Genomic DNA, 45,232 nt, shown 5'->3' with positions numbered 1-45,232 from the left:
TACAACTTCGCAAAGCGGCTCAAAACCCTCAAAGGCCTCACACCATACGAATACATCTGCAAGCTCTGGACTGAACAAACCGAGCGGTTCACACTCGATCCTATCCACCACATGCCGGGACTAAACACCTAGGCCGCGAGGCATTCTTCTTCCTCCCGGCTCGAATGGACTCTGAAACGTAATCCGATCTCGCTGCTCCCTCTGTAAAGGCTTTGCGCTTTCGCCCCAACCCAGTCCGCAGCCGTTGAAAGGCGGCTTTCTCATTTTGTGGTGCCTGCGTGATGAGCTGAGTCCGTTTCGCTTGTGATCGGGCGTCTCTCCGGCGATTTGAGGCAGGCTGGAGTGATGTCCGCAGACGCAATCCAAACGGGCGACAGGATGGCGAGCCTTCGCGCCAGGCCGCGGTTCCAGCCTTGTTTGCCACACCACGCCTGAAACCGGGCGCAATGACCAGGCTCGTCACTTTCACCGTCTTTCGAGGTGCTTCGTGGTGGATGAACTCATGCAGCCGAAATCGAGTTGCAGACTCCCGGATGCCGGTGTCACGGCTGCTGTTCGAATGCAAAGAAAAACGCGTAAAAAGAGAGTGTTTTGGAATCTCCCGTCCGGACAATGGGACACGTCTTTTGATAAGTGCGTGAAGCTTTCGCTTTGCACTCTATTCATAACTCGACAGATCAATTCTGTTTATATTCTTACAAACATAAGTAGGCAATTAATGGTAAACAGGCAAAAAATATTCTCGCATAGATTTTGTTCGCATTAATACAATTTCGATGCCTGCCTATAATTGGTTGTGCCATAAACATCTTATTGGTGTACAAATAGGCAAAAATTTCCACAAAATACTCTGAACGGCAAAAAATTCCTGCCGAAGACCGGCAAAATTTGCCTCAAGAGAATTTCAATAATTAACTAACCACTTGAAGTTGTTAGATTCTCTTAGATCAAAAATTAGGAAAAAAAACTGGCACTATATTTGCGTGTAAAGCCCGGGCATGAATGTTCCGTAATTGGATCTGTTTGTGTGCTGGCAACCAAGTAGGTTGTCGTTTTCCGGGGCCTTTCCAAGAAGGAGAGGTTGGCCACTTCAAGTAGAAGGATTTCAACATGCCAGTAGTTGCGACAAATACGGCCGCCAACACGGCCACACGTTTCCTCAACAACAACTCCTCCATGGCTGCGGGTTCCGTCGGCAAGCTTGCCTCCGGTTCGCGGATTGTTAAGGCGTCGGACGATGCTGCCGGTCTTGCGATCGCGTCGCGTCTGAATTCGGATATCGTTGCTCTGCAGCAGGCGGCCGTTAACGCGTCTCAGGGTTCTTCGATGGTTCAGGTCGCCGACGGCGGCCTGGCACGTATCGGCGACGTTCTGCAGCGTATGAAAGCTCTGGCGGCGGCCTCGCTGTCCGGTGTTCCGACCAATGACGAACGCGCTTTCATCGATGCAGAGTTTCAGCAGTTGACGCAGGAAATCGATGGTATGGCCGCCACGACCAGCTTCAACGGTGCATCGCTTCTCGATGGTACCGGGGCGACACAGGCGAGCTTCTTCGTCGGTACCAATGCCGGCGATAACATTGATGTTACCTGGGTTTCCCTTGCGGCGGGTGCCACTGACTTCACGACAGGCAGCCTGGGTATTGCCTCTAGCGTTACCAACGTTGCAAACGCTACCGCGGCGATGGGCGAGGTCGATGCCGCGATTGACATCATCTCGGAAGCCCGTGCGAATGCCGGTGCTTTGATGTCTCGTTTTGAGTTCCGTGGCCAGCAGATCGCGACCTCTACGGAAAACATCCAGGCCGCGGAATCGGCCATCTCGGATGTCGATCTGGCGGCTGAACAGGCCAAGCTGGTCTCTTCCCAGGTCCTTGTGCAGGCCTCCGTCTCGGCGCTGTCCCAGGCCAACCAGATCCCGCAGTCACTCCTGCGCGTTCTTCAGTAAACGACTGAGACCGCCACGTAGGCGATCTCTGAGACACCTTTCCAAGAAGGAGAGGTTTTTAACTTCAAGTAGAAGGATTTTAACATGCCAGTAGTAGCTACAAATACGGCCGCCAACACGGCCACACGTTTCCTCAACAACAACTCTTCCATGGCAGCGGGTTCCGTCGGCAAGCTTGCCTCCGGCTCGCGGATTGTTAAGGCGTCGGACGATGCTGCCGGTCTTGCGATCGCGTCGCGTCTGAATTCGGATATCGTTGCTCTGCAGCAGTCGGCCGTCAACGCGTCTCAAGGTTCCTCGATGGTTCAGGTCGCCGACGGCGGCCTGGCACGTATCGGCGACGTTCTGCAGCGTATGAAAGCTCTGGCGGCGGCCTCGCTGTCCGGTGTTCCGACCAATGACGAACGTGCCTTCATCGATGCTGAGTTTCAGCAGTTGAGGCAGGAAATCGACGGTATCGCGAACACGACCAGCTTCAACGGTGCATCGCTTCTGAATGGTCAGGGGACCACACAGGCGAGCTTCTTCGTCGGTACCAACGCCGGCGATAACATTGAAGTTACCTTTGCTGCCTTAGCGACGGGTATCACGAACTTCACCGTAGCGGGTACCGATGGCTTGGATGTTACCTCCAGCGTTACGAACGTGGCCAACGCCACCTCGGCGATGGGCGAGGTCGATGCCGCGATTGACATCATCTCGGAAGCCCGCGCCAATGCCGGTGCTTTGATGTCTCGTTTTGAGTTCCGTGGTCAGCAGATCGCGACCTCTGTCGAGAATATCCAGGCCGCGGAATCGGCGATCTCGGATGTTGATCTGGCCGCAGAGCAGGCCAAGCTGGTGTCTTCCCAGGTCCTTGTGCAGGCGTCGGTCTCGGCGCTGTCCCAGGCCAACCAGATCCCGCAGTCACTCTTGCGAGTCCTGCAGTAACGGCTTTCGAGCCTGGCCGTTCTTGAGGAAATTCCTTGAGAACGGTCGGGTTCTGAAGGTTTTCAACGGAGAGGGCGGTGTGGTCATCACGCCGCCCTTTTTGTGTCTGTGACCTCGAGTCCACCGGATTTCGGGGTCTTCACGCTTTTAGCCCTCCAAGACCATCCCCTCCCGACTCTATAGCTTCGGGCGTCCGGCTTTCCCAGTTTCAAACTTGCTCAGTTTCAAGCTTATGGGGGGCTGTTTCCTGGATTTGACGGCTCTCAAGGTTCCAGGACTTCCGGAGCCCCCTGGATTTCAGGGCGTCTGGGGGCGCGAGGGCTCAGAATGTCAGGCGTCCGGATTTGGGCGCTCGGGGCAGGTCACTTCTGACTCTACCATTCCAACACTATAAGATATTGATATATAATGAAAAAATAGAAAAAACTCGCTCATTTCAGCTGATTTTTCTCCTTTTTATCCCTTTGCACGGAAAAATCTGCCGCTTAGGCATGCTTCCGGCAGAAATTTCCTACCTCCAGCAGGCAAATTTTGCCGGGCTAAAAAATAGACCGTATGCTAACCAATTGAATTTATTTATTACTCAACAAACGATTTTTGCGTAAAAAGCTGGCATCGGAATTGCGTGTAGGCATGCGGACCCGTAAGCCTGCGTTTTGGATTTGCGGGTCTGGGAACGCCATGTAGGTGCTCCCTAAACGGCCTTTCCAGGACGGAGAGGTTTCCGACTTCAAGTAGAAGGATATTAACATGCCAGTAGTTGCTACCAATACGGCCGCCAATACGGCCACACGCTTTCTGAACTACAACACCAACATGGCGTCTTCGTCTGTTGGTAAGCTTGCTTCCGGTTCGCGCATCGTGCGGGCTTCGGACGACGCTGCCGGTCTCGCGATCGCTGCCCGTCTGAATTCCGACGTCGTTGCGCTTCAGCAGGCCTCCATCAACGCCTCCCAGGGCGCTTCGATGGTTCAGGTTGCCGACGGTGGTCTGAACCGTATCGGTGACGTTCTGCAGCGGATGAAAGCCCTGGCAGCGGCCTCGCTGTCCGGTGTTCCAACCAATAACGAACGTGCCTTCATCAATGCGGAATACTCTGAGCTGCGAAACGAAATCGACGGTATCGCGGCCACAACCCGCTTTAACGGTGACTCGCTTCTGGACGGTACCGGTACGACCGTTGCCGAGTTCTTTGTTGGTACCGATGCGAACGACACAATCACTGTCGGGTTCGGTTCCCTGGCCGCGGGTTCGGCCAACTTCACGTCCGGTACTTTGGCCGTGACGACGGCTGTCGATACGGCGGCCAATGCTGCGACGGCCATGGATGAAGTCGATGCCGCAATCGACGAAATCTCCGAAGCCCGGGCGAACGCGGGTGCGTTTATCTCGCGTTTCGAGTTCCGTGGTCAGCAGATCGCGACCTCGACCGAAAACATCCAGGCGGCGGAATCGGCTATCTCGGATGTTGATCTGGCGGCTGAGCAGGCCAAGCTGGTGTCCTCGCAGGTTCTTGTGCAGGCCTCCGTCTCGGCGTTGTCTCAGGCAAACCAGATCCCGCAGTCACTCCTGCGAGTTCTTCAGTAAACGACGGCGATCGCCGCTTAGGCGATCTCTGAAGTGCCTTTCCAGGAAGGAGAGGTTTCCGACTTCAAGTAGAAGGATATTAACATGCCAGTAGTTGCTACAAATACGGCCGCCAACACGGCCACACGCTTTCTGAACTACAACACCAACATGGCGTCTTCGTCTGTTGGTAAGCTGGCCTCCGGTTCGCGCATCGTGCGGGCTTCGGACGACGCTGCCGGTCTCGCGATCGCTGCCCGTCTGAATTCCGACGTCGTTGCGCTTCAGCAGGCCTCCATCAACGCCTCCCAGGGCGCTTCGATGGTTCAGGTGGCCGACGGTGGTCTGAACCGTATCGGTGACGTTCTGCAGCGGATGAAAGCCCTGGCAGCGGCCTCGCTGTCCGGTGTTCCAACCGATAACGAACGTGCCTTCATCGATGCGGAGTATCAGGAGCTGATCAACGAGATCGACGGTATCGCGGCGACAACCCGCTTTAACGGTGACTCGCTTCTGGACGGCACCGGCACCGGGTCGGCGGAATTCTTCGTCGGTACCGATGCGGACGATACCATTGACGTCGACTTCAGCGCGCTTGCCAGCGTGACCAACTTCACGTCGGCAACAATGACCCTGACCGCAGATGTGACCACGGCTGCAAACGCAGAGACTGCCATGGGTCAGATCGATACGGCCATTGACGTGATCTCCGAAGCCCGGGCGAACGCGGGTGCGTTTATCTCGCGTTTTGAGTTCCGTGGTCAGCAGATCGCGACCTCTACGGAAAACATCCAGGCCGCGGAATCGGCGATCTCGGATGTTGATCTGGCGGCTGAGCAGGCCAAGCTGGTGTCCTCGCAGGTTCTTGTGCAGGCCTCCGTCTCGGCGTTGTCCCAGGCAAACCAGATCCCGCAGTCACTCCTGCGAGTTCTTCAGTAGACGACGGCGATCGCCAGTTAGGCGATCTCTGAAGTGCCTTTCCAGGAAGGAGAGGTTTCCGACTTCAAGTAGAAGGATTTTAAAATGCCAGTAGTTGCTACAAATACGGCCGCCAACACGGCCACACGCTTTCTGAACTACAACACCAGCATGGCGTCTTCGTCTGTTGGTAAGCTGGCCTCCGGTTCGCGCATCGTGCGGGCTTCGGACGACGCTGCCGGTCTCGCGATCGCTGCCCGTCTGAATTCCGACGTCGTTGCGCTTCAGCAGGCTTCCATCAACGCCTCTCAGGGGGCTTCGATGGTCCAGGTTGCCGACGGTGGTCTGAACCGTATCGGTGACGTTCTGCAGCGGATGAAAGCCCTGGCAGCGGCCTCGCTGTCCGGTGTTCCAACCGATAACGAACGTGCCTTCATCGACGCGGAATTTCAGGAACTGGTCAACGAAATCAACGGTATCGCGGATACGACCCGCTTTAACGGTGACTCGCTGCTCAGCGGGACCACAACCAACACCGCGTTCTTCGTCGGCACAGATGCCAACGATACGATCTCGGTCAACTTTACCTCCCTTGCGGGCGGTACGGCTGGCACAACTTTCGGCGCAACCGCCCTGGGTATTGCCTCGAGTGTTGCGACGGCTGCAAACGCAAGTTCCGCAATGACACAGATCGATACGGCCATCGATACCATCTCCGAAGCCCGGGCGAACGCGGGTGCGTTTATCTCGCGTTTCGAGTTCCGTGGTCAGCAGATCGCGACCTCTACGGAAAACATCCAGGCCGCGGAATCGGCGATCTCGGATGTTGATCTGGCGGCTGAGCAGGCCAAGCTGGTGTCCTCACAGGTTCTTGTGCAGGCCTCCGTCTCGGCTCTGTCCCAGGCAAACCAGATCCCGCAGTCACTCCTGCGAGTTCTTCAGTAGAAGGCGTTTCGGCGCTTTAAACGGGAAGGGCGGCGTGGTTTTCACGCCGCCCTTTCTGATTCTGAACACCGGAGCATCTATCTCACGTGACACCCAGGCGCTCGCTCGCCAGCTTCGTGCCTTCGACCCGGGCCTTGATCTTGGCAAAAGCCGTCGCCCGCGCCGTGACAATGTCATCACCGAAAGGCGAGAAGCCGCAGTCGTCGGTCGTACCCAGATTACTGACCCCGATATGTTCCGCTGCCTGCAGGGTCCGTTCGCAAACGGTCTCGGCGGTCTCGATCTCCTCATTGATCGGATCGATCACGCCGATATAGATCTTCTGTCCGGCCCGGCGTTCATGCGCGATCAGATCGAGCACCCGGGTTTTGTCCGGCTCGCTCGCCATCTGGATGAAGAAACGGCCCGCGTTCAGCTTGAAGAGATCGGGCAGCAGTTCGGCATAATCCACCTCCGCGGAGTGGGTGGAATCATGGTCGCCGCCGGGGCAGGTATGGACGCCGATCATGGATCTCTCGTCTTCGGAAAAGCGATCGAGCACCGCATTGTTGAGTGCAACGAACTCGCGCAGCAGACCGCGTGAGGGATCGAGCTTGCAGGACAGGCGTCCCTCGGTGAAATCAATCTGGACGCTCAGTGCACCCGCGTCGATCGCCGAGCGGATGTCCTTGGTGCATTCCTCGGTCAGATCCCTGATGAACTGGTCGCGGCTGTAGCCTTCGATCCCATCCGGCGGATAGATCAGGCTGAGCGCCGAAGGTGCGATCACGGCCTGCTTGATCATCTTGTGGGTATGCTTGCGCGCCTGTCTGACGTAGTCGCCGGTCGTGGCGCCGTAGCGGAAGGGGCCCTTGGTCAGCCGGGGCAGTTGGCGGGTATGGCCGTCTTCAAAGGAAATGACGACACCGTCGCCTGCCAGGTTGTCGAGGCCGGCCAGCGGGTAGGAGATAAAACTCGGCTTCGATTGCTCGCCGTCGGTGATGATCTGCGAACCCGTAGCCTCCATCTCTTTAAGGGTTTCGGCCACGGCCCGCTCCGTGACGGCCGCGAAGCCGGCATCGTCCAGCGCTCCGTCCGCGTGCTTCTGCATGGCTTCGAGCAGATAGGCCGGACGCGGCACACTGCCGATTGCCTCTGTCGGAATCCCCATAACAGCCTCCCGGTCGTTTTCTCATTCGGATCTTTGCGCGCACGATCAGGCTCGCATCTCCACAGTGGAAACACAATCTTTCCCAGGCGCTTGAACGGAAAAATGCCAGATCAGGCGCTCGCCAATTCCGCGACTCACGCCTTTCACTAAATCACCCGAAGATAGCTATTGCTGTCCGGGCGGGAAAAGGAGTATCGCTCGCTGCACTAACGCTTCCCCTCGGGGAAGTAAGAGGGAACAGGGAACGACTGAGCCGCCGTCAGATGGCGTGATCGAGGCCCTGGCTGCCCCCGCAACTGTGAACGGTGAGCGTCTGTCCGATGCTCTGGCAAGAGGGACGGAACCGGAGTCCTACCGTTCCCCTGAAACGCGGCTTGGCCGTACGGCCCTTCGTGTGACCCTGCGTCAAGCCCGGCAGATCGATGGCGGGAATCCAGCCGTGGAAAGCTGGTCGCGAAGCTTCGATACACCGAAAGGCCGGCGGCCCGAAACGCCGAAGTGATATGCCGTCGCAGCCGTCGGAACGCCGACAGGTCCCGATTGACAGAGTAAAATGATACGTTATAACATATCATTTTACTGATTGACTGGATTGAACAGCTGATCGGTGGGGCGGCGGACTCCGTCTGGGTGTTTTTAAGGAAGCACCTGGACGGATACATCAGCCCACGGTTTGTCGTGACGGTGTCGTGGTCACTCGGCCGGGGGTCAGGAATAGAAACTTGACTCAATGCCCTGTTTCCTCGAATTCTGAAGGTGATGGTTCCCGGAGTCTGAAGCTGCCTCTGGGATTAAAAGGGAACACGGTGCGGCGTACCCATCAGGGACCAATACCGTGGCTGCCCCCGCAACTGTGAGCGGTGTGTTCTTCCGCCCTAAGCCACTGACCGGGAAGCATTCGGTTGGGAAGGCGCGGAAGAATGGAAGCCGTGAGCCAGGAGACCTGCCGTCACATGTTCAATTCGACCCGGACGGGGTGTTCCGGTGGAACGACGAGCAAGACCGGGTCCCTTATCCCTCCCAAGCTTAGTCCGTTCACCCGTCTCATCCTGCCGCGTCGCGGAGGTGTGAATGGAAAGCTCTGGACCAATGGAGACCGGACAGGCGCGGCAGCGCCATCGCATTCTTGTCTGCACCAGCTGCAAGGGCGAAAAGCCTGACTGTCGGCCGGGCCAGGCATTGATCGAAGACCTGCGCGCCGCGCTAACAGGTGAGGGCTTCGAGGTCACCGGCGTGGCCTGCATGGCGGGCTGCGGAAATCCCTGCACCCTGGCGTTCCAGGCGGAAGACAAGGCCTTCTATCTCTTCGGCAGGCTCGACCCGGCGCGCGATGCTCCGGGCCTGGTGGAATTCGCCCGGCTCTACCGGGCACGCGCGGACGGCTGGTCAAATTCAACGGAACGTCCGGCCTCCCTGCGCTCCAAGACGCTCGCCCGCATCCCGGCCTTCACCGCGCTTCGGGAAGAAAAAGATGAGCCTGTTTTTCTGACTGCGGCGAATTCCTGATGGCGGCAGGGATCGAAGTTCAAGGCCTCTCCTGGCACGCCGGCGGCAAGGCCATCATATCGGAGGTTTCCTTCTCGGTCCCGGCCGGCGAGACCCTTGCGGTGGTCGGGCCGAACGGGGCTGGCAAGTCAACCCTTCTGCGCTGCCTCTACCGCTACTTGAAACCCAGTGAAGGCAGCGTGCGGATCGACGGCGCGGACATCTGGTCGCTGGGCGCGCGCGACTGCGCCCGCAAGCTGGCCACGGTGCTGCAGGAACAGCCCGCCGACTTCGGACTCACGGTCCGGGACATCGTCGCTCTGGGACGCACACCCTACCGCAAGGGCCTCGCCGCGATCGGCGCCCGCGACCGCCGCATGATGCAGACCGCCATCGAACGCATGGAGCTGAGCGAACTTACGGAACGCCATCTCTCCTCGCTCTCCGGCGGCGAGAAGCAGCGGGTCATGATCGCGCGGGCTCTGGCCCAGGAGCCCGATGTCATCCTTCTCGACGAGCCGACCAATCATCTGGACATCCGCCATCAGCTCGAGCTCCTGACTCTGATGCGCGGCCTGGGGCCGACCGTGATCGCCAGCCTGCACGATCTGAACCTGGCCTCTGTCTTCGCCGACCGGGTTCTGCTCTTGGCCGGTGGGCATGTGCTCGGCGTCGGCAAACCCGCCGAGGTCCTGACCGCCGAGCGGATCCTCGAGGCTTTCAGGGTCCAGAGCTTTATCGACGCGGAGCCCGTGACCGGCGCGCCGCGCTTTTCATTTCAACTGCCCAACCAGACTTAAAGGAAGAAACAGATGTTTCGAGTCCTCCCGACGCTCACGCTCACTCTGACCGCCGGTCTTGCCGCCGCGCTGCTTCCCGCCGCCGCCGCCGCCGACCCGGTGACCGTCCAAAGCTGTAATCGGGAGGTGGTCTTCGACGCACCGCCGCAGCGCGCGGTCTCGAACGACGTCAACCTGACCGAGATGATGCTGGCCCTGAAACTCCAGGACCGCATGGTGGGCTACAGCGGGGTGTCCGGCTGGAAGACCCTGGACGAGAAGCTGCGCGCGGGCGTGAAGGAACTGCCGGAACTCTCGCCGAAGTACCCTTCCAAGGAAGTGCTGCTGGGCGCCGACGCGGACTTCTATTTCGCCGGCTGGAACTACGGCATGAAGGTCGGCGGCGAGGTCACGCCGGAGACCCTGGCGCCCTTCGGCATCAAGGTCTACGAGCTCACCGAGTCCTGCGTCCACATCATGGAAAAGGACAAGGCCTCCATGGAAGACATGTACGCGGACCTGCTCAATCTCGGCGCGATCTTCGACGTGCGGGAGCGGGCCGAAGCGCTGGTTGCCGGCTACAAGGCCGACCTGGCCGACTTTACCGCCAAACTTGGCGCCAAGGCGGAACCCGTCCGCGTGTTCGTCTATGATTCCGGCGAGGACCAGGTCTTCACCTCGGGCCGCTACGGCATCCCGACCGCCATGATCGAGGCTGCCGGCGGACGCAACATCGTGGATGACGTCGAAGCCAGCTGGGTCAAGATCGGCTGGGAAGCGGTGGTCGAGCGCAATCCGGAAGTCATCGTCATCGTCAACTACGGCCAGGTCACGGCGGCACAGAAACGCGCCTTCATGATGAAGAACCCGGCCTTCAAGGACATCGAGGCCGTCAAGAACGACCGCTTCGTCACGCTGGAATACGTCGAGGCAACCCCGGGCCCGCGCAACATCGGCGCCATCAAGCGTCTGGGGGCGGCCTTCCACCCTGAAATGTTCTAGCGGGCAGTATTGTAGGAAGTATTGTAGGAAGTGTTGTCGGAGGTGAGTTCCCTGTCAGAAACCGAGCGCGTGGGGTCGAGACGCGGCCTGTCCGGCCTCGGCTTCTTCGGTCTGGGCAGCCTTCTGCTGGCGGTCTCGGTCCTGGCCGCGGTCAGCCTGGGGGCGGTGACGATCCCCCTGGAAACCGTCTGGTCGATTGTCGCCAACAAACTCTGGTCCGGCGCCTTCGAGGTCACCTGGTCCCGGGGGCGTGAGAATATCATCTGGGAAATCCGATTTCCGCGCGCTCTGCTCGCGGCTCTGGTGGGGGCAGGGCTCGGCATGGTCGGCACGGCGCTGCAGGCGATCACCCGCAACCCGCTGGCCGACCCGCACCTGCTGAGCATTTCCTCCGGTGCCGCTTTCGGGGCCATCCTGGCGCTGCTGCACACCGGATTGTTTCTGGGCCTGGCGACCGTGCCGCTCTTTGCCTTCCTCGGTGCGTTGGCTGCGACGGCCATCGTGGTCCTTGTCACCCGCGTGACCGATGCCACCAGCGTCGGGCGTCTGGTGCTGGCCGGTGTTGCCGTCTCCTTCGTGATCATGGCGCTCGCCAATCTGCTGATCTTCCTGGGCGATCCCAAGGCCACCCACACGGTGGTCTTCTGGATGCTCGGCGGCCTCGGTCTCGCGCAGTGGAGCCATCTGCTCTATCCGCTGAGCGCTGTGCTCCTCTGCGGCGCCTATCTCCAGTTCCATGCCGGCGCGCTCAACGCCATGACCATCGGCGACGAGACCGCCACCACGCTGGGCATCCAGGTCACGCGCTTTCGTCTTAGGGTCTTCATCTGCACGGCACTGCTGACCGGCGTTCTGGTGGCCTTCTCCGGCACCATCGGTTTCGTCGGCCTGATGGTGCCGCACATCGTGCGTTTCCTGGTCGGCGGCGACAACGCCCGCGTCCTGCCGCTCGCGGCGCTGTCAGGCGCGATCTTCCTGGTCTGGGCCGACGTCTTCTCCCGGCTGATCCTGGCACCGGAAGACATGCCCATCGGCATCCTCACCGGTTTCGTTGGCGGGCTGTTCTTTATCTTTTTGCTGGGACGAAGAAGGACTTAACCCGTCCCCGGCCAGTAGTGACTATCCGGGGTCTTCCGTGGCCCGAAGATCGCCTGTCCCACGCGCACCACGGTCGCGCCTTCCTCGATGGCCAGCTCGAAGTCGCCGGACATGCCCATGGAGAGTTCGTCGAAGGAGAGGCTCTCCGGCGCATCCTGCCGCAACATTTTCCGCAGATCCCGCATGCGCTGAAAACAGGGCCGCACGCGCGCTTCATCACGAGAGAAGAGCGCGAGGGTCATGAGGCCGCGCACGCGCAGAGCGCCAAAGGCCGGCAATTGGCGCACGAAGTCCAGAACGCCTTCGGGCGGCAGGCCGAACTTGCTGTCCTCGCCCGAGGAGTTGACCTGGACGAAGACATCCAGGCTCCGGCCCTCGATCTGCAGGCGCCGGTCCAGGGCGCCCGCCAGCTTCAGGGAATCCAGTGCCTGGAATTCCTGGGCGAAGCGGGCGACGTACTTGGCCTTGTTGCTCTGCAGGTGTCCGATCACCGACCACTTCAGATCGGTCAGATCCGCCATGGCCTCGGATTTCTCCAGGGCTTCCTGGACCCTGTTTTCGCCCAGAAAGCGGCAGCCGGCGGCGTAGGCCATGCGGATGCGGGCTTCGGGCACCGTCTTGCTGACGGGGAGCAGCCGGACGTCCTTGGGATCGCGGCCGCTGCGTGCGCAGGCCTGCGCGATCCTTTTGTGAACCGCATCCAGATTGGCGCGGAAGTCCTCGACGCTCGACGCGGCGACGCTCGGTGGGGCCTGGGCCGCTGTCATCTCTGCTGGCTTGGATGTTTCAGACGCTTCGGGCATTGGACCGATTCAAGGGGATTTTGTCACGCTCAGCAAATGGTAGCCTCTGTCTCGAGCGCTGCAAAGCGCCACTGCGGGTTCTCCAGCAGGGCCATGTCGGCCTCGGCGGGCCGGAGAACGTAGTCGCCGGATAGGTTGGCGAATAGCCAATCGAAGTCCGTGTCGTTGGCGCGGTCGCTCCGGCGCCGCTCCGGGAAAATCGCTTTCAGACCCTCGGCGGTCTCCTCGGCGATGGCGAAGCGGAAGACATAGGCGGGCGTCAGGCCCATGCGCAGGTCCGAGACCACCAGCTTGCCGTCTTCCCGGTCGATCCGGTAAAAGCCCCCGCTGAAATCCGCTAGCTTTCGCAGGCTCTCCGCGTTGTCGAGACAGCCCGCGGCAGCGGTACCGCGCGGATGGGCGTAGGCCGTGATGCTGTCCGTATCACCCAGCAGGGGAACATAGAGATTGAAGTAGCGGTCGCCTTCGATGGCGGTTGCCTTCCAGAAAATCGTGTTGAAGGGCCCGGCGGTCGCAATCATGCGGTCCGGCGTAATGCCGTGGCGCGCGAGCACGTCACCGGCCTTCGAGAGTGCGATCTGCTGCGCGACCAGGCCCCAGGCCATGTAGGCCGTGGAAATTGCCAGGCAGAAGGTCACCGCGCGCCGGAAGCGATCCGTCCAGCTGCTGACACAGAGTGCCCAGACCGTGATCACCACCAGGGGAATTGTGTAGAGCGGATCGATAATGAAGATCGAGCCGGTGCCTAAGGGTTCCTTCCAGATCGGCCAGAAGAGTTTGGTGCCGTAGATCGTGGCGGCGTCGGCCAGAGCATGGGTGACGAAACAGAGATAAACTGCCAGGTAGGTCATGATCCGGTGATCGCGCAGACCCTTGAAAAGCCGTATCAACGCCTCGCCGAACAGCGGGGTGACCACCGCCTGCATGATGACCGAATGGGTGGCGCCGCGGTGCAGGACGAAGGAATCAATCGGATCCTCGAAGGGATAGAAGACGTCCATATCGGGGATGGTTCCCAGAAGTCCGCCGGTCAGCGCCGCTTTACGCGGGCCGATCTTGCGCCCGAGAACGGCGAGTCCGACGCCGGAACCAAGTACGAACTGTGTCAGGGAATCCATAAAACCTGCGCTGCGCTTAAGAAAAACCGGATCTGCCGGTCACAGGACATATAGTGCGGGCGGGTCCTTTGTCACGCCTTCCGGCTGATCACGAAGACCCAGACGATCCCGAGGGCGGCCGGCAGCAGGATCCAGTCTTGGGGAAGCGGCAGTAAAGTGGCGAAGAGACTCCCGGTCAGGCAGCAGAAAAGCGGGATGATCAGGAGTCCCCAGAGGCGTCCGCCGCCTGCAAGGGCGAGAAGGCCGAGGGTCAGGAGCAGGGTGGGCGCCGGACCGGTGCCCACCCAGGCGATCTCCGCCAGCCCCCGCCCGAAACCCGCCGCGAGCAGGGGGTAGATGACCAGGGCGGCGGCCAAGGTGATCTGACCTGCGCGTGAGATGGCTTTTGGTGCTTTTTGCGCAGGGTTCAGGCGGTTCCGAATGACGCCGCTCCAGAGGAGAAGGAGGGCCTGGAGCAGAAACAGGACCCCAAAGCCCAGGTCCCAGAAGTTGATCAGCGCGAAAAAGTTCAGGTGATAAACCGTCCCGGTCCAGATCCAGAAAAAAGCCAGTATCGCCGCGATGATGCGTCCTGAGTTCTGAAGGGGCCAGATCACAAGACGAACAGCTGCCAGCGCCATAAAGCTGGCGACAAGCTGCGCCGGCCAGATCGCGGCATTGTACTGAGCCAGAAAATTGAAAAAGACGTCGGCTGAAAAAGGGATCACAGGGGTTTTTCTATCCGATAGTGATTTTGACAAACGCGCGTGGAACAGCGAGCGGAGACACTCAAGGTACCAGGAGTTTCAGAAAGGCATCAACGATCGCATTCGCGGGCGCGGTTTTGCGGCGGATGGCGCCGATGGGGCGGTGGAACTGCGGGTGGTCGAAGTCGACGAAGCGCAATCGTTTCGAGAGATAAGGGCGGGTTGTCTCTCTGGGCATGGTGGAGATCAGGTCGGTCGAGGCGACGATTTCCAGCACCGAGCGGATGGAATCCGTTTCGATGGTGATGTGTATCTGCTCCAGCCCCATGGCGATCAACGCGCCCTCCGTCTGGCGGCGCAGCATGCTGCCGCGCGAGTGGGCGACCCAGGACTGCGCTTCGAAGTCTCTTGCCGTCACCTTGGCTTTCTTCAGCAGAGAATGCCCCTCGCGGCAGAGGATACCGACCCGGTCATCCACCAGAGGCACAAACACGGAGTCCGCGATGGACTCCGTCAAACCCCGTGGCCCGATGACCAGGTCGATCTGCGCGCGTTCAAGCATCGTGCGGAGCTCGTGGACCAGGCCGACACGCAGCTCGAGCTTACAGTCGGGCCGGTCGCTCACGAACTGCGCGATATGATCGGTCAGGAATTGTCCCGCGATAATCGGCGGCGCTCCGATGCGCAGTTCCCCCGCCGCGCCGGTCGATGCCAGCTGGGAATAGGACTGCGCCTGTTCCTCCGCGACACGGATCGTCAGGCCGCTTTGGGCGAGCCGCAGCCCGAGGTCGGTGGGCATCGCCTTTCGGGCGCTGCGGTCGAAGACGGGGGCGCCGATCCTCTGCTCCAGCGATCTGATGTTCCGGCTGAGCGCAGGCTGACTCAAGCCCAGGCGGTCCGCCGCGGTCTGGAAGGACCCGGATTCGACGATCATGGAAAGCTGGGTGAGGTGGCGTGGATCTATATTCATACCAAAAAGTAATCTATGGGACAAAAAAAGGCATTATTTTTTATTAAAGGAATCCCGTAGTCTGAAAAAAAACAAAAGGTGAGGGAGGGAAAAATGATCAAATTCACGAAGGCGGCCGTTCAGGCTGCCGCGGCTGCGTCGCTGCTGTTCGCCACAAGCGCTGGTGCCGAGGTCTTCAAAGGGGAAACCGCCGGTGTCGGCGACCCCGTGCACACCATGTTCGTCGCCTTTGCCAATCAGGCCGGGAAGGCGGACGTCACCATTCAGGTCAATGCCGGACAGACGCTGACCAAGTCGATGCTCAAGGGCGCGAAGGGCGAGCTTGCCTTCTTTTCGTCGGTGCCTTCGCTGGTCAACCTGATGGCCGGCCAGAAACGCATGTATCAGAAGATCGACGCGGCGCCCGAGCTGTCGAAAAACCTGCGGGCGATTCTGGGGTTCAAGGCCGGGGCCTACCATCCCGTGACGCTGGCGGGCTCCGGCATCGAGAACTGGGAAGACATCAAAGGTAAAACCGTCTTCACGGGTCCGCCTGCGGGCTCCGCCTCCGCCACTTCGGAAGCCCTGATCAAGATCATCACCGGCTATGAAGCCGGATCGGACTACAAGGCCGTTCGCCTCTCCTGGGGCGAAGGTTACGCCGCGCTCTCGGACGGCAAGATCGATATGATGGTGCGTCCTGCCGAGGTCGGTTCGGCCAATATCGAGCAGTTCGGCCTTTCAGGCGAATTCCGGGTCCTTTCCATTCCTGACGGCGCGCGCGACAGCGACGCCATGAAGGCGCTGTTCGGGCGCCCCGGACGTGGTATGGCCAGCTTCGACGGCGGAATCTACAAAGGTCAACTGACGGGCGGCGAGATCACGGCCCTCGGCTTTTTCCAGTTTGTCGGTACCCATGCGGGCATGGACGAGGAGGTGGTCTACAAGGCCACCAAGGCCTTCTGGGATAACATCGAAGAGGTCCAGGCCACCGCCTTCTTCCTGAAGGAAGTGACGAAGGAGACCGCCTTTACCGCCATCAACGTGCCGCTGCACCCGGGCGCTCTTCGCTACTACGACGAGGCCGGTTTCGCGGTCCCGGACGCGCTACGTCCCTGAGTGTGCGTCCCCGAACGGGAGCTTCCCTGAACGGGCGTCCCTGAACCGGCGTCCCTGAACGGGCGTCCCTGAGTGCGTCTCTTGATGCGTCACCGGGTAGAATGTGAGGGCAAAGCCGCCTCGCTGCGGCGGCGCCGGATCGTTCCATCCCTGATCCAGACTGCAGGACCGCGGCCATGACAGAACCAACACCTCCTTCTGGCGTAACGGCGAAGGCTTTATCCGCCGCGTCCATTCTCTCCTGCGCGCTTCTCGGCATCATCGCGCTCTACAGCTCCGGCCTCGGCCTGCTGGATCCAAAACTGCACCGCGCGGGCGGCTTTGCGCTGGCTCTGATCGCCGGTGTGGCCGTGTCGGCGGCGATGCGGCAACGCCTCGCCGAAGAAGCGGGCCGGACGGTGAACCTGCTGCACCCGCTCTCGGATACCGTGCTGATCCTGGCGGGTCTCTGGTCCATCTGGTCCTTCCACTTCGTGCAGACGGAAATGGAGACTGCGCTTTATGACGTGACCAATTCCGACGCCTGGCCGGCCCTCGCGGGCCTCGCTGTCTTTTTGGAACTGACGCGCAGGCTCTGGGGCTGGGGGCTTTTTTCTGTGGGCGCACTGGCCGTGGTCTACCTGCTGTTTGGGCAGGACCTGCCGGGCATCATGGAGCATTCGGGCTTTTCGCTGAAAGAGGTGGCCGAAGCGCTCTGGTACAACACCAACAAGGGCGTCTTCGGCTCGATCACGAACATCGTACTCTCGACCGTGTTCATCTTCATCATCTTCGGGGCTTTGCTGGAGGGAACCGGGGCAGGGGATACACTTTTGAAGTTCGCCTTCCTGGCAACCCGGCGGACCCGGGGCGGCCCGGCCCATGCCGCGATCCTGGCCTCGTCGCTCTTCGGCACCATGTCGGGCAGTACCGTCGCCAATATCGTGGGCACCGGCACCTTCACCATTCCCATGATCAAGAAGCGCGGTTTCTCGCCGACCTTCGCCGCCGGGATCGAGGCGACCGCTTCTTCAGGCGGGCAGATCATGCCGCCGATCATGGGGGCGGCGGCGCTGGTAATGGCGGATCTGACCGGCGTCGGTTATCTCAACATCATCGTCGCCGCGCTGTTTCCCGCGCTCTTCTACTACTTCAGCCTCTTCGCGGCGGTCACGGTGGAATCCCGGCGGCAGGGGATCGAGGTGCAGGCCCTGACCATTGACGACAGGATCACGCGCGTGGATCTGATCAACTCCGTCCTCTTCCTCGGGCCTATCGCGACGGTGATCGGCTCGCTTTTGCTGGGGCTCTCCACCTCGGCGGCCGGTTTCTACGCGGTCATTGTTTTGCTGGTGCTTTCCGTCATCAATCCCGAGGTCCGCAACAATCCCATGCGGGTCTGGCGCTCCTTCATCAACGGCAGCAAATCGGGCGCGACCCTCCTGATCGCCATTGCCGCCATCGGGATTCTGGTCGGCTCACTGGACACCACCGGGCTAGGGCTGAAGCTTGCCAACGTGATCGCCTCGGTGCGCGGCGACAGCCTTTTCTCCGCGCTTGCCGTGGCCATGGTGGGCGCCTTGATCCTGGGGATGGGCATGCCGACCCTGCCGGCTTATCTGATCATCATTCTGGTCATGGGGCCGGCCATCCAGGCCCTGGGCATTTCCATGCTGACGGCGCATATGTTCGTTTTCTACTACGGGGTTGCCTCTTCCCTGACGCCGCCGGTTGCGATCGCCGCCTATGCCGCCGCGCCCATTGCGGGATCCAACCCGCTTATGACTGCCTTCATGTCCTTCCGCCTGGGCATGGCGAAGTTCATCATTCCTTTCATCTTTGCGTTTTATCCCACAATCCTGATCGTCGAGGAGTTTCATCTCCTCCCGTTCCTCTGGATCCTCGCGCGCACGCTCTTCTGCATCTGGCTCTTCTCATCCGCGCTCTCGGCTTTTGACCGGGGCCGGTTGACCTGGGCCGAGGTGGTCTTGCGGTTTCTCGCCGCCTTTATCTTGCTCGCACTCGATCCGCTTTACCACCTGCCGGCCCTGGCGCTGGGCGTTGTGCTGATCCTCTGGGACTGGCGGCGCGGACAGGCGAAGGGCCCCGAACTGGAGGGTTCGAAATGAAGAAACAGCCGAATTTCCTCTTCATCGTCACCGACCAACACCGGGCGGATCACCTGGGCTGCTACGGAAACAAGACCGTCCGCACGCCGAACATCGACGCCATCGCCGCCGGGGGAACGCGCTGGGACCGCCTCTACGTCGCCAACCCGATTTGCATGCCGAACCGCGCCTCTATCATGACCGGGCGCATGTCGTCGCTCCACGGTGCCCGCCACAACGGCATAGCGCTCTCGCGCGATCACACCACCTTTGTGGAACTGCTCAAGGATGCGGGCTACCGGACCGGCTTGATCGGCAAGTCGCATCTGCAGAGTTTCACCGGACTGCCCGCGACCAACCGCTACGAACCTGATCCTGAACTTCATACCCCGCGTGAAGAGTTGCGGGATGCCTTTAAAGACAACCGGCACTCCAAGGACTATGACCTGGAGATCGCGCTGAAGTGGGATCGCCCCTTGGCTCAGCGGCTAACGGGTGACTTTTACGGTTTCGAGGATGTCGAAATCGCCGCCGACCATGCCGATCAGGCCTCGGGCGACTACCTGCTCTGGGCCCGCGAACAACGGCCCGATTTCGACTCTCTGGTCGGGCGTAAGAATGCGCTGCCGGACAACCGCATCAAAGCCCCCCAGGCCTGGCGCACCGCCGTGCCCGAAGAGCTCTATTCGACCAGCTGGGTCGCGGAACGTTCCCAGGCCTGGCTGAGCGCGCGGGCCTCTTCGGACGCGCCCTTCTTTTTGCAGATGTCCTTCCCCGATCCCCACCATCCCTTCACCCCGCCCGGCAAATACTGGGACTTGTATGACCCCGCCGACATCGTCCTGCCGGACTCCTTCGGCAAGGGCGACCTGCCGCCCATCAGGGCCATGCGCGAAGCCATGGAGAAGGGCAGCGATCCGCGCGACAACCAGAACCCCTTCACGGTGACCGAAGCCGAAGCGCGGGCGCTGATCGCCCTGACCTACGGTTCGATCACCATGATCGACGATGCCATCGGCCGGGTGCTGGCGCATCTCGATGCGCTGGGGCTGGCGGAGGACACGGTCGTGATCTTCACCACGGATCACGGCGACTACATGGGTGATCACGGCCTGATGCTGAAGCTGCTGCTGCACTACCAGAGCACCATCCGTTCGCCCTTTATCTGGCGGGATCCGGCAAATCCGGCGGGCGGTGTGGTAGAAGGTGGCGCGGTCGAGAGCGGACTTGCCTCCAGCATCGACATTTCCGCCACGATCCTGGCGCGTGCCGGGGTCCAGAGCTTCAACGGCATGCAGGGCCGGAATCTCCTCGGATCGTCACCGCCCGATTGCGTGATTGTGGAGGAAGACAGCCAGCGCCGGATGACCGGCTTCGACCGGCCGCAGCGGGTCCGCACGCTGGTCACGGAGCGCTATCGCATGTCCCTGCGCCACGGCGAAGACTGGCACGAACTCTATGACCTGCAGGCGGATCCGCAGGAGATGGAAAATCTCTATGACGACCCCGCCAGCGCGGAGATACGTCATGACCTGACCGAGAGGATGCTCAAGCGCCTGATCGACCTTCAGGACCGCGCACCGCTTCCGGCCTACCGGGCGTAAAGACTCAGCCGCGCCTGCGCTCAGAGAGCCTCGATATCGGTGATCATGCGCTTGCGCAGGGCGGCGTCGGGCAGGGGACCGCGGCAGGCGGCCATGTTCTCGCGCATATGCTCGACCCTTGACGTGGCGGGGATCGCGCAGGTCACCGCCGGGTGGGAGATCACGAATTTCAGCAGTACCTGCGCCCAGGTCGTGCAGCCGATCTCGGCGGCCCAGCCGGGCAGGGGGTGCTTCTCCAGCTGCTGCGGCAGCTCGCCCCGGCGGAAGGGACGGTTGACGATCACCGCCCGCCCGTTGTCCATCGCCAGCGGCAGCAGGCGCTCCTCCACCTCCCGGTCGCGGACATTGTAGGTCAACTGGATGAAGTCGAAGGGCTGCCGGACGATGATCTCGGCCAGCTCCTCATGACGCCGCCCGTGCGAGGTCGTGATGCCGGTGTAGCGCAGGCGGCCGTTCGCCTTCCAGTCGGTCAGGGTCTCCATATGCGCTTCCCAATCCAGCAGATTGTGGATCTGCATCAGATCGAATTGATTTTCGCCCCAGAGTTCTTCGGACTCTTCCATCTGGCTCACCCCGAGCCACTTGGAAACCGTCCAGACCTTGGTGGCCGAGAAGAGGCGCTCGCGCCCGCCGATCCGCTTCAGGCAGTCGCCGACCACCTCCTCCGCCGAGCCGTACATGGGCGAGGAATCGACCATGGCGCCACCGGCCTCGAAGAAGGTTCGGAGCACTTCGGCCCGCTGCGCCCGCAGCGCCTCGTCGGCACCGACGTTAAAGGTAATCCAGGTGCCCATGCCAAGCTGCGGGATCTGTTCGCCGCTGGCCGGGATCGGCCGGGTCAAAAGTCCCGGGTTGGCTGCGAGGGCGGGCGCAGGGAGGATACGGCTGGCGAGGGCCTGTCCGGCGAGCGCGGTTGCGCCGGCTAAAACCGCTCTTCGGCTATGTCGAATGGTCCGGGTCGTTCCGCTCATCTTATCCTCTCGTTCCGCCCCAGCTTACCTGATGCCAGGTTCATTCCGCTTCAAGATTCCGCGAGCTTGCGGCACTCCAATTTCAGATAGTTCATACTTCGGGACCGTCCATCCGGAGTGCAACATGCTCAAATCGTTTTCTGTGGCATTTGTATGTCATGTCGTTTTGCTTTGTCCCCTCTATCCCCTGTCCGCGGTGGCGGAAGGGGCCTTCGATCTGGTCGATATTCCGGCGGGTCAAGTCCAGCTCGGCGATGCACAGGGGGACGACAACGAGGTCGTCCGGCGCCTCGAGCTGCCCGCCTTCCGCATCATGCGCTTCGAGGTCACCAACGCGCAGTTCCGCCGTTTTCTTGAGGAAAGCGGCTATCAGACCGACGTCGAGCGGCAGGGCGAGGGTTACACCTGGTGGCGCCGCTGGGAATCGGTCGCCGGTGCAGACTGGCGGCATCCGCAGGGCCCTGAAAGTTCCATCGACGGCAAGGCAGATCACCCGGTCGTCCAGGTCTCCGCCCGGGACGCCGACGCCTTCTGCCGCCACTACGGCCTGCGCCTCCCAAGCGACGAAGAATGGGAGTATTCCGCGCGTAGCGGCGATGGCCGCCGCTTCCCATGGGGCAACAACGCGCCTTTATCGCCGTCTGAAAAACTGGCCAATGCGGGCAGCATTGCCTGCTGCGGACCGGACGACGGCGACGGCTACGCGCGCACCGCACCGGTCGGCAGTTTCCCGGCCGGGCGCTCGCCCTTCGGTCTGTTCGATATGGCGGGAAATGTCTGGGAATGGACCTCGAGCAGCTTTCCCGGCAAGCCCTCCGAACGGGCGCTGCGCGGCGGCGGCTGGGGCAATAATCCCTATTGTCTGCGGACCGCTTACCGCCACGGAAATCCGCCCGACATCGGCTTGGATATGGTTGGTTTCCGCTGCGCGGGCGACCTTGAATGATCTTGAAGGCAGTGACGCCGCGCACCCACCCAGTCTTAGCTTGACATGCCATGGTCTTGCCACGAAATACGCCTATAAGTAGGTGTTATTGAAATGGATTCGTAGAGAGTAAGGGGTGTCGACCATGAGTGAGCCGGACAAGGTCAAAGGCGGAATCGTTCGTCGCCGCGGGCACAGCCGCCGCGCGTTTATGAGGCAGGCGGGCGTGTCGGGGCTTGCCGCCTCGGCGTCTCTCTCGCTTGCATCCAACGCCTGGTCGGCGCTGGTCACCCCCGATTACATCGATATCGACACCAGTTCTCTCAACGCAAAGATCGACGATAGGGATGTGGTTTTCTTTGCGCAGGACAAAGCGAGTGATGAATACTATGTCGTGCAGCGCGACCGGATTCATGACCGGCATTCGCCCTGGTCGACTTTCAAGATCCCGAACCTTCTGATCGCGCTGGAGACTGGCGTCGCCGCCGACCTTGAGCACAAAAAGGCCTGGGATGCCGAGAAGTACCCGCCAAGGGACTACTGGCCGAAAGCCTGGCAGGGCGATCAGACACTACGGTCCGCCTTCAAGCATTCTGTGGTCTGGTACTTCAAAGAGATTGCTCTGGAGGTCGGCCCCGAGCGCTACCGCAAGGACTTGGCCAACTTTCGCTACGGTAACAGCCAGGTCTCGGGTAAGGTCGATGAATTCTGGCTTGGCGAACCGCTGCAGATTTCGCCGATCGAACAGGTCAAGTTTCTCAGTACCCTTCTCGCAGGAGAGCTCGAGATTTCGGAGCGCAGCATCGACGCGCTCAAGGAAGCCTCCATCTCAAATGCCAGAGATGGCTTCGTGCTGCATGGCAAGACCGGGGCCGGACCGGCCGATCTCACCAACTTCCAGGGCGAGTTTGAAGGCTGGTTCACTGGCTGGGTCGAGCGGCCGGATCGTGCGCCCCTCGTTTACGCGCTCTACGTGCGCGGGAAGGACTTTCCGTCGATCCGGACCTTCCGGCGTGAAATGTCCGAGGATCTGCTTATGAAGATCGGCGCTCTGCCGCCGGACTGGAAGTAGCGCTCTGGTTCCTGCAAGCCGTGTTGAGGTGGCCTTGACCGGCTAAGCGGCAGCTTCTTGTTTCAGCCATGCGATAGCCGCCGTAACGGCAACGCGTTCAGGTGTGCTTGGGTCACGGAGAATCCAGTAAGCGTCGGGTAATGTGACTTGCTGCCCCCCGAAGGGCCGGATCAAGGTACCCGCGGCGACGTCGTCACGGGCCAGTCGATCGCGCGCAAGCGCCATTCCCTGACTCTGAGCGGCGGCACGCAAGACCAGATCGGAAGATGCAAAGCGCGGGCCGCTGCGCAAATCCGAGGCCGCGAGCGGATAGTGGGCCTGCCAGAGCTGCCAGGCTGCATGGGGATCACGATCGTGGATCAGGCGGACGTCATCTGTCTTTCCTGCTCCCAGTGACTTCGCATGCTGATTCCAGAGACTGCGGCCGACGACGGGATAAAGCGCGTCGTCCATCAGAGGGTCGCAGGCAAAGCCCTGCCATGGCCCATTTCCCATGCGAATGGAAAAGTCCACGCCACCATCGGCCAGTGCCGTCAGTCTTTGCTCTACCACGACGGAAACTTCGATCCAGGGGTGAGCCGCCTCTAACGCCGGGAGTCGCGGAAGCAGCCATCTGGCCGCAATTGAAGGGGTGGTTTCGATCGTGATTCCATTGCCCTTACGCTGCTCGCGCAGGCGGGTAACGGCGGCACTCAAATCCCGGAGACTGGCGACGGAGCTGCGGCCCAGAGCTTCACCCGCAGCGGTGAAGGCCAGACTTCTGTGCCCGTCGCGTTTTTCCATTAGTTCCACACCAAGCCAAGCCTCCAGCTCGCGCAGATGACGGCTCACCGAGGAGTGGGCGATGTCCAGCAGGCGCGCGGCAGGCCGCACACCGCCGCATTCATAGACGGCTGCAAATGCCCTGAGTGCGTTGAGGGGTAAATCCTTCATGGTCGGAATATTAGACCAAAAATACCGGATTTGAGAACAGTGGATTCGCAGGAAGATCGCTAGTCTTCACGCGGTATCAAGAAGGCGAGGTAAATCAGCGATGGGAATGGTGATTGACGGCCAGTGGGTCCAGGAAGACCGGATCTATGAGAACGGAGGCTTTGAGCGGAGGGCCAGTCTGTTCGATGTACCCCTTGGTAAAGATTTGGCCCGATCGATCCGCGAGGAGCCGGGTCGTTATCATCTTATTGCATCGCAGAGTTGCCCTTGGTCGCACCGCACCATCCTGCTTCGAAGCTTCAAAGGGCTGGAAGGGGTGTTGCCGATGCAGATTGCCCATGGACCCAGGATCGAGGGCTATGCCGTGAACGGCGGCGCGCCCTGGCGGGTGCCGGGCAGCGACCAGGAAATCATTCACATGCATGAGCTCTACCGTCTTGCCGATCCGGGCTATACCGGCCGCTCGACGGTTCCGGTGCTCTGGGACTCTGTCGGGCAGCGCATTGTGAGCAACGAGTCCGCCAGGATCATGCGGCTTTTGGACTCGGTGTCAGGCGAACCGGGTGGCTTGGACTTTACACTGCTGCCGCCCGGGTTGACCCCCGAGATCGATGCGTTCAATGACCGTCTGCAGACTGAGTTCTCCAATGCCGTCTACCGGGCCGGGCTTGCTCGGCGCCAGGATCACTATGAAGCGGCGGTTGAAGAGGTCTTCTCGATCCTGGCGGAACTGGAGCAGCGCCTGGCGGCGCGGCGCTATCTTTTTGGCGCGGTTTTGACAGAAGCGGATCTGCGTCTTCTCCCGGCTCTTCTGCGGTTCGATCATGTCTATCACAGTTACTTCCGCTGCAGCCGCAAGTGTTTGGCCGATTATTCCAATCTCTGGGCTTACACCCGTGATCTCTATGGCTGGCGCGGCGTCGCTGAGATGACGAACTTTCGGGCTATCCGTGAAGGCTATTTTCTGAACGATGGGGACGGCAATCCCTTCGGTGTTATCCCTGTCGCGCCGGAGATCGATTGGTTCGAACCCCATGGCCGTGACGTCCAATGGCCTGCGCAGCTTACCCTGCGCAACGGGGATCTCGTGACTGTCGACCCGGTTACGCTGCAGCCTATCGGCGAAGCTTGAGGGGATGGACGCGTACCTTGCCATCGCCGGTTTGATCACCGTTGCCGTGATCACACCCGGCCCCAACAATTTCATCGTTCTGGAACGCGCACATTCCGGCGGATGGCGGGCCGCGGCGCCTGCGATTATGGGGGTCGTTGCCGGGACGCAACTCCTGCTGCTGGTTATCTGGCTCGGTGTTGGGGCCTTGATCACGCAAGACCCGCGCTTGCAGATACTCCTGACCTTCGCGGGCGCAGGCTATCTCTGCTGGCTCGGATTGCAGGTGATTTGGCGCAGCTTCGCCACGACGCGAGAGGGACGGGCTCCAACGTGTGTGGCCTTTACGTCCTTTGGCGGAATGGTCCTGTTCCAGTTTCTCAATCCGAAGAGCTGGGTGCTGGTCCTCACCGCAACGGCGGCGGTATCCGGGGGACTGTCGGCAAGTGCTGACCTTGCCGCGCTGGCGTTTTTGTTTCTGGTCGTTCCCGGCGGCTGCCTGATGCTCTGGGCATTCATGGGTATGGGACTGACCCGCTTCCTTGCTGAGCCGAGGCGGAAGTAATGGTTCGATCGTCTCATGGGAGGCCTGTTGGTTGTCTCCGCCATCATGCTCTTTGTTTGACCCGGAGTGCATGAAGTGATCAAGGGCCCAGGAAGTGATCCGGGAGGCGCTCATTTATCAAGTAAGATTGGACCTGGACGTCGTCGTGTCTTAACAACAAGGCATGTTCGATAACTTTACTTCTTTCGATATCGAAGGCGATGGTGCGACAATCCATGGCGTGAAAGGCGGGCAGGGGCCGGCGCTTCTTCTACTCCACGGCTATCCGCAGACCCACGCCCTCTGGCACAAGGTCGCGCCGGCACTGGCCGAACACTTCACGGTCGTGGCGGCGGACCTGCGCGGTTATGGCGCTTCTTCGAAACCGCCCAGCGTTGCCGATCATGCAAGTTACTCAAAGCGGGCCATGGCCAGCGATATGACCACGGTCATGCAGGAGCTCGGCTTCGAACGCTTTTTTGTCGGCGCTCATGACCGGGGCGCGCGGGTAGCACACCGCATGGCGCTGGATTGGCCTGAGCGGGTCGCGCGCCTGGCGGTTTTGGATATCGCACCGACGCGGGAGATGTACGCCAATACGAGCGACGGCTTCGCGCGGGCTTACTGGCACTGGTTCTTTCTGATCCAGAAGGCACCCTTTCCCGAGAGGATGATCGAAGCGGACCCCAGGGCCTTCTGGCTCAAGAAGTGTGGCTCGGGCTCAGCCGGGCTGACGCCCTTCAGTGAAAAGGCCCTGGAAGCTTACCTTGAGGCCTTTGCTGACCCGGAGGTCATTCGCGCATCCTGCGAGGATTACCGTGCGGCTGCGGCGATCGACATCGCCCACGACGACGCCGACGGCGAGCGCAAACTGTCCTGTCCGCTCCTTGCGCTCTGGGGCAAGACGGGCGCAATCGAGGCGCACTTCGACTGCCTCGAGCTTTGGCGTCTGCGGGCAGAGGATGTGCGCGGTCACGCGCTGCCCGGCGGGCATTATCTTGCTGAAGAACTCCCCGATCTCGTGGCCAAAAACTTCATCGACTTCTTTTCCGAGGACCAAACGCTGTGACAAAAGCACTTTACAAAATTGCCTCAATTCCCGGCGACGGGATCGGCACGGAAGTCATTCCGGTCGGCCAGAGAGCCGCGGATGCGGCGGCGGCGAAGCACGGTTTCTCCATCGAATGGACGGAGTTCGACTGGTCCTGCGAGCGATATGCCGAGACCGGCAGAATGATGCCCGAGGATGGCGTGGAGACCATGAAGGCTTTCGACGCGATTTATCTCGGCGCCGTCGGCTGGCCGGGGGTGCCGGATCATGTTTCCCTCTGGGGTTTGCTGATCCCTCTGCGCCGGGAATTGGATCTCTACGCCAACGTGCGACCGGTGCGGCTGCTGAAAGGTGTGAGTTCGCCTCTTGCCGGACGCGGCCCTGAGGATATCGACTTCATCGTCGTGCGTGAAAATGTCGAGGGCGAGTACTCCGAAATCGGCGGGCGGATCTACAGCGGCACGGAGCAGGAGATGGTCTCACAGCAGGCGGTCTTCACCCGCCGCGGCACGGACCGGATCATGGATTATGCCTTCAGGCTGGCGCAGAACCGCAAGCGTAAGCACGTGACCTCCGCGACCAAATCCAACGGCATCGTACACACAATGCCTTTCTGGGACGAGCGATTTGCCGAAGTCTCGAAAAAGTATCCTGAAGTGGAAACGGCGCAGTTCCACATCGACATCCTGACCGCCCATTTCGTCCAGCACCCGGACTGGTTCGACGTGGTGGTCGGCTCCAACCTCTTCGGGGATATTCTGTCGGACTTGGGACCTGCGGTAGCAGGGTCCATCGGTATTGCGCCGGCGGCCAACATCAATCCGGAGGGCGTCTATCCCTCCATGTTCGAACCGGTTCATGGTTCGGCACCGGATATTGCCGGACAGGGGATCGCCAATCCTGTGGCCGCTGTCTGGACCGCCGCGATGATGCTCGATCACCTGGGCGAGAAGGACGCTGCGCAGACCCTGGAGACGGCAATGGAAGCCGTTCTCTCTGACCCTGCATCCCGCACGAAGGATCTCGGTGGTACCGCGAATACCAAGGTCTGCGGCGCAGCGATCCTCAAACACATTGAGCGCTAAAACAGTCTGTGCAGGGATGGGCACAGACTGCTCTCGCGTTTGTTCGCTGCCAGGCTCTCAGCAGACTACTTCAACGGCATGTAGATATCCGTGAGAAGATCGGTAGGCGCCGTGTCCTGGGGACTGTTAAGATAATCCTCGAAACCTGGTATGTCGGCGGCTTCCCGGCCTGACTGGGTCAACCAGGTCCCGTAAAACCAGTTGTAGGCTGCGGATATGCCCGCGTAAGGCCCTTTGTGGCGCAGCACGGCATACTCACCGCCTTTGATATCCGTGTATTCAAGCGGAGCCGGGAGCTCTGGTTTCGAGGCGAGAACCGCGCCTGCGCGTGAGCGCAGCTCGGCCTCCGGAACCGCGCTGGGGTCATCGTAGTAGATGCCGACCATCCGCTGGGTGTCGTTCATCAGATCGTTCGAGACCAACCAGCTGAAGACGCTCTCGAAGGCCTTGCCGACCTCCATGTAGGATCCGGTGTGTTTGATGGTTGCGGCCCTCATGTCGGGGACGGTTTTGAGTTCGATGTCGTACATGGCATCAGTCCTTTCCGGCGTTGCATTGGTAAACCGTGCGTGGCTGCCGTTTTTCCGGTACTGGGCCGGCGGCATGCCGTAAACGGCTTTGAAAATGCGCGTGAAGGACTGAAGGTTCGGATAGCCGCTGCGCTGCGCAATCTCCTCAATCGGCATATCACTGTAGACCAGATAGCCCACCGAGCGATGCAAACGCAGGCGCTTCACCGTTGCCGTGACTGTCTCGCCCTTTACGGCGTGATAAACGCGGTGCCAGTGATAAGGCGACATACAGGCGACATCGGCCAGTTTCTGGAGGTCGATCTCCTCGTCGAGGTGATCGTAGATATAGGCGATAACGCGGTCGAGCCGCTCTTCGTAGTTGCCTCGTGATGCCACGGGATCTCCTGTCTTCAGTCTCTCAACGTGCGGAAGGGACATAACCACAAGTCGATTTGACAAATCTTGCGGACTTGAAACTGTGGCTTAAGGTCCGTTGCGGCAAGGCCCGTTGCAGGAAGTTGTGGGCGGCAATATCATGCCCGGCAAGCTCTTAAGTTTCCATCAGGATTCCGGCCATGACTGACCGTGACGCGCTTACCCGGCACTACGACCACGGCGACTTGCTGGGTTCCATTGAGCGTGGAATTGAGATCCTGGGAAAAACACCCGAGAGCGTGACGCTCGACGATCTCGCCGCTGTTGACGAATTTCACATCGGAGGCCGGCAGGCTTCGATTGCGTTTCTCGACCAGATGGGGCTTGCGGCTGGTCAGCGGCTTCTCGACATCGGATGCGGCCTTGGCGGACCCGCGCGCTTCGTGGCGGACCACTACGACTGCCTTGTCACCGGTATCGATCTGACTGCGGAGTATATCGAAGCCGGCCGGGTTCTGTGCGATTGGACAGGGCTGGCGGACAAGGTCTCTCTTCGGCAATGCAGCGCGCTTGATATGCCCCTGGCAGATGCGAGCTTTGATCATGCCTACATGATGCATGTCGGGATGAACATCGAGGATAAAGCGGGACTCTGTTCCGAGATCCACCGGCTGTTGCGCCCGGGCGGCTGTTTCGGGATTTTCGATGTCATGCGCATCGGTCCCGGAGATTTGATTTTCCCAGTTCCCTGGTCCTCGCTCGCTGAAACCAGCTTTGTGCGCAGCGCGGAAGCATACAAGACTGCCTTGCAGGCGGCGGGGTTTACCGTGACGACCGAGCGCAATCGCCGGGACTTCGCGCTGTCCTTTTTCGAAAGGCAAAAAGCAAAGGCGGCCGCCGCTGGTGGGCCGCCGCCTCTCAGTCTTCATCTTGTGATGGGTGAGAGGACCAGCGAAAAGCTTGGCAATCTGGTTGCCAATATTATCGCCAATCGCGTCGCGCCCATCGAGATTATCGCACGAAAAGCGCCTTGATTAACCGGCGGGCGCCGTATCCTCGGCGTGGCGGTCGTTCTGGGCTTTCGAGACTTTGCGGGTCCAAAGCGTATCCAGAGAGAGCAGGCCCGGCCCGCGAATGACGAGGTAGATCAGCAGAAAGACCCAAAGGCTGCGCTGGTCGACGATGACCGAGTCGGAGAAACGATCGAAAAGTGCGCCGGTGGTTTTCTCGTCGACGCCATGAAAAGCAATATCCACGAAGCTCTGCACGGCGACGAACCCGATCATGCCCAGGGCTGCCAGGCGGGTGAAAAGTCCCACTACGATCAGGATCGGCAGAATGAACTCGCTGTAGGTCCCCGCCGCGACGATGATGTCGTAGGGAAAGAAGGGCACCTGCGATGCGTCATAGTCAAAGCGTTCAACCACCGAGGGGAGAATCTGGAAGTAGGCGTTGTCCGTAATCGTGAAAAAGCCGAAGACGCCGTCTCCAACTTTCGTCAGCGCGGAGTTGAAGAGATAGACAAAGAGGACGCCCGCGAACACGAAGCGGGCGGCAAGACCCAGAAACCAGTCTTCAAGGGTGCTTTGGACCTTCTCGAAAACGAGATTGTACGTTCCGGCAAGTCGGGAAATCATGGCGCGGGATCCTTCCGTGCGGTTTTATTGTTTGCTGTTGCGAAGTTCGACGGCGCACACCGCGCCGAGACCGAAAAGCCCCTCAAGATGATGGGCGAGATTAAAGTTTTCCGTGGTTTGCGTTGCCTGTTCGGCGGCTTCACCCAGAGAGGCGCCACCTTGCAGAGCTCTCAGGAAGCCGTAACCGCCTGACGGCAGGCAGCGGACATCGACGTCGTATTCCGGCCGGATCACGATGACGTCTTCGCCCGTGTCCAGGTTTACATCCTGAGCAGACTGTTGTTCCGAGCTGGCGGCCCAGAGCGAGAAGACCGGCCAGCGCGACGTCAGCAGGGTCAGCGATGGATGAAGCTGAAATTCTGCCCCGCCAAGCTGCTCGGGAGGCAGGGTCGAGAGATGCGTGAGTGCAATCGCAGCGCGGTCTTGCGCGTGATATGCCGTCAGCCGGGCGAATTCGAGCCTCGCGACATCGCCGAGATAGGGGACGGAGGCAGCCGGTGGAAAGGCGTCGAGGAAACTGCCGAAGGTTTCGCCGTATTGAAACATCAGCGGCGAGCGCGGCGGTTCATGATCGATATAGGCGCGCGCGGTCGCTTTAAAGAACTCTTCGCCGACCAGACGTTCGACGACCGGGAAGCTGCTTCTTAAGGCTTCAATCAGGCTGACAACGACATTGTTGCGGTAGACGTTGAAGCGTCTGTTCGGCCGCATCCCGGCGGGCGCGGCCAGTGACTCCGGTGCTGCCGCCGACGGCGTGCGCAGGCTGGCGATAAAGCCCGATTGAAGTTCAGCGAGCGACATGTTGCTGCTCCGGCGGATCCTGCAACAGGATCGCGTCCGCGGCCTGCGCCTCGGCAAAGAGCTCCTGCCAGCTTGGAAGCTCATTGTCCCACTCGATAAGGGTCGGCAGGTTGCCGCTGCGCCCAATCACACGCGCATAGAGCATCCAAACCGGATCAGCGACGGCACGGTCATGCGCATCTATCAGCAGGGGCGCGCCTGCATCGTCCTGGTCCCTGGCGTGGCCGCCGAGGTGGATTTCGCCGACCCGCTCAATCGGGAATGCATCCAGGTAGTCTTCTGGAGAATAGCCGTGATTGGTGGCCGAAACAAAAACGTTGTTCACGTCGAGAAGCAGCCCGCAGCCGGTCCGTTCCGAGAGGCTGCGCAGGAATTCGATCTCGCTCATGCTGCTGTCTTCAAAGGTGACATAAGTCGATGGGTTTTCGAGCAGCATTTGCCTGCCCAGTGTCTCCTGGACCTGGTCGATGTGATCCGCGCAGCGTGCCAGGGCTTCCTGCGTATAGGGCACGGGCAGCAGATCATTGAAAAAAAATTCGTCGTGGGTCGACCAGGCCAGATGCTCGCTGAAAAGGCCGGGTTGATAACGCTCGTTCAGGCGCTTCAGACGGATCAGGTGATCCTGGTCAAGCGGTTTGTCAGCGCCGATCGACAGGCCGACACCGTGCAGGGAGAGAGGATAGTCCCGTCGGATCGCCTCGAGATAACGGTGCGGCGGACCGCCGGCACCCATGTAATTTTCCGCATGAATTTCAAACCAGCCGATATCGGGATGCTGCTCCAGAATTGGGGTGTAGTGGGCAGCTTTCAGTCCGACCCCCGCGCGTGGGGGAACGGCAGAAGATGTCTTGGCCGGAGTATCCATCGTGGTCCTCCGAAGAGAGAGCTGTGGTGAGAGGGGGAGGGAAGAGGACCGGTAAATCACCGGCCCTCTCTCCTGGTTTTCAGGCCTGTATCTCAGGCCTGTTTCAGCCGTGCCCCGGGATCAGCCGGTCGGCAGATCGCGCTTGAGGGCCTCGAGAGAACCCTGGCGCTCACCGGGAAGTTCAAACTTGGCTTCCTGCGACTCGACACCGTACTTCACGCAATCACCCTTGGGGACCAGTGTCCAGGCGTTGCCCTGATAGTCGATGGTCGAGGTCCCTGCGCAGGTCGTGCCCGGACCCGCAGCACAGTCGTTCTGGCCCGCGAGCGAAATGCCGTAGCATTTCTCTTTGCCTGCGGCAGCAGCGGGTGCGGAGATCGAGGCGGAGAGGGCAACCGCAACCGCGCCTGCGACCATGGTTGACGTCATGACTTTGGTTTTTGCACTCATTTCACTTCATCCGTTTTCTGTTAGTGGAAGAAAGGGGTGACTCAAGCTTACTTGCTTGTCGGGCTTAGCTGCCTTTTGGGGCAGTCGTCGAATAGGTTCCGTCGTTGGCGCTGATCGATTTCCAGCTCTTGGAGGAAGCTTCCTGACCTTCAAGTGTGGTCCACTTGGTGCCGGCGGAGGAGATGTGGCCTTTGATGTCTTCCTCCCAGAAACCAACAACGTTTGGTGTGATATTCAGGAACAGCTTGCCGTCGACAATGCGCCAGAGGTTCGGGTTGCCCGGAACCTTACCGCCTTGCGCGATACCATATGCACAGTGGCCGTCGAACTGGGGTGCGTACTTGGCGGGGTCCGCCAGGAATTTATCGCGGTTCTCCTCGGACGAGAAGGCCCACTTCGAACCGTTGTAGTCCGCGGTGATGCTGGCTTTACCCGGAATTGCCTCAGGCTGTTTCTGGCCGACAGGAGCCTGCTCAAGGGAGAAGTAGGCGACCGGATCGTAACCGCTCAACGCGTATTTCGACTCATCGACGTATTGCTCTCCGGCGAATGCGGAACCTGCTGCCATGACAGCAAAGGCGGACGAAAGCATCAGGGAACGAAACATGTAATCCTCCAGAAAGTTAGAGCCGTAATTGATAATAACTTGTGGTGCAGACTTGGCGACATCCTTAACACGGGTCAACGCACGTGGCGGACACATAGCCGTGAAGACAGCGCTTAAATCTGTTCACAAAACCGTGGGTTTGCTGTGATGAGAGGTGCGGTGACAGAAAAAACCGATCCCGCTTGGTTTTTATTCACTATCACAGGGATTGCGACGTTTTTTCGACGGCTTCTCGTGGCTCATAACTGTTGCAGATCGTAGTCTGTAGAATTTTTAAATAAAACGTAAATAAATACAATATTTTAATTAACTTATTGTAAAAATAATGAATTTGACCCTGTATATCTACTGTATTAAGCTTGAAATTAAGCGCAATTGGTGGAAGTTTGCTGGGAAAAATTTGCCGGTTTTTGCGGGTGAGAGGCAAAAAATTCCTAGCTCAACCCGGCAGATTCTGCCCACATCAAATACGTGTACGTCTAAAGCGCTGAAACAAAAGCAAAAATTATTTTCCCAGACAAAGCATTTTTTGGCATCAAATTTGCGACGGCCAACCTGGAGTCATAAGCTTGCAAGCAAAGCTATGGCGCTGAGGTGACCAAGTAGGTGATCTCATTAGGGCCTCTCCAGGACGGAGGGGTTTCTAGCTTCAAGTAGAAGGATTTTAGCATGCCTGTAGTTGCTGCACGTGTCGCCGTTGACGCGGCCAAACAACCCATAAGTCACACTGCCGCTACGGCGTCATCTTCCGCTGGTATACCTGCCAGCGGCACGCAAATTGTGCGGGTTTCCGCCTCGGCTTTAGCCCGGGCCAACCAGATGCCGCGGCTATCCCTGCGAATTCTTCAATAGATGGTTGAGGGGCCGGTCAAGCTTAACCAGCCTGCCCCTTCTGTTTTTTAACCCAGTGAAGGATGTCGTGAAAATGGTCGACACCTCAATAAACCCGACGGGTCAGAAAAATACCGCTCCCGCGTCTGTTGCACCGGCGGCGGTTCCCAAAATTGCAGCCGCGCAACCGGCGGCCGGCACGGCGGACGCGCGCGCTGAAAGTGGCGGTGCGTCGAAAGCCGCGGCGGTCGCAGATTCCGCTGCCAAGCAGCCTGCTTCCCAGCCGGCAGCGCCGCTCGTGTCAAAGGTTTCCGGACTTGCCACTTATCGTGATTCCGAGTCCGGTCGCTTGGTCGTGCAGATCTTCGACCAGAAGCGGGGCGATGTGATTCTGGAGTTTCCGACGGAAAACATGTTGCGGGCCTATCCCACGTCGTCCTCGCAACCGGCAATTGACCGTGTGATCGAGACGAAGGCGTAGAATCTTCAAAAATTTAACGAATTTTAGGGATTTAGAGGGATAGTTACGCCGTAAAGGAGTAGGTTATGGCACTCGCAGGCACGCAAGGCTCACTATCGCTGTCGAACGGCAGACCCGTTCTGAGCGGTTCATTCTCAGGTCTCGATACGGCGGCCGTCGTTGATGCTCTGGTCCAGGCCAAGAGCTTTCCGATTGTCCGGCTGAACCAGAGGATCGAAGAGAGCGACATCAAGTCGGCAGCTTATTCGAATTTACAGGCCCTGGTCGAAAACCTGCGGGTTGCTGCAGACGGCCTCCGAAACCCGCCTGGTCTGAACGGTGCGCTCGCCAATGTGTTTGAGCAGAAATCAGCCTTCCTGACCAGTAGCCTTGGTCCCGGTGGAACCGGCACACCATCGCCCGCGACCGATCTCATGGGCGTCACAGCAGCGAACACCGCTGTCGCAGGCATCTACGAATTCGAGATTATCAATATCGCGGCAGCCCATAAGATCACTGGTGGAACGCTCGCGGATAATACAACGGGCATCGGTGTCGCGGACACGCTGACGATCGGTCTCGACGGCGGCGACACGGTGGATATCAATGTCACCGCAGATATGAACCTTGATAGCCTTGTGGCGGCTATCAATTCCCAGTCAGACACCACAGGTATCCGGGCATCCGCGTTGAAGATTGCCGACGGCGATTTCCGGATTGTCATGACGGCCGAAGAAACCAACAAGACCATTACCATGAGTGCCGCCGGCGGCAACGCACTCCTTAATACCCTCGGAATTTCAGCTGATAATGGAGCCACCTTTGATAACGTCATCGAGGAGCCCCGGCCTTCAGAAATCAAAATCGACGGTATTGCGGATCCCATCACGCGGGATACGAACGAAATCAGCGATGCGATTACCGGTTTGACCATTGATGTCTATAAGGCAGAACCAGGCACCATAGTTCAGGTTGAAGTCGATCAGGACCTGACGGCCGTCAGTCAACGCATCACGGATTTTGTGACGGCCTACAACGAATTGCGCGCCTTTTCGCTCTCTCAGCAGCAGGTTTCGACCGACGGTGAAGTCTCTGCAGACTCCATACTGTTCGGTGACAACACCCTGCGCAGCCTCGACGGCGCACTTGGGAACAACATATCCGGTTTTACCGACAATCTCCCCGCTGGCGCATTGTCGACCCTGCGCGATATCGGCATCGAGCTCGACAGCAATAACTATCTGACGATCGATAGCGCCGTCTTCGATTCTGCGTTGGTCAGTAATCTGGGCGAAGTCAGAGATCTCTTTGAATACGGCTTTACCGCTGATTCTCCCAATGTTGCCGTCATCGCCCGCTCGAGCGCAATCTCGGTCGGCGATTTCGAGCTCAACATTGATGGCACCGATGCCAGTGGCGTTCCGACGGGAGTCAGTGTGACCGGTTTCGGCAACGTGTTCGATATCGACGGCGCGCGCTTGATCGGCAAGGAAGGCACAGCCTTCGCGGGCATGACCCTGGCATATTCCGGAGCAGCCTCGGCCGGCCCGGAATCGATCCAGATCTCGACCAGTTTGGGATTCGCGGAAAAGATCTATCAGACGGCCGACGCTTACGCTAAGCCCAATGGTGGCATCATCGCTGAGGACATCAGCAATCTGGGTGCTCAGAAAGAAGACTATACGGCTGAGATTGCGAAAATCGAAACCCGCATGGTCACATACCGTGCGTTCCTGATGGACAAATTTTCCAAGATGGAACAGGCCGTTGCCTTCGCCGAGAATCAGACCAATCAGTTAAAAGCCTTTATCCAGCAGGATAGATAACACGCCAGGGAGGTGTGAGAGTATGAGCTATCATTCGCAGGCAAACTCTGCCTACGCCGCGGCCTCGAATACCGTGTCGCCCTTGCAGGCAGTTGTTATGCTCTATGATGGCATGATCCGATCAGTTAACGCCGCCAGGATGGCGATCGAAGAGGATCGGATCGAGGACCGCTTCAACGCCACAAAAAAGGCTTCGCAGATTCTCCTCGGCTTGCAGGCCAATCTGGATTTTGAGAAGGGCGGGGATATCTCGCCTATGCTGAGCCAGTTTTACGATACGATGTTCAGGCGGTTTCAGGACATCAATTCTTCAAATTCGATCGAGATCTGCGATGAGGTCGTCCGAAGCTTGAGCAACGTTCGCAAGAGCTGGCACGAACTCGCAACCAAGCCGAACGGCTCTCAGGTTTCGGTCGCAGATGCGATTCAGGAAGCCGGCGGCAGCATCGGGCTTTCCGCTTAATCCGCAGGGCGATCTTACCCTCATTTGTGATCCGCGTGTCCCTCGGGTGCTCGGGTTCGCGATCGATACGCCATCGTTCCGACATTAAAAACGCCGCCCGAGAGAGCGGCGGTTTTCTTGTGAGAGTGGTGTTGAGCGAAAGTCGCACCATCTGTCCCTCGCGGGACGCTGTGCGAACAGAAGACGCAAGGCGCGGCCCGTTCAGAGCATATGGCGTACGTCGTAGCGATCGTTGCGAAAGATATGCTGCCAGGCCTGCCTTGAAGCTGAGTCGATCAAAAGCGGAGCACGCAGGTTCACAGACTGTTTGAGACCTTCCGGGGTGCGGTGGAAGGTTGTGAGCAGCAGGGTAGCCCCACCTTTCGGATCGATGGAGAGCGTGTCGAAGGCTGCGGCAATGTCTTGCTCTTCGATCAGTTTCATGCTCGCGTCGTAAGGGCGAACCACAAATGTAAGTTCGGCTGTCTCAATCGATTGCAGGAGCAGGAGAGGGGCCAGTTTTTCATTTGGAATCGCCGTGATTCCGAAATCCCGGTAATCGCTGAAGCCCAAGAGACCTTTGGGCATCGTGATGCAGAGATTGCGGTCGAACTCGAACACGCCGAAGCGCGATTCGACAGTGACGAGATCGGCGTCGCCAGTCATGGACGAAGAGTTTGCCATGCCTACCAAAATACTTGGCTCCTCAGAGTAAACGGCTTGCGAAAAGGCATTCATGTCTTGTTGTGCTCACTAGATTAGACGGTCGTGGTTAAGGAAAGGTGTTCGCTAGTGCTTTTGTTTTATTGCCAAATTGCTAGAGCATGCTCTAGTTCAGGAAGTTAATCAGAGTTAATGACGAAAGCCGCGAAAGTGTGAGATACGAACCTTGCAAGGTGAGCTCGTCCATGGAGAGCTGGGTCGTTGCAGCTGCGATATCAGTGTCTTCCAATCCCGATACGATATTCTCGGCATAGGTCTTGAAATTCTCGTGGCCTTCCTTGGTCTTTTCGAGCACCAGAGAGTTTGCGCCGATCTGACCGCGAAGATCTGCGAGGCCGTCGACGGCTGATTTCATGAGCGTGTAGGCTTCTTCAAGCACATCGGTGTCGAGGTTGGCCCCGGCGTAATCCATATAGGCGAGGGCACGCAGCATTTCTTCGAAGGCCGGGTTGTCCCCGGTAATGCCGTAATCCGTTTCAAAGGCCTCGTCGGCGCGCACGGAGAGCTGCGTCTGATCGCCATTGTAATAGTCGAAATCGGCCGTAAAGACGCCCGGTAGACCGGCCGCCGGTGTGTAGGCAGGGTCATTGAGGTCGACCGGCGGTGCGTCGGTCAGCGACCCGGCGAAAAGATGGCGCCCTTCGTGCTCGGTGTTGATGAGCGCGGCTGCTTCTTCCAAAAATGTTGCCGAGAAAGACTCGAGCGGCAGGTCATCGATGTTCGAACCGCTGAGCCCCTGGCTCATAATGCCCAGTACTTCCGTGGCCCGGGTCACCATGGTTGCGATCGAGCTTTCCATGATGTTCAGACGGGCGATGACCTGGTCGATGTTCTGCGTGAACTTCTCGGTCATCTGGATGTCGCGCTCGAGACTGACCAGTTGATTGGCGTCGCGCGGGATCTCGGAGTACTGCTGTGCCACCTTACCGCTCGCGATCTGAATCTGCGTACGCGCCGCATCCGATTGAGTCGAGAGCGTGTAGGAGAGCGTGAGCTGGTGCTGGGCGTAGTTTGCAACCCTAAACATAATGCGTTCCTTAGTTGCCGAGGCTTAGAAGTGTGTCGAACATTTCATTGGCGGTCTGAACGATCCTTGCCGAGGCCTGATAGGCATTTTGAAAAATGACCATGTTCGACAGTTCCTCATCCACGTTCACACCCGATTCCGAAAGGACCCGTGTCGTGATGTCCTGGTGCAGGAAAGTCTGGTACTCGGCATCGGATTCAGCCGCTGAAGTGATGGCGGAATTGTAGGAAAGAATCGTACCCGCATAACCCGAGAGGGATGTGGTCAAACCCGGGGGGCCGTTCGCAATACTTGCGAAGACAAAATTCTCGCCGAATATGTCCGCGATTTCCTGCGCAACTTCATTGTTTCCGTTACCCAGAACCAGGTCGGGTGACGTCCCGGAGATCCGGCCGCGCGACAGGAATTCGGGACTGTCCACCAGATCGCTGCGCACTCTGATGGTTCTTGAGATACCGGTCTGGTCGCCTTGCAGCTCCATCGCCGTAACCCCGCCGGCAAGCTGAGGCGTTTCATAGAGATTGTTAAGCCCGAAGAAATTGGAGAGGCCGAAGAAGGTATCGGGCGTCGCATCTCCATCGGCATCGAAATCGATCTGGGCATCACCGGCCTCTGTTGCGGGACCGTTGTCGAGAAAGGCCAGCCGATGGCCTGGCGCCAGCTTGATTTCCATCTGGTTGTCGGCGGTCCACTGGGCTGAACCGAGACCGCCTAAGAAGGTGTCGATGTCGTTGCGGATCGCGTCCGGTGTCGTTGCGCCGGCTGAAATGGTACCCGGCGCGCCCACGGCGTTGCCGTCCGCGTCCAGGATCACCATGGTCACATCACTGCCCAGCGTGAGGGCTTGGGCGGTATTTGTGAAGGCTCTCGTGCCCAGCATGGCGGCAGGATCTGCAGCACCGGTGCCTTGACCAAAAGGCGTGTTGGCGCCGCGGTTATGAGCGCGATTGAGCTGATCCCGCGTGCTGGCAGCTAGCTGGTCGATCTGGGCGGTCAGCGAGGGCAGGGTGACATCACGCATCTCGAAGAGGGCGTTGAGGCGTCCCGACAAGATCTGGCTGGTAATATCATTGGCAGGGGTCAGAACACCGCCGGCATTGAGATGCACACCGCTTAGATTTGTTGGATAGCTCTGTGTTGCCGTGATGAGCGTCGACTGGCTGTGCTCCAACACGCTAGCGTTCGGGCCGCTGACAATCTGTGACCCGCCGCCCGTCAGGACCGTCATCTCACCGTCTGTGTTGACGAAATGCTGGACGTCCATGTAATCGGCGACCTTCTTCAAGGCGGCATCACGCGCGTCCTCCAGGTCACCGGTGGGCTGCTCCAGGGAGAGGGCTTGCGGCATTTTCGAGTTGATCTCGGCAATAATTTCCAGCTGCTGGTTGATGATTGTGACCGCATTGTTGATTTCGATGTCGGCCTGCAACCGCATATCCTCGATGTTCTCTTGCATCTGGTTGAAACGCTGCGCGACAGAAATCGCCTGATTGACCGCGGTGAACTGATGAGCAGAAATTTCCGGACTGACGGCAACATCTTCAAACGCTGTTGCGAGTGCGGTGAGCGAGTTGCCCAATGCGTTGTTGTCGCCGACCGAGCCGAACAGGGTTTGTGTTCTGTTCAAATACTCAGTGGTGACGTTGGCGTAGCCGAGAACCGTGGTGTTGGCGATCAGGTCGCGCTGCAGGAATTCGTTGACCTGACGATTGATGCCGGAGACCTCAACACCTGCACCGATATTGGCCAGTGTACGGGTCTGCTGTTGAAGAACTTTGCGCGAATACTCGGGTGTATTGACGTTCGCAATGTTGTTCGAGATGACCGTCAGGGCCGACTGGTTGACCTGCAGTCCGCTGAGCGCGTTATTCAGTGCGAGGTTCAGTGACATTTGACGGAGCTCTTAGTTGTTTCTGATCATCGTCAGAGGAGAGAAGGCTTCTGGTTGGCGCAAAGCCCTAAAGGAGGTCAGAGTTCTTGATTGACCCGAAGGGATACCGCACCGGTTGCCTCCTGCCTGCCCTGCTTGGAATAACCGATATGACTGTTTTGTGCGGTCTGGACGGCAGTTGTGATGACTTTCACCAGCTTTTCGTTGGTTGTCTGAGCCGCCCGGATCGCTGCTTCGTTCTCGCGCATCGTCTCGGTCATGCGGCCGACGACGTCCCGCAGTTCTTCGCGCAGTCTCTCGTCGAGGCGCTCCGTCGCGAATTTGTCCTCACGCAGTGCGGCGGTCTCATCCTCATAGGCGCTGATCAGTTCCAGCTTCTGGCCCTGCAGGACACCGAACTCCTGGATCTGCATCGCGCGTAGCAGTTCGATCTCCCGGCTCATAAGGCTCGTCAGGTCACGCACAACGTTAATGACCGAATGGATCGAGTTTTTGTCGTGAGGAACCTCGGAATAGTCCTGGCGAACATCGGTGATCTGGGCGTCTGCAATTTGAGCATCTGTGATATGGGGGATTGCGGCTTGCATCACTATGCGACCTCTTGAAGTTGGAGAATCTCACGCTGGACGGCGTCGGAGATGCCGATACCACCGGACTTGGCAATCGATTTGCCGTATTCCTGAACCAGCATGGAACGGAAGATCTTCTCACCGGGACCACCGCCAAACGGACCTTCGGTTTCAAGGCTGTCAAAGATCGGGCCCAGCATCTGCGCCAGAAACACCGCTTCGAAGTCCTCGGCTGCCTGTTTGGCGTAGGCGATTTTCTGCTCGGAGGGTCCGCCTTTGCTTTGAGTGGCGTTGCTTAGGTTGCGGACGTCGGCAGCGGCTTTTTGGACGCTGGCGTTACCCGCAGCGTTGGAAAAGAGGGCGTTGTACTGGTTCAGGTTGTCCATTACATCACCTCGATTTCAGCCTGCAGTGCGCCGGCGGCTTTGATCGACTGCAGGATCGTAATCATGTCCCGTGGACCGACACCCAGCGCATTCAACCCGTTGACCATCTCCTGAAGACTGATCCCCGAGGGCAGGACGGCCAGGCGGCGGTCTGCGTCTTCGTCGACTTCGATGGTGGTGCGGTCGACCACTTCGGTATCGCCGGTGTTGGCAAAGGCGTTCGGCTGACTGACCTGGGGCGTTTCCGTGACTCTGATGGTCAGGTTCCCCTGGGCGATGGCAACGGTGCTGATCCGGACGTTTTCGCCCATGACAATGACACCCGAGCGCTCGTCAATCAGCACCCGTGCAACCTGATCCGTCGTCACCCGGAGTTGTTCGATATCCGTCAGCATGGCGACCGCGTCGCCGTCGTAGCTGTCGGGGACGGCCACCTGAACCGTCGCCGGATCGAGTGAGCGCGCGGCCGGGGCCTTCAGGAAAGTGTTGATCGTGCTTGCAATCCGCCGTGCTGTGGTGAGATCAGGGTTGCGGAGCGCGACCTTGACGCTGCGCAGCTTGCTCAGTTCGAAATCCAGTTCCCGCTCGATGATGGCGCCGTTGGCGATCCGTCCCACGGTGGGCACGCCGCGTGTGATCGTCTCAGCGTTACCGCCTGCGGAGAAACCGGCAATTGCCACAGCACCCTGGGCGACGGCGTAGACTTCGCCGTCTGCAGCCAGCAAGGGAGTGACCAGCAGAGTTCCACCGAGCAGACTCTCTGAATCCCCGATTGCCGATACGGTCACATCGAGACGGGTGCCCTGGCGGGAGAAGGGTGGAAGGTCCGCGGTAATCATGACCGCAGCAACGTTATCGGTATCCAAGGCCGCATCCCGGGCGTTCACCCCCAGGCGCTCAAGCATGCCAATCAGGCTCTCGCGGGTGAAGACCGCACTCCCCAGATCATCGCCCGTTCCATTCAGGCCCACGACCAGGCCGTAGCCAACCAGCATGTTTTCCCGGATGCCCTCGAAGTCAGCAATATCCTTGATCCGATGCTGCATCTGAGCGGCGGCGGGACCGGCGATGCAGAGAAGCAATACCGAGACGACAAGCCGTTTGGCCGTCAGCCGGGCTGTTTTCGCTGCTGTTGCGATCGTGCCGCTGTAGAATTTCTGGACCTGCTGAAACATTCAAATCTCTCGGTTCTGGTTCATGTCCTGGCCGATGCAGTGGGGCCGGACGTCTGACCCCATGCGAATCTCATGCCAAAAACTGAAGTGGCTGCTTTTCTCAGGAAACCCGCTGGCTTCCGCCCGGTGTGCCCGGCTCAGGCCTACCTGTTTTTCACTCCACCGGTAATTCGTGACCAGCGGGCGGGTAAAAATTTCCCCATTAACACAATAAGTTAACTGCTTCTTAACGATAAAAGGTCAGCTTGGCAGTGGTATTTGATCGAGCGGTAAGCAATGAAAATAGGTCACGTATCCTCTCCGAGGACGTCAGCGACAAAACGCAGCGAGCGCAGCGGGTCCGCAAAAGCAGGCGGCTTCGCGCAGGCACTCGGCTCCGGGAAGTCCGCTCCGGCGGGGCTCGAGAGTGCAGCGCCTTTGGGCGCACTTGACGCCCTGGTTGCGCTTCAGGAAGTGGACGACCCCACGACGGGCCGTGCAAAGGCGCAGCAACGCGGCGAAGACCTTCTGGACCGTCTGGATCAGTTGCGGATGGGGCTTTTGCTGGGGCGCGTCTCGGTCAGCGAGCTGGAGCGCTTGTCGACTCTGGTCAATCGCGAAACCGCCGCGACCGCCGATCCGCGACTCAGAGAGATCTTGAGTGAGATCGAGCTTCGGGCCGCAGTCGAGCTGGCTAAACTCGGCCAATAAGCCGGCGCGCGTCGTTCACAGACGGAAAACATGAACGTACCATGAACATTTGAGTCTGTTTAACCGCCACTTCGGGACCTCAATGGGCGGAATTTGGACAAATGTCCGTTATTCCGCACCGAAGTTGCTTCAGAAGCTTGTCGCGGGCAGCAAATTTCATATACTCCGCGGCGCTGCAATTTGACCATGTGTGGGACCAGGAATGACGATACCATTGCCGCACGACTATCGTCCTGCTGATGACGAGAGTTTTATGAATCCGCTTATGCTGGAGTATTTCCGGCAGAAGCTGTTGAGTTGGAAAGACGAACTTCTCAGGGAATCCAGTGAAACCCTGCAGAATTTGCAACAGGATAACGTTCCGGAAGCCGATGTTGCGGATCGGGCCTCGACCGAGACGGATCGGGCGCTTGAGCTCAGAACACGGGACCGGGAACGCAAGCTCATCGCCAAGATCGATGAAGCGCTTGAGCGAATCGAGACAGGTAACTTCGGATATTGTGAGGAAACCGGCGAACCCATCAGTCTGGGCCGTCTGGAAGCCCGGCCGATTGCGACCCTCTCGATCGAAGCTCAGGAACTGCATGAGCGTCTGGAACGGACACATCGGGACGACTGACGCTCATCAAAGCAGGCACATTTGCTTCGCCTGCGTGATTTGAATGCAAGGCTGGCCGCCTAAGTGAGCGGCCAGCTTTTTTTTTTCGACTTTCGGAGCTTTTGTGGCGGTTAGGCTCAGAACGGCCAGATGATGTCGAAGACCTGTTGACCGTAGCGTGGCTGCTGGACATCGGAGATCTGGCCACGGCCGCCATAGGCAATGCGGGCCTCGGCGATCTGGTCATAATTGATCTGGTTGGTGGAGGTAATGTCCTCGGGGCGGATCAAACCGGCGACCTGCAGTTCGCGAACTTCGTAGTTGACTCGCACTTCCTGACGTCCGGCAACCACCAGATTTCCATTGGGGAGCACCTGGGTGACCAGAGCGGCGACACGCAGATTAATCGATTCGTCGCGGGCGACGGCGCCGGCCCCTTCAGAACTGCTGGTACTGTCCAGATCGACCAGGTCGGTAGCGTCCACAGCAGAGGGCAGAATACTTGCCAGGCTGGCTTCGTAGCCCAGAAAGGATGTCGCTGACGCGTCTTCGGCATTGGTCCGGCTGCGGTTGGTTCTGTTCGAGATCGCTGCCGAATCATTGATTTCGATGATCACCGTGAGGATGTCACCGACTTCAGTGGCCCGCTGATCCTTCAGGAAGGCCCGCGATCCAGGCCGCCAGAGAGAGCTCGGCGAGCGCTCGACCTCGACAGGTGCAGGCATCGGCAGGCTGATCTCCTCTACGCCCGAGGCGATACTGGCCGGGTTTTCGATGGTCGAAAGAGCGGGAGCGCTGCCGACTTCCGAGAGCCGGTTGATCATGTTGCAGGCGCTGAGGCTGACACCGACCAGGGAGACGGCGAGCGCTTTTTTGAACAGCGACAGAGTTGGATTGTGATGCTTGGACATTCTCAATCCCTCCTTCAATTAATGACGACGTTGTTGGTAAGGGCGGCTCGGACGGTACCCCGGCCAACGACTTCCGCAGAGATAATGCTGTTGGATTTCGTGTTCATGACCTGGATGGCCTCGCCCATGGTGCCGGCTTCCAGGGCGCGGCCCTGCGCGGTAAGGACCATCCGCTCGGTTTCCAGACGTATGGTGACCAGGCTGTTCTTGGTGATAACCTGGGGTGTCCGAAGCTCACTTGCCTTGATCACCACACCCGCGCCGATCGGGCGCCGGGCGCTTTTGCCGACGATCGAGTCGCTGTCCATGAGCGCGTTGCGCATCAGACGGTCGGCGCGGTGGCTGATCCAATCCAGGTCGTCAGTGCGGATAACTTCTCCCGCGTCTATACGGCGGCGCAGGACCGGCACGTCGACAACCCGGATCGCACGTCCGCGCAGGGTCGCTTTGGCCACTGGAACGCCCTCGGCCGGCGCCGCGACCTGAGCGGTAAAGCGCCCGCTTGTGGCGTCGAAGGATAGGTTCGTGACCGCAACACCGTCGCCCTGTTCGCGCGGCAGGAGCAACTGAACCGACGG

Annotated in this window: 44 protein-coding genes, 2 pseudogenes and 2 riboswitches (1 of these 48 only partly in view); of the genes and pseudogenes, 25 read left to right on the top strand and 21 right to left on the bottom strand. The window is 59.5% G+C overall.

Annotation, left to right across the window (positions count from 1 at the left end; translation table 11 throughout):
- The 6 genes and pseudogenes from FKG95_RS27180 to FKG95_RS27155 form a co-directional block, all read left to right on the top strand.
- A pseudogene (locus FKG95_RS27180) lies at positions 1-132 on the top strand (IS481 family transposase); the annotation flags it as partial.
- A gap of 978 nt (positions 133-1,110) precedes the next feature.
- Positions 1,111-1,947 (top strand): flagellin, encoded by an 837-nt coding sequence (locus FKG95_RS27175; protein WP_142899611.1) that lies wholly within the window; start codon positions 1,111-1,113, stop codon positions 1,945-1,947.
- Between the two features lie 84 nt (positions 1,948-2,031).
- Entirely contained in the window at positions 2,032-2,877 is an 846-nt protein-coding gene (locus tag FKG95_RS27170; RefSeq protein ID WP_142899610.1) for a flagellin, read from the top strand.
- A 750-nt stretch (positions 2,878-3,627) separates the two neighbouring features.
- Entirely contained in the window at positions 3,628-4,464 is an 837-nt protein-coding gene (locus FKG95_RS27165) for a flagellin (RefSeq protein ID WP_142899609.1), read from the top strand.
- 84 nt (positions 4,465-4,548) lie between these two features.
- Positions 4,549-5,382, top strand: coding sequence for a flagellin (locus tag FKG95_RS27160; protein ID WP_142899608.1), 834 nt, complete (start codon positions 4,549-4,551; stop codon positions 5,380-5,382).
- Between the two features lie 84 nt (positions 5,383-5,466).
- Complete coding sequence (locus tag FKG95_RS27155; RefSeq protein ID WP_142899607.1) at positions 5,467-6,306, top strand: flagellin; 840 nt, start codon at positions 5,467-5,469, stop codon at positions 6,304-6,306.
- 82 nt (positions 6,307-6,388) lie between these two features.
- On the opposite strand, the gene FKG95_RS27150 is transcribed toward FKG95_RS27155, so the two are convergent.
- Complete coding sequence (locus tag FKG95_RS27150) at positions 6,389-7,456, bottom strand: cobalamin-independent methionine synthase II family protein (protein ID WP_142899606.1); 1,068 nt, start codon at positions 7,454-7,456, stop codon at positions 6,389-6,391.
- Positions 7,457-7,649: 193 nt separating this feature from the next.
- Positions 7,650-7,829: riboswitch (cobalamin riboswitch) on the top strand.
- Between the two features lie 370 nt (positions 7,830-8,199).
- Positions 8,200-8,421, top strand: a riboswitch (cobalamin riboswitch).
- Positions 8,422-8,527: 106 nt separating this feature from the next.
- On the opposite strand from FKG95_RS27150, the gene FKG95_RS27145 reads away from it, so the two are divergent.
- Genes FKG95_RS27145 through FKG95_RS27130 form a run of 4 tightly spaced genes read left to right on the top strand, consistent with a single transcriptional unit; the run spans position 8,528 to position 11,820 of the window.
- On the top strand, positions 8,528-8,962 hold the full coding sequence (locus FKG95_RS27145; protein ID WP_218940389.1) for a DUF1636 family protein: 435 nt from the start codon (positions 8,528-8,530) through the stop codon (positions 8,960-8,962).
- Positions 8,962-9,741 (top strand): ABC transporter ATP-binding protein, encoded by a 780-nt coding sequence (locus FKG95_RS27140; protein WP_142899605.1) that lies wholly within the window; start codon positions 8,962-8,964, stop codon positions 9,739-9,741. The genes FKG95_RS27145 and FKG95_RS27140 overlap by 1 nt, the downstream gene beginning before the upstream one ends.
- Positions 9,742-9,753: 12 nt before the next feature.
- Positions 9,754-10,722 carry an ABC transporter substrate-binding protein gene (locus FKG95_RS27135; protein WP_142899604.1) on the top strand — a complete coding sequence of 323 codons (969 nt, stop codon included), beginning with the start codon at positions 9,754-9,756 and terminating at the stop codon, positions 10,720-10,722.
- Between the two features lie 42 nt (positions 10,723-10,764).
- Positions 10,765-11,820, top strand: a complete 1,056-nt coding sequence (locus FKG95_RS27130) for a FecCD family ABC transporter permease (RefSeq protein ID WP_142899603.1) — start codon at positions 10,765-10,767, stop codon at positions 11,818-11,820.
- Here the strand turns inward: FKG95_RS27130 and FKG95_RS27125 are convergent.
- From FKG95_RS27125 to FKG95_RS27110, 4 genes are all read right to left on the bottom strand, one after another.
- Entirely contained in the window at positions 11,817-12,623 is an 807-nt protein-coding gene (locus FKG95_RS27125; RefSeq protein WP_246116916.1) for a YggS family pyridoxal phosphate-dependent enzyme, read from the bottom strand. The two genes, FKG95_RS27130 and FKG95_RS27125, sit on opposite strands and share 4 nt — an antisense overlap.
- Before the next feature lie 29 nt (positions 12,624-12,652).
- Positions 12,653-13,741 carry a metal-dependent hydrolase gene (locus FKG95_RS27120; protein WP_142899602.1) on the bottom strand — a complete coding sequence of 363 codons (1,089 nt, stop codon included), beginning with the start codon at positions 13,739-13,741 and terminating at the stop codon, positions 12,653-12,655.
- A 71-nt stretch (positions 13,742-13,812) separates the two neighbouring features.
- The gene (locus FKG95_RS27115) at positions 13,813-14,448 is read right to left on the bottom strand and encodes a DUF6064 family protein (protein WP_142899601.1); all 636 of its coding nucleotides are present in this window, start codon (positions 14,446-14,448) and stop codon (positions 13,813-13,815) included.
- 61 nt (positions 14,449-14,509) lie between these two features.
- Entirely contained in the window at positions 14,510-15,397 is an 888-nt protein-coding gene (locus tag FKG95_RS27110) for a LysR family transcriptional regulator (protein ID WP_142899600.1), read from the bottom strand.
- A gap of 93 nt (positions 15,398-15,490) precedes the next feature.
- On the opposite strand from FKG95_RS27110, the gene FKG95_RS27105 reads away from it, so the two are divergent.
- The 3 genes from FKG95_RS27105 to FKG95_RS27095 all read left to right on the top strand — a co-directional run bounded on the left by FKG95_RS27105 (position 15,491) and on the right by FKG95_RS27095 (position 20,186).
- On the top strand, positions 15,491-16,495 hold the full coding sequence (locus FKG95_RS27105) for a TAXI family TRAP transporter solute-binding subunit (protein ID WP_142899599.1): 1,005 nt from the start codon (positions 15,491-15,493) through the stop codon (positions 16,493-16,495).
- Between the two features lie 176 nt (positions 16,496-16,671).
- On the top strand, positions 16,672-18,603 hold the full coding sequence (locus FKG95_RS27100) for a TRAP transporter permease (protein ID WP_142899598.1): 1,932 nt from the start codon (positions 16,672-16,674) through the stop codon (positions 18,601-18,603).
- Positions 18,600-20,186 (top strand): sulfatase family protein, encoded by a 1,587-nt coding sequence (locus FKG95_RS27095; RefSeq protein WP_142899597.1) that lies wholly within the window; start codon positions 18,600-18,602, stop codon positions 20,184-20,186. Before FKG95_RS27100 ends, FKG95_RS27095 begins: the two co-directional genes overlap by 4 nt.
- A gap of 20 nt (positions 20,187-20,206) precedes the next feature.
- On the opposite strand, the gene FKG95_RS27090 is transcribed toward FKG95_RS27095, so the two are convergent.
- Complete coding sequence (locus tag FKG95_RS27090; protein WP_142899596.1) at positions 20,207-21,157, bottom strand: aldo/keto reductase; 951 nt, start codon at positions 21,155-21,157, stop codon at positions 20,207-20,209.
- 124 nt (positions 21,158-21,281) lie between these two features.
- Between FKG95_RS27090 and FKG95_RS27085 the strand changes: the two genes are divergently transcribed.
- Complete coding sequence (locus FKG95_RS27085) at positions 21,282-22,103, top strand: formylglycine-generating enzyme family protein (RefSeq protein ID WP_179954303.1); 822 nt, start codon at positions 21,282-21,284, stop codon at positions 22,101-22,103.
- Positions 22,104-22,227: 124 nt separating this feature from the next.
- Entirely contained in the window at positions 22,228-23,154 is a 927-nt protein-coding gene (locus FKG95_RS27080; RefSeq protein ID WP_142899594.1) for a class D beta-lactamase, read from the top strand.
- Positions 23,155-23,196: 42 nt separating this feature from the next.
- Here the strand turns inward: FKG95_RS27080 and FKG95_RS27075 are convergent, their stop codons facing one another.
- On the bottom strand, positions 23,197-24,087 hold the full coding sequence (locus FKG95_RS27075; RefSeq protein WP_142899593.1) for a LysR substrate-binding domain-containing protein: 891 nt from the start codon (positions 24,085-24,087) through the stop codon (positions 23,197-23,199).
- A gap of 100 nt (positions 24,088-24,187) precedes the next feature.
- On the opposite strand from FKG95_RS27075, the gene FKG95_RS27070 reads away from it, so the two are divergent.
- The 4 genes from FKG95_RS27070 to FKG95_RS27055 all read left to right on the top strand — a co-directional run bounded on the left by FKG95_RS27070 (position 24,188) and on the right by FKG95_RS27055 (position 27,878).
- Entirely contained in the window at positions 24,188-25,219 is a 1,032-nt protein-coding gene (locus tag FKG95_RS27070; RefSeq protein ID WP_142899592.1) for a glutathione S-transferase family protein, read from the top strand.
- A gap of 4 nt (positions 25,220-25,223) precedes the next feature.
- Complete coding sequence (locus FKG95_RS27065; RefSeq protein WP_142899591.1) at positions 25,224-25,763, top strand: LysE family translocator; 540 nt, start codon at positions 25,224-25,226, stop codon at positions 25,761-25,763.
- A gap of 163 nt (positions 25,764-25,926) precedes the next feature.
- On the top strand, positions 25,927-26,811 hold the full coding sequence (locus FKG95_RS27060) for an alpha/beta fold hydrolase (protein ID WP_142899590.1): 885 nt from the start codon (positions 25,927-25,929) through the stop codon (positions 26,809-26,811).
- The gene (locus FKG95_RS27055; protein WP_142899589.1) at positions 26,808-27,878 is read left to right on the top strand and encodes a tartrate dehydrogenase; all 1,071 of its coding nucleotides are present in this window, start codon (positions 26,808-26,810) and stop codon (positions 27,876-27,878) included. Before FKG95_RS27060 ends, FKG95_RS27055 begins: the two co-directional genes overlap by 4 nt.
- 65 nt (positions 27,879-27,943) lie before the next feature.
- Here the strand turns inward: FKG95_RS27055 and FKG95_RS27050 are convergent, their stop codons facing one another.
- Positions 27,944-28,786 carry an AraC family transcriptional regulator gene (locus tag FKG95_RS27050; protein ID WP_246116915.1) on the bottom strand — a complete coding sequence of 281 codons (843 nt, stop codon included), beginning with the start codon at positions 28,784-28,786 and terminating at the stop codon, positions 27,944-27,946.
- Between the two features lie 179 nt (positions 28,787-28,965).
- Between FKG95_RS27050 and FKG95_RS27045 the strand changes: the two genes are divergently transcribed.
- The gene (locus tag FKG95_RS27045; protein WP_142899587.1) at positions 28,966-29,799 is read left to right on the top strand and encodes a class I SAM-dependent methyltransferase; all 834 of its coding nucleotides are present in this window, start codon (positions 28,966-28,968) and stop codon (positions 29,797-29,799) included.
- On the opposite strand, the gene FKG95_RS27040 is transcribed toward FKG95_RS27045, so the two are convergent.
- From FKG95_RS27040 to FKG95_RS27020, 5 genes and pseudogenes are all read right to left on the bottom strand, one after another.
- Entirely contained in the window at positions 29,800-30,402 is a 603-nt protein-coding gene (locus FKG95_RS27040; protein WP_142899586.1) for a DoxX family protein, read from the bottom strand.
- Positions 30,403-30,924: 522 nt separating this feature from the next.
- Positions 30,925-31,203, bottom strand: a pseudogene (locus FKG95_RS30495) (HvfC/BufC N-terminal domain-containing protein); the annotation flags it as partial.
- Positions 31,190-32,068, bottom strand: a complete 879-nt coding sequence (gene bufB / locus FKG95_RS27030; RefSeq protein ID WP_142899584.1) for an MNIO family bufferin maturase — start codon at positions 32,066-32,068, stop codon at positions 31,190-31,192. The gene bufB and the pseudogene FKG95_RS30495, both read right to left, overlap by 14 nt.
- Positions 32,069-32,188: 120 nt before the next feature.
- On the bottom strand, positions 32,189-32,518 hold the full coding sequence (locus FKG95_RS27025) for a BufA1 family periplasmic bufferin-type metallophore (RefSeq protein ID WP_142899583.1): 330 nt from the start codon (positions 32,516-32,518) through the stop codon (positions 32,189-32,191).
- A gap of 64 nt (positions 32,519-32,582) precedes the next feature.
- On the bottom strand, positions 32,583-33,125 hold the full coding sequence (locus tag FKG95_RS27020; protein WP_218940388.1) for a YHS domain-containing (seleno)protein: 543 nt from the start codon (positions 33,123-33,125) through the stop codon (positions 32,583-32,585).
- Positions 33,126-34,050: 925 nt separating this feature from the next.
- Here FKG95_RS27020 and FKG95_RS27015 point away from each other — a divergent pair.
- The 3 genes from FKG95_RS27015 to fliS all read left to right on the top strand — a co-directional run bounded on the left by FKG95_RS27015 (position 34,051) and on the right by fliS (position 36,705).
- Positions 34,051-34,437 carry a FlaG family protein gene (locus FKG95_RS27015; RefSeq protein WP_142899582.1) on the top strand — a complete coding sequence of 129 codons (387 nt, stop codon included), beginning with the start codon at positions 34,051-34,053 and terminating at the stop codon, positions 34,435-34,437.
- 65 nt (positions 34,438-34,502) lie between these two features.
- Positions 34,503-36,242 carry a flagellar filament capping protein FliD gene (fliD, locus tag FKG95_RS27010; RefSeq protein WP_142899581.1) on the top strand — a complete coding sequence of 580 codons (1,740 nt, stop codon included), beginning with the start codon at positions 34,503-34,505 and terminating at the stop codon, positions 36,240-36,242.
- A gap of 22 nt (positions 36,243-36,264) precedes the next feature.
- Positions 36,265-36,705 (top strand): flagellar export chaperone FliS, encoded by a 441-nt coding sequence (fliS, locus tag FKG95_RS27005; RefSeq protein ID WP_142899580.1) that lies wholly within the window; start codon positions 36,265-36,267, stop codon positions 36,703-36,705.
- Between the two features lie 201 nt (positions 36,706-36,906).
- Here the strand turns inward: fliS and fliW are convergent, their stop codons facing one another.
- The 6 genes from fliW to FKG95_RS26975 form a co-directional block, all read right to left on the bottom strand.
- A complete protein-coding gene (fliW, locus tag FKG95_RS27000) occupies positions 36,907-37,422 on the bottom strand; it encodes a flagellar assembly protein FliW (RefSeq protein WP_142899579.1) in 516 nt (171 codons plus the stop codon).
- Between the two features lie 91 nt (positions 37,423-37,513).
- Positions 37,514-38,434, bottom strand: coding sequence for a flagellin (locus FKG95_RS26995; RefSeq protein WP_142899578.1), 921 nt, complete (start codon positions 38,432-38,434; stop codon positions 37,514-37,516).
- Between the two features lie 10 nt (positions 38,435-38,444).
- Positions 38,445-40,325 carry a flagellar hook-associated protein FlgK gene (flgK, locus tag FKG95_RS26990; protein ID WP_142899577.1) on the bottom strand — a complete coding sequence of 627 codons (1,881 nt, stop codon included), beginning with the start codon at positions 40,323-40,325 and terminating at the stop codon, positions 38,445-38,447.
- A 77-nt stretch (positions 40,326-40,402) separates the two neighbouring features.
- The gene (locus FKG95_RS26985) at positions 40,403-40,915 is read right to left on the bottom strand and encodes a hypothetical protein (RefSeq protein ID WP_142899576.1); all 513 of its coding nucleotides are present in this window, start codon (positions 40,913-40,915) and stop codon (positions 40,403-40,405) included.
- Positions 40,915-41,280: a rod-binding protein gene (locus FKG95_RS26980; protein WP_142899575.1), complete on the bottom strand. Its 366-nt coding sequence runs from the start codon at positions 41,278-41,280 to the stop codon at positions 40,915-40,917. The genes FKG95_RS26985 and FKG95_RS26980 overlap by 1 nt, the downstream gene beginning before the upstream one ends.
- Positions 41,280-42,455 (bottom strand): flagellar basal body P-ring protein FlgI, encoded by a 1,176-nt coding sequence (locus FKG95_RS26975; RefSeq protein ID WP_142899574.1) that lies wholly within the window; start codon positions 42,453-42,455, stop codon positions 41,280-41,282. The genes FKG95_RS26980 and FKG95_RS26975 overlap by 1 nt, the downstream gene beginning before the upstream one ends.
- 276 nt (positions 42,456-42,731) lie before the next feature.
- Here FKG95_RS26975 and FKG95_RS26970 point away from each other — a divergent pair, with 276 nt between their 5' ends.
- Both FKG95_RS26970 and dksA read left to right on the top strand, forming a co-directional pair.
- A complete protein-coding gene (locus FKG95_RS26970) occupies positions 42,732-43,145 on the top strand; it encodes a flagellar assembly protein FliX (RefSeq protein ID WP_142899573.1) in 414 nt (137 codons plus the stop codon).
- A 202-nt stretch (positions 43,146-43,347) separates the two neighbouring features.
- Positions 43,348-43,764, top strand: coding sequence for an RNA polymerase-binding protein DksA (dksA, locus tag FKG95_RS26965; RefSeq protein ID WP_142899572.1), 417 nt, complete (start codon positions 43,348-43,350; stop codon positions 43,762-43,764).
- Between the two features lie 116 nt (positions 43,765-43,880).
- On the opposite strand, the gene flgH is transcribed toward dksA, so the two are convergent.
- Positions 43,881-44,654 (bottom strand): flagellar basal body L-ring protein FlgH, encoded by a 774-nt coding sequence (flgH, locus tag FKG95_RS26960; RefSeq protein WP_142899571.1) that lies wholly within the window; start codon positions 44,652-44,654, stop codon positions 43,881-43,883.
- A gap of 14 nt (positions 44,655-44,668) precedes the next feature.
- Positions 44,669-45,232: the 3' portion of a flagellar basal body P-ring formation chaperone FlgA gene (gene flgA, locus FKG95_RS26955; RefSeq protein WP_142899570.1), read on the bottom strand. It continues 426 nt past the right edge of the window; 564 of the gene's 990 nt are visible here — the last part of the coding sequence; its start codon lies off the right edge, out of view — the gene reads right to left on this strand; the stop codon is at positions 44,669-44,671.

The sequence above is a fragment of the Denitrobaculum tricleocarpae genome (assembly GCF_007004665.1).
GTDB classification, from domain to species: Bacteria; Pseudomonadota; Alphaproteobacteria; order Kiloniellales; family Kiloniellaceae; genus Denitrobaculum; species Denitrobaculum tricleocarpae.
This window is presented reverse-complemented; position numbering and strand designations above follow the sequence as displayed.

Bases quoted from the DNA above. Each gene is read 5' to 3' on its own strand.
- FKG95_RS27175 (WP_142899611.1), top strand. From the start codon at position 1,111: ATGCCAGTAGTTGCGACAAATACGGCCGCCAACACGGCCACACGTTTC.
- FKG95_RS27170 (WP_142899610.1), top strand. From the start codon at position 2,032: ATGCCAGTAGTAGCTACAAATACGGCCGCCAACACGGCCACACGTTTC.
- FKG95_RS27165 (WP_142899609.1), top strand. From the start codon at position 3,628: ATGCCAGTAGTTGCTACCAATACGGCCGCCAATACGGCCACACGCTTT.
- FKG95_RS27160 (WP_142899608.1), top strand. From the start codon at position 4,549: ATGCCAGTAGTTGCTACAAATACGGCCGCCAACACGGCCACACGCTTT.
- FKG95_RS27155 (WP_142899607.1), top strand. From the start codon at position 5,467: ATGCCAGTAGTTGCTACAAATACGGCCGCCAACACGGCCACACGCTTT.
- FKG95_RS27150 (WP_142899606.1), bottom strand. From the start codon at position 7,456: ATGGGGATTCCGACAGAGGCAATCGGCAGTGTGCCGCGTCCGGCCTAT.
- FKG95_RS27145 (WP_218940389.1), top strand. From the start codon at position 8,528: ATGGAAAGCTCTGGACCAATGGAGACCGGACAGGCGCGGCAGCGCCAT.
- FKG95_RS27140 (WP_142899605.1), top strand. From the start codon at position 8,962: ATGGCGGCAGGGATCGAAGTTCAAGGCCTCTCCTGGCACGCCGGCGGC.
- FKG95_RS27135 (WP_142899604.1), top strand. From the start codon at position 9,754: ATGTTTCGAGTCCTCCCGACGCTCACGCTCACTCTGACCGCCGGTCTT.
- FKG95_RS27125 (WP_246116916.1), bottom strand. From the start codon at position 12,623: ATGCCCGAAGCGTCTGAAACATCCAAGCCAGCAGAGATGACAGCGGCC.
- FKG95_RS27120 (WP_142899602.1), bottom strand. From the start codon at position 13,741: ATGGATTCCCTGACACAGTTCGTACTTGGTTCCGGCGTCGGACTCGCC.
- FKG95_RS27110 (WP_142899600.1), bottom strand. From the start codon at position 15,397: ATGAATATAGATCCACGCCACCTCACCCAGCTTTCCATGATCGTCGAA.
- FKG95_RS27105 (WP_142899599.1), top strand. From the start codon at position 15,491: ATGATCAAATTCACGAAGGCGGCCGTTCAGGCTGCCGCGGCTGCGTCG.
- FKG95_RS27100 (WP_142899598.1), top strand. From the start codon at position 16,672: ATGACAGAACCAACACCTCCTTCTGGCGTAACGGCGAAGGCTTTATCC.
- FKG95_RS27095 (WP_142899597.1), top strand. From the start codon at position 18,600: ATGAAGAAACAGCCGAATTTCCTCTTCATCGTCACCGACCAACACCGG.
- FKG95_RS27090 (WP_142899596.1), bottom strand. From the start codon at position 21,157: ATGAGCGGAACGACCCGGACCATTCGACATAGCCGAAGAGCGGTTTTA.
- FKG95_RS27085 (WP_179954303.1), top strand. From the start codon at position 21,282: ATGCTCAAATCGTTTTCTGTGGCATTTGTATGTCATGTCGTTTTGCTT.
- FKG95_RS27080 (WP_142899594.1), top strand. From the start codon at position 22,228: ATGAGTGAGCCGGACAAGGTCAAAGGCGGAATCGTTCGTCGCCGCGGG.
- FKG95_RS27075 (WP_142899593.1), bottom strand. From the start codon at position 24,087: ATGAAGGATTTACCCCTCAACGCACTCAGGGCATTTGCAGCCGTCTAT.
- FKG95_RS27070 (WP_142899592.1), top strand. From the start codon at position 24,188: ATGGGAATGGTGATTGACGGCCAGTGGGTCCAGGAAGACCGGATCTAT.
- FKG95_RS27065 (WP_142899591.1), top strand. From the start codon at position 25,224: ATGGACGCGTACCTTGCCATCGCCGGTTTGATCACCGTTGCCGTGATC.
- FKG95_RS27060 (WP_142899590.1), top strand. From the start codon at position 25,927: ATGTTCGATAACTTTACTTCTTTCGATATCGAAGGCGATGGTGCGACA.
- FKG95_RS27045 (WP_142899587.1), top strand. From the start codon at position 28,966: ATGACTGACCGTGACGCGCTTACCCGGCACTACGACCACGGCGACTTG.
- FKG95_RS27040 (WP_142899586.1), bottom strand. From the start codon at position 30,402: ATGATTTCCCGACTTGCCGGAACGTACAATCTCGTTTTCGAGAAGGTC.
- bufB (WP_142899584.1), bottom strand. From the start codon at position 32,068: ATGGATACTCCGGCCAAGACATCTTCTGCCGTTCCCCCACGCGCGGGG.
- FKG95_RS27025 (WP_142899583.1), bottom strand. From the start codon at position 32,518: ATGAGTGCAAAAACCAAAGTCATGACGTCAACCATGGTCGCAGGCGCG.
- FKG95_RS27020 (WP_218940388.1), bottom strand. From the start codon at position 33,125: ATGTTTCGTTCCCTGATGCTTTCGTCCGCCTTTGCTGTCATGGCAGCA.
- FKG95_RS27015 (WP_142899582.1), top strand. From the start codon at position 34,051: ATGGTCGACACCTCAATAAACCCGACGGGTCAGAAAAATACCGCTCCC.
- fliD (WP_142899581.1), top strand. From the start codon at position 34,503: ATGGCACTCGCAGGCACGCAAGGCTCACTATCGCTGTCGAACGGCAGA.
- fliS (WP_142899580.1), top strand. From the start codon at position 36,265: ATGAGCTATCATTCGCAGGCAAACTCTGCCTACGCCGCGGCCTCGAAT.
- fliW (WP_142899579.1), bottom strand. From the start codon at position 37,422: ATGAATGCCTTTTCGCAAGCCGTTTACTCTGAGGAGCCAAGTATTTTG.
- FKG95_RS26995 (WP_142899578.1), bottom strand. From the start codon at position 38,434: ATGTTTAGGGTTGCAAACTACGCCCAGCACCAGCTCACGCTCTCCTAC.
- flgK (WP_142899577.1), bottom strand. From the start codon at position 40,325: ATGTCACTGAACCTCGCACTGAATAACGCGCTCAGCGGACTGCAGGTC.
- FKG95_RS26980 (WP_142899575.1), bottom strand. From the start codon at position 41,280: ATGGACAACCTGAACCAGTACAACGCCCTCTTTTCCAACGCTGCGGGT.
- FKG95_RS26975 (WP_142899574.1), bottom strand. From the start codon at position 42,455: ATGTTTCAGCAGGTCCAGAAATTCTACAGCGGCACGATCGCAACAGCA.
- FKG95_RS26970 (WP_142899573.1), top strand. From the start codon at position 42,732: ATGAAAATAGGTCACGTATCCTCTCCGAGGACGTCAGCGACAAAACGC.
- dksA (WP_142899572.1), top strand. From the start codon at position 43,348: ATGACGATACCATTGCCGCACGACTATCGTCCTGCTGATGACGAGAGT.
- flgH (WP_142899571.1), bottom strand. From the start codon at position 44,654: ATGTCCAAGCATCACAATCCAACTCTGTCGCTGTTCAAAAAAGCGCTC.